Here is a 57671-nt window from a genome sequence, read left to right as displayed (position 1 = left end):
GTGGGAATACCGATGTTGGCGCTGCTGAGACTGCTGAAACATTAGCTGTGGTGCGGGCCTCGTTCATGCTTCCGGCGGAGGCGGCTTCTTTGCTGAAAGCGTTAGGGGAGTTAGAACAGCGGGCACCCCACAGGGCGGGTGGTGCGGATCTTCCGGGAGCTGGCGTGGTGCTCACCTTCATCGGTGCAGCAGGCGGTGCCGGGACATCAACCTTGGCCGGGGCCGTGGCCCGTGTATTGGCGGGCAAGGTAGCAACTGGTTCTGGTGAAGGGCTTGATCCGGTGTTGGTGGATGGGCACCGCTATTCCGGCGGGCTTGATCTTCTACTGGGACTAGAAGATTCCATTGGTGCGCGGTGGGGTGATATCCAGATCGGGGACGGCAACGTGGACCGTGGGATCTTTGTCCGCGCGCTGCCTCGCACCGCCGATGGGATTGCGGTGCTGACGCACTCGCGTTCTACGTTGCCAGCGCAGATGAATGAAGGCCCCCAGCAGCCTGCGGCATGGGAGCGGGCAGTGGCAGTACTCGGCGCGGGAGGGGTGACCCTCGTTGATACACCACCCGGTGGGCACATGGTGCGTAGTGACCATACCTTCATCGTCACCCCGGCTGAGGTGAGAGCTGCTGCATCGGCTGCTCTTATTGCTGCTGAATGCCGGGCTAGCTCAACTCCCGCGTCCGTGGTTCTGCGCCATCGCGCATGGTCAGGGATGACTGCGGAAGATATCAGCCACGTGACCAAAACGGAGGTGATTGCGGAGGTTCCCACCATTCGCTCCCTGACTAAGGACACTGAAATTTTGGGCTTGCCTTCGCGTTTGCCTCGTGGTTTAGCCAACGTGGCAGAAGCGATCATTGGGGCGGTGTCGTGATGGATCGCAATAAAATCATCACTGCGGTGCAGCGCCGGCTGGCGGATGATCCACGCTTGGTGCCCACAAACGGCCACGTCGACCCCGCTGAACTCGCTGCTGTCATCCGGGAGGAAGCGGTGGTGATCAGCGACCTGGATGTGCTGGACATCATGCGTGCACTGCGCGATGAGACGGTAGGAATTGGCCCGCTTGAGCAGTTGCTTGCTATCGACGGCGTCACCGACATCTGCGTTAACGGCCCTGATGACATCTTCATTGATCGTGGTGCCGGACTGGAGCGTAGTGGGCTCACCCTGCCCGATGATGCGGATGTGCGCCGTTTAGCCACACGACTGGCCACGACGTGCGGGCGCCGGCTCGATGACGCCCGACCGTTCGCGGACGGACACCTGACCCGGGACGATGGCACCCTCGTGCGCTTCCATGCCGTGCTGCCACCCACCTCCGCAGCGGGCACCTGCATTTCCTTGAGAGTGCTGCGTAGCAAAACTGCCACGCTTGAGCAGTTGGAAACTTCGGGCGCGGTGGATGAGGAAAGGGCGAGGGTGTTGCGGGGAATCGTCGATAAGCGAAAAGCTTTCCTTGTTGTCGGCGGAACCGGAACGGGCAAAACAACATTGCTCGCGGCGATGCTGGCGCAGGTTGCGCCACATGAGCGGATCGTGGCGATTGAGGACACGGTGGAACTCGTACCCACCCACCCGCACGTGGTGAACCTGACCTCACGTGGCGCGAATGCCGAAGGTGCGGGCGAAATTAGCATGTCTGACTTGCTGCAACAATCGCTACGCATGCGTCCGGATCGCATCGTGGTGGGGGAGATCCGCGGCCCTGAAGTGGTGGACCTTCTCGCCGCGTTGAATACAGGCCACGATGGTGGTGCCGGGACCGTACACGCCAACTCAATTGAGGAAGTCCCTGCTCGATTGGAGGCCCTCGCAGCGCTTGGCGGTCTGGACAGGGCAGCGCTTCATTCACAGCTCGCCGCTGCCGTGGATGTAGTTGTGGTGATGAAGCGGCAGGCCGATGGTTCGCGCATTGTCCACCAGATCGGGGTGCTACAAGGCAATCCTGTGGTGCCGGAAGTGGTGTGGGACTCCGACCACGGACCGCAGGCGGGGTACGGCAAGCTCATCGCGGAATTGGGGGTGGCGGCATGATCCCGTTCATCCTCGTTGCTGCCGCGGTGTGCGTATGGCCCGTCAACCCTTCAGGGCGCATCATGGAGCATTCCCGGCGCCCCGTGCATCCCGCTGCTTTACCTGCCGCCATGGTGCTCGTGGTCCCTGCGATCTTGGCTACGGACCGCTCAACACTGCTGATCAGCGCCTGCATGGCCGGAGTTGTTGCTTTACGCACAGTGGCCCAATCCCGTGAACGAAAAACACGAGAGGCTGCTTTGGCCACCACGTCCACGTTCCTTGGCCACGTTGTGGCCGCCGTTCGTGCCGGGTCCCCAATGCCAGAAGCGTGCAGCCGGGCGGTGGAGCAACTCCCGGCACACACCCCAGCAGAACTGAGAAAGGAGCTGCGCCGCGTCGCAGCTTTGAGTCAGGGAGGTGGGCAAGGCGCCAAAGCGTTGACTTCCTCTGACATGCCGGAACTGCGCGAGGTGGGCAATGTATGGGCGCTATCTACCCAATTGGGTATTCCGGCTGCGGATCTTCTGACAAGCGCCCGCGCCCGCATCGACCACACACTGCGCCACAGAAACGCAACCAAAGCTGCCCTTTCCGGGCCACGCGCAACAGCCGCGATCCTCTCGGTTCTGCCCCTTGCTGGGGTGCTCATGGGCGAAGCGATGGGTGCACGGCCCATTGCGCTGCTTACCGGCGGTGGGTTAGGCGGGATCTTGTTGGTCGGTGGAACGGCGCTGGTGTGCGCCGGGTTCATCACATCCCAGACGATCATCGGGAGGGCAGCCACATGAGTGGAACAGTTGTTTTGAGCCTGGCCGCAGCTGTCTTGCTTGGTGCCGGTGCAAGCGTGGCAACACCACCGCCGCGTGGACGATTAGGCATGGACGACCCAGCACCACGGGAAAAGGCCATACCGCTGCTCCAACGAGGACTCAACCCCAAAACCCCGCGTGATGGCCCCGCTATGCGGCATAGGATCGCCAGCGATATTGAGCTCTTCGCTGCCTGCTACCGCGCCGGGCTACCGGCCGCCACAGCAGCGGAAGCGGTTGCTGCCAGTTATGGCGGCGCTCAACCGCGGCAGGGCACAACAGCCGACATGTGGCGGCGTGTAGTTGCCTACCTTTCACTCGGGGTTGAACCTGACCGGGCCTGGGCCGTCATGGACGGGACCCCAGGGTTAGAAGAGCTTGCCTCGCTGGTCACCTTGTCCCACGCTTCGGGCACCGCCGTCGCGCAGGGGTGCGGCCGCTTTGTCACGGAACTCCGTGAAGCGGCCGCCGATGATGCGACAGCAGCTGCCGAACGCGCAGGAGTGCTCATCAGCATTCCGCTTGCCGCGTTCTTTCTTCCCGCCTTCTTTGTTCTTGGCCTGGCCCCAGTAGTCATCGGGCTCGGTGCAGGAATGCTCGGCGGGTGACACAGAAACCACTCACAACCACTGAATGAAAACAACCAACAAATAAACCACTAAGGAGAAAAACAATGAAAACACTGACGAATCTGAAGGATGTTTTTAGCCAGCCGATTGACCGGGCACTGACCCGCGCTTATGCACATGCCACCGCACGGATGCAGGTGGTACGGAATGACGCGGGGATGTCCACCATTGAATACGCCATGGGATCTTTAGCAGCCGCGGCGCTCGCCGCGGTGCTCTACATGGTGATCAACGGCAATGGTGTGGTTGATGCGATCGAAGGAATCATCACCGATGCGCTTAGCAATAAGCCGTCTTAAGGTGATGGACGATCGCGGTTCCGTCACCATTGAAGCCGCTTTATCGTTGGCAGTTCTGGTGACGGTCGCCGCGGCGATCATCGCGGGGATCTCCACCATGGCGGCGTACGTGTCCGCGGTGGATGTGGCTGGTGCTGCTGCGCGGTCGCACGCGATCGGGGTGGAGTATTCCCCGCCGCGGGACAGCATTGATGTCACGGTCACCGAAAGCGCAGACATGGTCACGGTCACCGCGCGTGTGCCCGCCGTCGTGCGGGATATGCACGCCACCGCGGTCTACCCGGTGGAGGTGCGGTGAAGCACAGATTGCTTATCGACGATCACGGCTACGCCACCATCGTCTCCGCCACCATCGTGGCTGCGGTGGTAAGCCTGGCTGTCGTCGTCGCCGGCATAGTCAGCACCGTGGTGAATTCCCACCGTGCCCAAGCCGCGGCGGATCTTTCCGCCGTGGCGGCGGCTACCGCGCTCTACGCCGGAAATGACCCATGTGGGACAGCCCGCATCACTGCTGAACTCAACCAGGCGCGTGTGTTGAGCTGTCAGGTGATCGACGTAGACACTGTGGTTACAGCGAAAGTTGGGCGCGCCGAGGCAACAGCACGGGCCGGCCCGATTTAGGAGCCCAGCGTGTTAAAGGCGCGGCGGGGCAATGCGTGCGGAGAGCCCCGCCGTCATGGTCACCAACGCACCCAGGAGTTTCAACGCCCCAGCCTTATCCAAAGGCTGGTTGCCGTTACCGCACTTGGGGGATTGCACACACGACGGGCAGCCCGATGCACACCTGCAGGATTTCACCGCCTCATAAGTTGCTTTAATCCATTCGTGGAAGCGGGCGTAGCCCTCATCGGCGAAGCCCGCACCGCCCGGGTGGCCGTCGTAGACAAACACCGTAGGTTGCATCGTGTCCGGGTGCAGTGCAGTGGATACGCCACCGATATCCCACCGGTCACAGGTAGCTAACAAAGGAAGGAGACCAATGGCAGCGTGCTCCGCGGCATGCAGTGCACCGGGGACATCCCCGGGGGAAATACCGATTTCATCGAGTACCACCGGATCAATGGTGTACGCCACCGCGCGGGTAACAAGGGTTTGCTCGGGGAGGTCGAGGGGGATGTGTTCGGACACGGTGCCGTCGGAAAGCCTCACAACATAGCCCGTGACATGGTCAGTGACCTTGACATCAACGTTGGCCACCCATAAACCCGGCGACGGATTGACCCGCGCGTGTGGTTCCCCAATCACCGCAATGTCGGTGGTGGAACGCGCCATCGTGGAATAGTCCGGCATCTCCGGGTGAGCGAGCGCAACGTAATTGTCCAAGTCCAGCTCATCAATGATGAAGTACTCGCCCTGGTGGATGTACACCGCACCGTTATGCACCTGCGCGGCAGCGCGGCCGGAGTCGATAGTGCCGAGCAGGCGCCCATCGGTGGCATCCACAATCATCACTTCTTCGCCTGTGCCACCGCGTAGCGAGACCAGCCCGTGCGCTGTTTCCGGGGTGATGTCGCCGGTGAGCTGCGGCACCGCAAACCACCCGCGCGGGCGGCGGCGCAAAAACCCAGCGAATGTCAGCTCCGCCACCACATCGTCAGCCCCAAACGCAGCCACATCCTCCTCCGTCAACGGGCGCTCCACTGCAGCGCAGTAGACATGTCCCCGCAAAATGAAAGGATTTTGCGGATTGAACACACTGTTTTCCACCGGCTTATCCAGTAGCGCTTCGGGGTGGTGCACCAAATAGGTGTCCATCGGCTCATCGCGGGCAACCATCACCACCAAGGAGGACTGCCCCCGGCGACCAGAGCGCCCCGCCTGCTGCCGGAAAGACGCAACCGTGCCTGGAAATCCTGCCATGACCACGGCGTCGAGCCCCCCAACATCAATGCCTAACTCCAGCGCATTCGTCGTGGCCATGCCCAGAAGATCACCGTTATCCAGTGCCTTCTCCAGCGCGCGGCGGTCCTCCGCCAAATACCCGGCGCGGTAGGAGGCAATGCGGGAGGCGAAGTCAGCCCGGCCTTTGGACACGAGGTCTTCCGCAGCGCGCATGGCCACGGTTTCCGCTGCGCGCCGGGAACGCACGAAGGTGAGCGTGCGTGCACCGGCGGCGACGAGCTCCGCCATCATGGCAGCCGCTTCCGTTGTGGCTGAGTGCCGGACGGGCGCACCATTTTCCCCCGCCGCGCCTTCGATGAACCCGGGTTCCCACAGGGCGAAGGTTTTCTCACCGGTGGGGGCGCCGTCGTCTGTCACTGCGGTGACGGGACGGCCGGTGAGGTTACAAGCGTGCGCCGCGGGATCAGCAGCGGTGGCGGACGCCAAGATGAACACCGGTTCTGCCCCATACGCCCTGGCAAGACGGTCAAGACGCCGCAACACCAGGGCCACGTTCGCACCGAAAACACCTCGGTAAGTGTGGCATTCGTCCACGATCACGTATTTCAGGTTGCGTAGCAGCCGCACCCATTTGGGGTGGCTGGACAAGATCCCGGCGTGCAGCATGTCGGGGTTGGTGAACACAAACCGGGTGGTTTCCCGGATGGTGGAGCGGGCTTCGGTGGGGGTGTCGCCGTCATAAGGCGCGGGGGTGGCGGCAGTTTTGGTGCCGTTAGCCAATACGGGGTGGTCTTTGATGAGTGAGCTGACAGCCAACAACTGGTCTGAGCCCAGTGCCTTCGTCGGGGTGAGGTACATCGCGCAAGCCGTCGGATCAGTAGCCAGGGTGGTCAGCACCGGCAGCTGATACCCTAGGGACTTTCCGGAGGACGTCCCGGTAGCCACCACAACGTTTGTGCCCTCCCACGCCAACTGCGCGCACTGGGCCTGGTGGGTGTAGAGCGCCTGCACTCCTGATTCCTCCCAGAGCCGGCGCAATTCTTCATCAGCCCATGATGGCCAGGGTACGGTGCGAGCGGGTTGAGCAGGCAGCGTCCGCACGTGCGTAAGCGTGCCGGCGGGGAGGGTGCGGGAGATACTGTCAATGAGCTCGCTGGCGAATGAGCCGGGCACAGTCACGGCGGCACCTCCTGAAAACGCAGACGGAAAAACACAGAAATGAGTGAAAATGTTCACGTTCTCAGACGTGAACGCATAAATCATGGCAGACTTGGTGGCGGTTGCGGAAAAGAAGATCCGCCGCCATGAAACCGGATCGGCCGGTTTTAGTGAGATAACCGGCATATACGGAAGGTTTTCAAAAATGGCTACAGGTACCGTGAAGTGGTTTAACGCGGAAAAGGGTTTCGGTTTCATCGCTCCGGATGATGGTTCCACGGACGTATTCGTCCACTACTCCGAGATTCAGGGCAGCGGATTCCGCACCCTCGAAGAGGACCAGAAGGTTGAATTTGAGGTCGGGGAGGGCGCTAAAGGTCCGCAGGCTCAGCAGGTGCGCGCACTCTAATCGCACCGCACTCCCTGCTTTTTTAAACCGGTCTACCCAAAACGGGTGTGGCCGGTTTTTAAATGCTGGATACCCCGCGGCGTACGTCATTCCACTCCATGGCGGCTGCCTGCAGGCGCTGGATTGCCATGCCGACGAGGCTGCCCAAGGTCACACCAACGATCATGGCTAGGAGCGGGTAATCGGAGAAGAGTGTGCCACCGAGGTAACCGGTACCAACGCTGATGAGCACCCACAGGATGACACCGATGGTGTCAAAGAGGAAGAACAGGAACCAGTTGTAGCGCACGGAACCTAAAACAATCGTGGCCACCCAGCGTGCCCATGGCAGGAAGCGGGCAACAATGATGGTCACCGGGCCATGTTCGTGCATGTTGGCACGCACCCAGGTGATGGCTTTGCCGGCGCGGGATTCCGGGTCGAGGCGGTTGACTAGGCCAATGAGGCGGCCTCCCAGCATGAAGCACAAATTATCGCCAATGATCGCACCGATGCCGGCGGCGACCATCACCCACTTCACATCAGGCACTCCTTGAGAAGCGGAAAAGGCGCCAGCTAAGTTGAGCACCGTTTCAGACGGGACGAGTGGGCACAGCGCGTCAATAGTGATGAGGAGGCCGACGAGGGGATAGAAAATAGGCATCGTCATCAATTGCTCAAGAAAGGCAATTAGTCCGTCGACGATCTCGGTCACGCGGTCGGCCTCCTTCCCATGACAGGTTCCCTCACCACTTTTGGCAAGTTTACTCACGCTCGTTAGTCGGGCGAAGTGTTACGGTGCTAGAAAATGACGGTTGCGAAAAGGGGCCGTCGATAAGCAATTGCCTCCTCAAATTTGGGGCCGTAAGTTTCACGTGCTGCAAAATACGTGGTAGTTGTCTGTAGTGAGTTAATCGAGCACCGCACCTGAAGGAGTCACCCGGCGTGACGGAGAAGAACGCACAGGGAAAAACCCTGGTCATCGTGGAGTCGCAGACGAAGGCGAAGAAGATCCAGAAGTATCTGGGCGACAATTATTTCGTTGAGGCTTCCGTGGGGCATATTCGCGACCTTCCCGGCCGCTCAGCTGACATTCCTGCGAAGTACAAGAAGGAGCCGTGGGCGCGCCTGGGCGTGAACCCGGAGAACTCTTTTGAGCCGATTTACGTGGTCAGCGCGGATAAAAAGAAGAAGGTCACGGATCTGCGCGCCAAGCTGAAGCAGTCCGACAAGCTGCTGCTCGCAACAGACCCGGACCGGGAGGGTGAAGCGATTGCGTGGCACCTGCTTGAGGTGCTTAAGCCGAAGGTGCCGGTGGAGCGCATGGTGTTCAATGAGATCACTGAATCTGCCATCAGGGAAGCCGCGGAGAACACCCGTGAGCTGGACATGCACCTGGTGGATGCGCAGGAAACACGCCGCATTCTGGACCGCCTGTACGGCTATGAAGTTTCCCCGGTGCTGTGGAAGAAGATCATGCCGCGTCTGTCCGCCGGCCGTGTGCAATCCGTGGCCACGCGCGTAATCGTGGAGCGTGAACGCGAGCGCATGGCCTTTGTTTCCGCCGAATACTGGGACGTCACCGCCACCCTCAACGCGGGTGCCACGGGTGCAGGTCAGCCGGATGAATTCGACGCCAAGCTCATTGCTATCGACGGCTCTAAGATCGCCCAAGGCCGCGATTTCGACGACCGTGGCCGGCTGAAAAACGACTCCCTCGTGGTGGTGGACAAGCAGGACGCTGAGAACCTCGCGGAAGCTCTCACGGGGCAGGCGATGGAAGTGTCCAACGTGGAATCCCGCCCGTACACGCGCAAGCCGTACGCGCCGTTCATGACGTCGACGCTGCAGCAGGCCGCCGGCGCAAAACTGCACTTCACCTCGGCCCGCACCATGCGTATCGCGCAGCGCCTCTACGAAAACGGTCACATTACGTATATGCGTACGGACTCGACCTCGCTGTCCCAGCAGGGCGTTGCAGCAGCCAGGGCTGCTGCAACGGAGCTCTATGGTGCCAACTACGTCACCGACGCCCCGCGCCGCTACGACCGCAAGGTGAAGAATTCCCAGGAGGCACATGAGGCCATCCGCCCCGCCGGCGAACGCTTTGCCACCCCCGGTGAACTGGCACAGTCCCTTGATGCTGAGGAATTCAAGCTTTACGAACTCATCTGGCAGCGCACCGTCGCCTCCCAGATGGAGGACTCCCGCGGCACGTCCGTCACCGTCACCATCGCCGGTGACGCCAAGACCGGCGAGCACGTTGAACTTTCTGCCTCCGGCCGCACCATCACCTTCCCAGGTTGGCTGCGCGCCTACTCCGACAGCCAGGACAGCAAGGAAAAGCACCTGCCTTCCCTGACCAAGGGTGATGCGCTGACCGCCCGCGAGGTCACCGCCGACGGCCACTCCACCAACCCGCCGGCCCGCTACACCGAGGCCAGTTTGGTGAAGAAGATGGAGGACCTGGGCATCGGACGCCCGTCCACCTACGCCTCCATCATCAAAACCATCCAGGACCGCGGCTACGTGGCCACCCGTGGTAATGCGCTCGTGCCCACCTGGGTTGCGTTCTCCGTGGTCGGGCTCATGGAGCAAAACTTCGATGCGCTGGTGGATTACGAGTTCACCTCCTCCATGGAGGACGAACTCGATGAGATCGCCCGCGGCACCGAGGACCGCACCGAGTGGCTCACCGGCTTCTACTTCGGCGATGCTGATGCGGACGATTCCACCGCCGAAGCCATCGCGCGCCGCGGCGGCTTGAAGTCCATCATCGAGACCAACCTCGAATCCATCGACGCCCGCCAGGTCAACTCGCTCGAGCTTTATGTTGACGACGAAGGCCGCCCCGTCCACGTCCGCGTCGGCCGCTACGGCCCCTACCTGGAGCGCCAGATCGGCGTCAATGCCGACGGTGAGCCCGAGTACCAGCGCGCCAACCTGCCCGAATCCACCACCCCGGATGAGGTGACCCCGGCTATGGCGGAGAAACTCTTTGCCATCCCACCTACGGGACGCGAACTGGGCACCAACCCGGCCAACGGCCGCATGGTCGTGGCCAAGGAGGGCCGCTACGGCCCGTACGTCACCGAACTCGTGCGTGACGACGAGCGCGCGACCGCCGAAGCCCGCGCCCTCGAGATCGTCGCTGCCGAGCGCGCCGAAGAGGATGCCCAGCGCGCCGCCGAGGGCAAACGCGCCAAGAATTGGGAGACCAAAACCGCCACCGCGCAAAAAGAAAAGCGGGTCGAGCAGCTTATCGACGAACACCTTAAACCCGCCACCGCCTCCCTCTTCTCCACCATGGAACCGTCCACGGTCACCCTGGAAGAGGCACTGCAGCTGCTGTCCCTGCCACGCGAGGTGGGTGTGGACCCGGCTGACGGTGAAGTCATTACTGCTCAGAACGGCCGTTACGGCCCGTACCTGAAGAAGGGAAGCGACTCCCGCTCCCTGGCCAACGAGGAGCAGATCTTCTCCATCACTCTGGACGAGGCTCGACGCATTTACGCCGAACCGAAGCGCCGCGGACGCGCCGCCGCCCAGCCACCCCTCAAGGTGTTTGGTGATAACGACGTCTCCGGTAAACCCATGACCGTCAAAGACGGCCGCTTCGGACCCTACGTCACCGACGGCACGACCAACGCCTCCCTCCAGCGCGGCGATACCCCTGAAACCATGACGGATGCCCGCGCCAACGAGCTCCTCTCCGCCCGCCGCGCCCGCGAAGCGCAGGACGCGGAGGCCGGTGGCACCGGTCGGTCTGGTCGGGCGAAGAAGACCACTAAGCGCACGTCGAAGAAGACTGCGAAGAAGCCCCCGCGGACCACCAAGCGTGTGATCAAGGCTGGCTCCCGCCGGTCTTAGTGCCTCTCCGCCAACGTGGGCCGGACGGGGCGGGCAAGCTGGGTCATCTTGTTGCGGCCGCGGAGCTCGATGGATTTCATGCGGGTCCAGCGGGCTTGTTCGATCTCGTTGGCCTCACTGAGCGTTGAGGTGTTGGTGAGCACGCGGCCTGGGGTGGTCTTTGCCAGCTCGGTGAGGCGGGCAGCGGTGTTCACAGCGTCGCCGATGACGGTGTATTCGAAGCGGTCTTGGCCGCCGATGTGGCCGGCGACGACGTGGCCGGCGGCAACGCCGATACCGGCGTCGAGTTCAAGTCCGCGCAGGTCTTGGCGTAGTTCGCGGGCGGCTTTGAGGGCGTAGGAGACGAAGTCGGGCAGGTTGACTGGGGCGCCGAAGATAGCCAGTGCCGCGTCGCCTTCGAATTTGTTGATCACGCCTTTGTTGCGGTGCACCACGTCCACCACGATTTCAAAGAAGGCGTTAAGGGCCTCCACGACTTCCTCAGGGGTACGGTCCACGGCGAGTTTGGTGGAGCCGATGACGTCCACAAACACGACAGCCACTTGGCGGGCCTCACCACCGAGTTCCGGTTTTTCCTCAAGTGCCTTTTGGGCAACTTCGGAGCCGACGTATTGGCCGAAGATGTCGCGGACGCGCTCCCTTTCGTTGAGACCACGCATCATTTCGTTGAAGCCGGATTGGAGGACGCCGAGCTCGGAGCCGTCGTAAATGTCCACTTGTGCGGAGGTGTCACCGCTGCGCACTTGGTTGATGGCGTGTTGGAGTTCTTTGATGGGGTCAACCACGCTCATGGTGGCAAACATGGTGCCGGCCATGCCGGTGATGATGGCGGTGATTGCGATGGCGGAGACAGACGGCATGAGCTCGCCGGGGGTGTCTTGGAAGAACCCGTAGTGTTGGGCGGCGAGCAGGAAGAGGATGCCCAGGAGGGGCACCCCGGATGTCATGAACCAGACCAGGTAGAGCCGCTGTTTGATGGGTGGCTCCAGCATGGTGTCTTCGGCCCGGTTGGATAGGGTTTTGGCGGCGATCGGTCGCACGAGCCGTTCGGCTTGGACGAAGGTGAGCACGCAGGTGAGTAGCCCAGCCATGATGGTGGAGATAGCCACGACGAAGGCGAGTTGGGCGTCATGCCGTGCAGTGGCTGCGGTGGCGATGATGATGCCAAGGAGCCAGATCACCCCAACGACCAGGGTTTGTAATACGGGGATGCGCAGCACCAGGGTGCGCACAGCTGCGGCGTCGTACCGTTCGGGCCTGCGACCGAAATGGAGTACGGGACGGAAGAGGGTGTAGGAGACGATCCCGCCCACAACCACGGCGAGGATGAGGTACACGATGCCCAGCGGGGCAAAACCGGACGCGACCGCGCCAAGATCTTTCGCCCCGGGCATGGGGATGAGGTAGCGGACGAAGGCCATGATGGCCATCGCGCTGAGTACGTTGGTGAACAGCAGCACGGAGGCATAGAGGGGCCACGGGGTGCCCATGATCCACCGAAAACCGCGCCACATCCGTTCCACGCTCATCTACTCTACGTTGCTTGTCGCTACATGGTTGTAGTGTGGGGGACGTGACTGCGCCGAATCTTCCTGCCTCGCGTTCTGTGGCTGAGCGTCTTGCCGATATTCCGTCGGTGCGTTCGGTGATTCTCGCTGCCGCGGCCGCCGCGCGTGGGGTGGAGGGGGCCCCGGCGCATGCGATGACGCATTCGTGGTTGTTTACCGGTCCGCCGGGTGCCGGGCGTTCGACGTCAGCATTGGCATTCGCGGCGGCGCTCGTCTGCACGGACCCGGAGGAGCTCGGGTGTGGTCGCTGTCAAAGTTGCCGCGATGTTTTCGCCGGTGCGCACACGGATGTTGTGCACGTCGTGCCACAAGAGCTTGTCATCAAAGTCAAGACGGTGCGCGAGATCATCGCTCAAGCTTCTCGCTTGCCGACGATCTCTCCGTACCGCATCATCATCATCGACGACGCCGACCGGTTTTCCTTTGAGGCAGCCGATGCGTTCCTGAAAACGGTGGAGGAGCCACCAGCCTCCACCGTGATTATTATGTGTGCACCGTCGACAGACCCGGAGGACTTTTCCACGACGTTGCGCTCGCGGTGTAGGCATTTGTATGTGCCGGCGCCGTCGACAAGCGAGATCGTGCGTTTGCTGATGGAGGAGGAAGGTGCTTCGGAGCAGGTCGCCCGGCTTGCCGCGGTGACGTCGCTGCATCATGTGGGGCGGGCCCGCCGATTAGTGCGCTCTGAGGAAGCGCAACTGCGCAGGGGTACGGCGATCAACCTGGCGGAGCTTGTCTTCCACGGCGACCAAGCATTTAAGGCGGTGGCCTCGTTGGTGAAGTCCGCTGATGCCGCGGCGAAGGACGCCTATGCGGACGCGGACCAGGAGGAGCGCGACAAACTCGAGAATGCCCTCGGCATGGGGGCAAAAGGCAAGGGCGCTGCGCGGGCACTGCGGGGGAGCGCCTCGTCGATGAAGGAACTGGAGGCAGCGCAGAAAGCCCGCGGCACACGGCGTTTGCGCGACGTGCTCGACCTCACCTTGGTGGATGTGGCCGGGGTGTACCGCGATGCCATCGTGATCCGCAGCGGCAGCGGGGTAGAGCTGGTTCACCCGGACTTTGAGGGACTCTCGCGTGACATCGCTGAGCGCGTCGATGTTGCCGGACTCACCGAATGCCTCGATGCCATCGCCGAATGCCGCGAACGCCTCGACCAGTCCGTCCTACCTGTCATTGCTTTCAATGGAATGTTGGGTCGCATCCGGCTTGCTTGCGGCGTGAGCTGACCCGCGATTTTTGCTCAGCGCTGCTTCTCCACTAAGCTAAGCCCTCGGATTGCACGCTGTGTTTTCCACGCCGCCTTAGCTCAGTCGGCAGAGCGTTTCACTCGTAATGAAAAGGTCGCGAGTTCGATTCTCGCAGGCGGCTCCACCAAAACCCCAGCCAACTGAACTAGCCCCCGAACTACTGCTGCTTGCGCCGGTAGTACACCTGGCGGCGCACGTGTGCCACAACGTCGCCTTCCTCATCGACGATGTCCACGTCGAACCAGTGGAGGTACTTATCACCGTTGGCTGTTTTCTCCTTGATCAGCGCGTAGGTTTCCTCCGGGATGCGCATGTCAGCGGTGATCTTGCCGCGACCGGGCTTGATGTATTTGATCTCACCGGCGGTGTCCCAGATGTGGTATTCCTTGCCCAGGCGGTGCATGGAGGCGAGCATGAAGAAGGGGTCTGTCATGGCGGACATGGTGCCGCCGAAGGCTACGCCCATGGCGTTTTTGGTCAGGATGTTTGGTTTGTGGGTGACCAGGACGTGGGTGCCGTCATCGGCAAATTCCTTGACTTTCACACCGGCGCCCAGGAAGGGGGGCCAGAAGCTCATGAAGTGTTTGAGTTGGCGTGCGGTGTAGTGGGGCATGAGAAAAGCTCCGTCTGAGTGTTGGGAATCATGGGTCAAACGGAGCTAACTATACCGGTGCGGGGTGAGGGATAGATCACACCCAGCTGGTTATTTGGCGGTCAGTTGGGAGTTAATGGCGGAGCGGAAATCACCGATGGGCATCGCACCAGCCAGGAATTTCTTACCGACGATAAACCCAGGCGTTCCCGTAATACCCAGGCCTTGGGCGTAATCGCGGGCCTTGTCGATCGCTTCGTTGTACTTATCGCTTTGGGCATCGGCGATGAACTTTTCAATGTCGGGTACTTCAGCTTTCTTGGCAAAGCCAATGAAATCCTCAAGCTCGAAGCCGGGGTGCCCGCCCTTATTAGCAGCGGCAGCCATGTAAGCATCTTTGTATTCAGCGAATTTGCCCTGCTCGGCGGCCGCACGGCCAGCCTTTGCAGCAGCGATGGATGCTGGCCCTTGGACGGCGAGGTCGTTCCACTCGATGCGAACGTATCCCTTCTCCACGTATTCCTTGATCAACTCCGGCTCCACGGTGGTGGAGTGGCGGATGCAGAACGGGCAATCCCAGTCACTGAACTCAGAGATAACGACGGGCGCGTCCAAAGCACCAACCGCCATCGGGTCCTTGGGGTCGCGGCGAGCAGCGTTATCAATCTCATCCTGGGAGGTGATGGGGGCGCTAGGCCCCTGGATAGTGGCGTCGAAGAAACCGTTGGCATCTGCCTTCACCGGGCTGAAGTCCGTGCCCGGTTTGGCACTATCAGGAATGCCGACGTCAGCCCCTTCGGCCCCCGCACCTTCAGATTCAACGCCACCCACGTGCTCCTCCATCTGGTTCAGGGCGTTTTGCTGCCCATCGCGCTCACCAATGACGTAGCCGCCCACGGCTGCAGCCAGGGCGAAGACAATGGTGAAAGCCCACATCAAGGGCGGAATTTTGGTTTTAGGGGTGGTGTTGGTCATGGGGTCTCCGGGTTGAAGGGAAAACGTCGATAAGCGTGCGACCGCACGATACCGCAATTATTACTCGCGGGCGGCATCGAGCAGATACTGCCCGTAGCCCGATTTCAGCATGGGCGCGGCGAGCTTCTCTAGCGTGTCCGCATCGATGAAGCCTTGATGGTACGCGGCCACCTCGGGCGAACCGATGACTGTGCCCGTGCGCTTTTGCAGTACCTCAACGTAGGCGCTGGCTTCACTCATGGAGTCAATCGTGCCTGTATCCAACCACACATCCCCGCGGTGCAAGCGATGAACTCTGAGCTTGCCCTGCTTCAAGTACGCATCGTTGACGCTGGTGATTTCCAGCTCCCCGCGCTCACTGGGGGTGATCTCCGACGCGATTTTCACCACGTCATTGTCGTAGAAGTACAGCCCCACCACGGCGAAGTTGGACTGCGGCTCCGATGGTTTCTCTTCGATGGCGGTGGCGGTGCCGTTCTCATCGAAGCTGACCACGCCGTAGCGCTCCGGGTCGCTGACCTCATAGGCGAAAATGGCGCCACCGTCAGGGGCTGTGGCCTCATTCATCAGGCGGGTAAGTTGCGTGCCATCGAAGATATTGTCGCCGAGCACGAGCGCCACCGAATCGTCCCCGATGAATTCCTCCCCGATGAGGAAGGCTTGTGCCAGCCCGTCGGGGGAGGGCTGCACCGCGTAGTCAATCATGAGCCCCCACGCGGAGCCATCGCCGAGCAAACGCTCAAATGCCTCACGGTCTTCCGGAGTCGTGATGACCAGGATCTCCCTGATACCAGCGCTGATCAGGGTGGACAGCGGGTAGTAGATCATGGGCTTGTCGTAGATAGGCATGAGCTGTTTCGAAATGCCCTTTGTAATCGGGTACAGCCGTGTGCCTGACCCGCCGGCGAGAATGATGCCCTTCATGCTTGGAAGTCTAGCCAGGTCTTCTGGCTAGCCCAGGTACAAGGCGAGTGCCACGCGCCAATTCGTCGGCGTGAACCCGGTGGCCTCAATCTTGTCCAAGGCCAGCGTTGATTCCGCCGGGCGGGCAGCTTCCGGCCCATTGAGTTCCTGGTACTGCGCGGTAGTCACCGGGGTCACTCCCGTTGGATCGGAGCCGGCGGCGTTGAAGGTAGCCATGGCAATCTCATCCCGCGACGCCGGGTCCCCGCCGGAAGTGATGTTGTAGATCCCGTACTCCGCGTCCACGTCCAGCAGGTGCACTATTCCCTTGGCCAAGTCCTCCGCCCACGTCGGGCGCCCGCGCTGGTCGCAGACAACCTTCACGGATGTGCCATTAGCGGCCAGCCGTGCCATCGTGGACATGAAATTAGGACCGTCGCCGAAGACCCACGCGGTGCGCACAACATAATGGCGCGGACATGCCGCGGCCGCCGCCTCACCCGCGCTTTTCGACGCCCCATACAGCGACAACGGACTCGGCGTTTCCTCCTCCGTGTGCTCTTGCAATGTTCCGTCGAACACGTAATCCGAGGACACGTGCACCAGCGTCAGGTCATAGCGCCCAGCGATCTGCGCTAGCTTCGCCGGGCCGAGTGCGTTGACTTCCCACGCAGCTGTTCGGCCTTCCGCGGTTTCGGCCCCATTCACATCATTGAAAGCAGCCGCGTTGATGATGGTGGAGTACTGTGTCCAATCCCGAGCCGCCTGCAGATCCTCCACCGGGGCAGTCAGGTCAAAGTCCTCGCGGGTGCAGAAGTCGGCGTCAGGCAGGAGATGCTGCAGAGCCCTTCCGAGCTGCCCGTTTGCACCTGTGACCAACGTGCGACGCGGTGCCACGCGCTGTGCTTTAGCCAACGGTGGGTGGGCCAAGTCCTTTTCTGAGACCTCGGTGGGCTCCAGTGGCCACTCAATCTCCTGATAGGAACAAAAGGCGTATTGCGCATCCGGACTCCATCGCGCATTGCACAGGTAGATGTAGGTGGTGCCATCCTCAAGTGCTTGGAATCCGTTGGCCACCCCGCGCGGCACAAACACCGCGGTGTCAGGCCCGATCTCACAACCGAACGTCGCACCGAAGGTGGGGGAGTCTTCCCTCAGGTCCACCCACGCACCAAACACCCGGCCCGTGGCCACCGACACGTACTTATCCCACGGCTCCGCGTGCATTCCTCGGATGGCCCCACGTGAGGCATTGAAACTCACGTTGTTCTGCTCGACGCGCATCGGCGGCTGCCCCGCCCAGTTCTCCTTGAACCAGCCGCGGTTATCGCCGTGGACCTGCAGTTTTCTTAGCTCAAGCCCGTCGATGCCCGTGTTCGTGTCAGTCATGCCCGCCATCTTAATCGCTGAATAATCACGGAAAACCTGCGCGCCAGGGAGCTAGTTTTGCGATACTAACCAACACCCCGTATTGGAGACCCTTTCAGGAGGCCGACCGCGCATGATCAACCACCAGGTGCGCACGCACCGTTCCGCAGAAGATTTCCCCTATGAAGAACACCTCGCGTACAAAGTTGCCCAGGTAGCGGCCGATCCCGTGGAGGTGCCGGCTGAGACGACCGAGATGATCATCAACCGCATCATCGACAATGCGGCAGTGGCCGTGGCATCGGTGGTGCGCCGCCCGGTGACCTCGGCCCGCGCGATGGCGCAGGCTCACCCGGTGGAGAAGCAGGGCGCCACTGTCTTTGGCATTGACGGTCACTTCTCCGCCGAGTGGGCCGCTCTGGCCAATGGCACCGCGGTGCGTGAGCTGGACTTCCATGACACGTTCCTCGCCGCGGACTACTCCCACCCGGGCGACAATATCCCGCCGCTGCTTGCCGTCGCGCAGCACAAAGGCTTGGATGGAAAGACACTCATCCGTGGCATTGCCACCGGGTATGAGATCCAGGTGAACCTGGTCAAAGGCATCTGCTTGCACGAGTTCAAGATTGACCACGTGGCGCATCTCGGCCCGAGCGTGGCCGCCGGCATCGGCACCATGCTGGACCTGGACGTGGACACGATCTACCAGTCCGTCGGCCAGGCACTCCACACCACCACGGCCACCCGCCAGTCCCGCAAGGGCCTCATCTCTTCGTGGAAGGCCTACGCGCCGGCGTTCGCAGGCAAAATGGCCATTGAGGCCGTGGATAGGTGCATGCGCGGCGAAGGCGCACCCGCCCCGATCTGGGAGGGGGAGGACGGAGTCATCGCGTGGATGCTGCACAGCCCGGACCGCACCTACACGGTCCCGCTGCCCGCACCGGGCGAGCCCAAGCGCGCGATCCTGGACACCTACACCAAAGAACACTCCGCGGAGTATCAGTCCCAGGCCCCGATCGACCTGGCGCGTCGCATGCGCCAGACGCTTATCCGCGCGGGTCGTTCTACGACGGATATTGCCTCCATCGTGCTGCACACCTCGCACCACACCCACTACGTCATCGGCACCGGTGCGAATGATCCGCAGAAGATGGACCCCACCGCATCGCGTGAAACACTGGACCACTCGATCATGTACATCTTCGCCGTGGCGCTCGAGGACGGCACGTGGCACTACGTAGACAGCTACTCCCCAGAGCGTGCCGGCCGCCCCGAAACGGTGGAACTGTGGCACAAGATCTCCACCGTCGAAGACCCCGAGTGGACGCGCCGCTACCACTCCACCGACCCCGCCGAGAAGGCGTTTGGTGCCCGCGCCGTGATCACCTTCACCGATGGCGAGGTCATCGAAGATGAGCTCGCGCTTGCCGACGCACACCCGGACGGCGCCCGCCCATTCACCCGGCCCGATTACATCCGGAAGTTTAGGACGTTGGCGGAGGGGATCGTCGATAAGCAAGAGCAAGACCGCTTCCTCGCGGCCGCTGAAAACCTGGAAAACCTCACTGACTTGAACGAGCTCAACGTGCGCCTCACGCAGGACGCACTGGCCACAGCCCCGGCAACGCCAGAGGGCATCTTCTAACCCAACTAAGGAGCCAGACATGACCGAGCGACCAGACATCCGCAAAGGCCTCTACGGTGTTATCGCCGACTACACCCAGATTTCCAAGGTCAACCCTGAGACCAACTCGCTGCTCTACCGTGGCTACCCCGTCCACGAGCTTGCCGAAGGCGCCACCTTTGAAGAAGTAGCCATGCTCCTGTGGAACGGCGAGCTACCCAACGAAGACGAGCTCAACGAGTTCTACCGCGTGGCCCGCGCGCGTCGTGGGCTTGATGAAGAGCTCATCGGCGTCATCGAGGCCATGCCGAAAGACTGCCACCCGATGGACGTGCTGCGCACCGCCGTATCGTTTTTGGGCACGCGCGACCCGGAGAAGTTCACACCGAACTCTGACCACATCCGGGACATCGCGCTCACCCTACTGACCAAGCTGCCCACCATCGTTGCGCTGGACATTCGACGCCGTCGTGGCGAGGGCTACATTGAACCCGACGTGAACCGCGGCTACGCCGAAAACTTCCTCTGGATGGTCTTCGGCGACGGTGAAGGCTCACCTGCCACCATCCCGTCGGACGTGGAAGCCTTTGAGAAATCCATGATCCTGTACGCGGAGCACTCCTTCAACGCGTCTACCTTCACCGCACGCGTGATCACCTCCACCCAGTCCGACACCTGGTCCGCTGTCACCGGCGCGATCGGTGCTCTGAAGGGGCCACTACACGGTGGTGCGAATGAATTTGTCATGCACAACTTCGTCGAAATCGACGACCCGGCCAAGACCGAAGAGTGGACCCTAGACAAGCTCAAGAACAAAGAACTCGTCATGGGCTTCGGCCACCGCGTGTACAAGAAGGGCGACTCCCGCGTGCCCACCATGGAGGCGGCGTTTAAGAAACTCGCCTCCGAACACCCGGAAAAGAACGCCTCCAAGTGGGTGGACATGTACGACATCATGGCCAAAACCATGTACGAGAACACGTCCATCAACATCATGCCCAACCTGGACTTCCCAGCAGGGCCCGCGTACTACATCCTCGGATTCGACATCGAATTCTTCACCCCGCTGTTCGTCATGGCACGCATCACCGGGTGGACCGCCCACATCATCGAGCAGTTTGAAAACAACACCATCATCCGCCCGCTCGCCGCGTACAACGGGCCAGACGAGAGACATTTGGACTAGGCGTTTCTAGGTCGGCCAGTGGCCGACCTATATGCCATGGCCTACTAGCAGTCCTATTAGCCGACCTATTGGCTGGCCTACTGGCCGTGGCTTATTGACCGTGCGCGGCGTAGCCCTGCTCTACCGCATCCTTCGCGTCGCGCCACCAAGCCTCGTTCTCGCGGTACCAAGCAATGGTTTGCTCAAGCCCCTCGCGCAGATCGGTGTAGCGCGGGCGCCAGCCGAGCTCCTTGGTGAGCTTGGTGGCATCCATGGCATAGCGCTGATCGTGTCCGGGGCGGTCAGCGACGTGCTCGTAAGTGCCACCCATCAACTCGCAGATGAGCTCGATGACGTCCTTGTTTGAGTGCTCGCCGTTGGCGCCGATGTTGTAGGTCTCACCGATGCGGCCGCGCTCCAAGATGGCCAAGACCGCATCATTGTGGTCATCCACGTGGATCCAGTCGCGCACCTGTTCGCCCGTGCCATACAACTTAGCTGGGCGCCCGGTGAGCAGATTAGTGATCTGTCTGGGAATGAACTTCTCTATGTGCTGGTAGGGGCCGTAATTATTAGAGCAATTCGAGATTGTCGCCCGCACCCCAAAACTACGCACCCATGCTCTGACCAGGTGATCCGAGCCAGCCTTCGTCGCTGAATAGGGTGATGACGGATTGTAAGCGGTCGTCTCCGTGAACTTGGCCGGATCATCGATAGCCAGGTCTCCGAAGACCTCATCGGTGGAAATATGGTGGAAGCGCTTGTCATGTTTTCGTGCCGCCTCCAGCAGCGTGAACGTCCCCACCACGTTTGTTTCCACAAAGGGGGAGGGGTCGCGCAGCGAATTGTCATTGTGAGACTCCGCCGCGAAATGCACGACTGTATCGGATTGTTTGCACAGCTCGTCTACCAGGACAGGATCCGCCACAGATCCTTTGACCAGCTCAACCTGGTTGTTTTGGCCTGCGCCTTTAAGGTTTTCGGCGTTACCGGCATAGGTCAACGCATCCAGAACAATGATGCGGGTATCCGGATAGCGCTGCGCCACCATGTGCACAAAATTCGAGCCAATGAAACCGGCGCCACCGGTGACGAGCATAGTCATGGCATTCATGCTAGCTGGCTCGTCTTTGGCGTATAAGGAGTGCCGGTGAAAGATTTAACAGCGGGCTCACGTGCGCAGGCGAAGCGCCATGCTCTGACCTGCAGAAATGGAAATCTGTGGTGGGGTGGGGCTTCGTGTGGTGTCAAATCCTTCACTCGGCCCGGCTAGGCAGCTTGCGTCGCACGCATCAGAAACTCCGGCAATCGCGGGAGAGTACCGGCGGTTACCCGGATGACAGTCCAGCCCTGTAGCGCCGCTTCAACATTGACTTGTGAGTCCCAATCACGCTGTTCCCGTTTCAAGTGGTGTTCGCCGTCGTACATCATGGCGATCTTCAGTTCCGGAATCGCTAGATCAAACACAGTGACCAGGGAACCGGCAGCCCACAGAGGATGCTGCTCAACGACCATCACGCCAAGGTTCTTACACAAAGCATGGGCCAGTAGTCGCATCTCAGTTTCTTTTGGTGAGTCCGCTTTGTTGGTTGTCAGTTCCACGATTCTTTGGAGCCAGCGCTTGTTCACTCTGTCTTTGCCAGAACTAACAATGTCGTCGGGTGTTACGCCAAGGAACCGTCGAGCGGCATCAATGAGCTGGATGGACTGCATTTCTTTATACGCAATTCCATCAATACGTGAAGCAGGCCACCGGTGAACGCTTGCCCGGATCATGTTTAAGGCAGAAATAACAGCAATGGCTGGTGGAGAAATTTTGAGGGGTACGCCCTCGAAGTAGACATACCAATGTTCCACACTGGTTGGTCTTTGAACGAGAGGGCTGAACTGGGTGGGTGGCTTGTTTCTATTTACAGGGCCGAACAGGGTGGTGTGGCAGTGATCAGCAAAATAGGGCAACCCGAAAACAGCCAGGGCACTCATCCCCGCAATAGTGTGGCCAGGGTGTTCCATGGCCATGGCTATTGCGCGCGCCGCGGCGGGTGCAGGGTGGACGGGGCGAATGACGCTATTGGTGGGCAGTGACGTGTAGATATTCTCGGTGACCTTAATGCCAGGGCCGCCACGGAAGAGACCTCCTGGCACGGAGCGGGTCACATCCATTGCATCGTGTAGTTCGCGGTAGAGCTGTAGGTTTGTCTGTACGTTTCTCATACCTACTTAGACCGCTGCACATCCCAATTTGGTTCTTTTGAGTCTTGTGTGAGTGAAGGATTTAACATCCGGTCCCCCGCCGTTTTTTAAACTCCCAGGTCACAGTGATCCGGTTTGTGGGCGACCCGCGGGGAGATGCAAATCCTTCACCGGGGCAGAGGGCCTCGCCGGCCCCGACCTAAGTCCACGCCGGCCCCGCTAGGCCTCAAACAGATCCTGGCCCCAGTACTCGCCCTCTTTAGTGCCGTGCGGCACCGCAAACACCGCGGAACCGATGTGGGTGATCCACTCGTTGAGGCGGTCTGCTTCGGCGAGACGTTTTTGGATGGGGTCAAACTGTTTTAGGGGGTTCTTTTGGAAGCAGATGAAAATCTGTCCAGCATTGGATGTGCCACGCGTGTCTGGTCCTGGTGGCATGTCGAAGTTGTAGGGGCGACGGTAGATCCGCTCAGAACGGTCGGTGGAAAAAGCGCGCGCCATGTGGGAATTTGGGTCGATGACTGGCAGGCCGTACTCATCGAGGGCGTCAAAATCGGGTTGATCGAATTCGTCTGTGCCAGTCAGTGGGGCACCGGTTTCGATTGTTCTGCCCATGGCAACTTCGCGGGATGCGCGGTCAAGAATGTCCCATTCATCCATCAGCATGGCTATGCGTCGAACCACCATGGCGGTGCCACCGTGGAGCCATTTGGGGCCTTCGTTGATCCACACGATGTCGTCGAACTCATCCAGGGCTGGGTTGGCGGTGCCGTCGAGCTGTCCGAAAAGATTGCGCGGGGTGGTGCCAGCCTCGACGGATCCGCGGGCGTGCAGGAATCCGTCTTGGATCCATGCGACGTCGACGTAGGTGCGCGCAGTCTTGGTCATGAATCGCGAGGCGTGCGACAAGGTGAAGCGGTCATCGGAACAAAGTTGGAGGCAGATGTCTCCGCCGTTCCAGGCGTCAACGAGTTCGTCGCGTGAGTATTTAGGCAGGTCCCCGAGCCAGTCCGGGGCTTGATCGGCGAGCCCAATTTTGTCCAGCAAGCTACGTCCGTAACCAACCGTGATGGTTAGGTTCGCAGTTGATTCGAGGTTTTCGGGTTCCAAGTCAGCGAGACCGGCTACGCCGCTGCACATGCGGCGTGCGTCATCGGTCCACAGGCGCATCAATCGGATAACGTCATCGCGGTTGGTTTTGCTGTCTTTGAGATTGAACGCGATGAGTTTGATGAAGGATTGTTCGGGCGTGGAAATGCCCGCTTGGTGGGCGCCATCGAAAGGCACCCGGGATTCAGCAAGAAAGTCATTGCCGCCAGGCTCCTCTGTTCCTTGACCTGGCCATTTTTCGCTTGTCTGCTCCCCCTCAGCGCACCCCCCAAGCCCCATCACCGTGAGACCGGCTACACCTGCTGCACCGGCAGTACCTGCTCCACGGAGAAATTGGCGGCGGGTGGCTCTGGTTGGCTGCTGTTTCGCGTTCTCTGGTTGGTGTTGCGGGTCAGGCATGGCGGGTGGCGCTGCTCCTTTGGGGTTTAGTGGCCGGCGTGGTCGCCGTGGTCCATGTTGTCCATGTCCCCAGCGTAGTTTTCTTCACCGGAGGGCTGTTCCCGCACGGGGATCTCGGTGGTGATGGTGGAACCGTTGTCCAGCTTGAGCTCGACGGTCAGACTATCACCGGCCGGGATGGCGCCGGGGTAGTTCATGATCATCAGATGGTCGCCGCCTGGAACCAGGTCGTAGGTGCCACCGGCCGGGATGGTGAAGCCGCCTTCCTTTTCGCGCATCATGCCGTCCACGGTTTCGTGGAGTTCGGTGCTTGCGCCCTCGAGGGTTGGGGAGGAGAAGGAAACTACGTTGATGTCTTTGTCGGACATGTTTTTGAACTGGCCGAAGCAAGCGGTCATGTCAGCGTGCTCCATGTCCTTGTCGGTCATGTGCTCGTGTGCCTCTGTGTCATCCACAGCGGCCTTGGCGCGGCAGTAGCCGTCAACAAGTTGGATAGCTGCTGCGCTGTTGTCAGCCTCAACGGCACTGGTGCTTTCCACGGCGGAGGTGGTGGCGCTGGTGTCAACTGAGTCGCCGTCGTTAGAGCAGGCAGCCAGGCCGAGGGAACCGGCGCAGAGGGCCGCGGCCAGAACAATGGACTTCTTTGAGTTCAGCATCGTAGTGATCCTTCTGTCGGTTGAACGATGTGTGGGATTAGTCGCGTTAAGAATCCGAAAAGTTCCCGAAAAATTTACCTTACCCCCAACTTTTTATTGATCCATTGGTAGATGAGTGTTTCTACCCGCGCGACCTGCTGGTTGTCGGCGGCACCGGCATGGCCGCCGGCGGTGTTTTCAAAGTAGTCCACTGGTTGCCCTGCCTTGGCTAGCGCAAGGGCAAAGGTGCGTGCGTGAGCTGGGTGAACGCGGTCGTCGCGGGTGGAGGTAGTGACTAGAGCAGGGGGATAGGAAACACCGGCAGTGACGTTCTGCAGGGGTGACCATGCCTCAATCGCCGCGCGCTCCTCGGGGTTGTCTGGGTCGCCGTATTCGGCCATCCAGGACGCGCCGGCGGAAAGGGTGTGGTAGCGCAGCATGTCCGTAAGGGGCACCTGGATGACAGCGGCACCAAAAAGCTCCGGGTACTGGACCAGGGCGCCGGAGGTGAGAAGCCCACCGTTGGAACCACCCCGGATGGCCAGCAGAGAAGGGGCGCTGTATCCCCTGGCCACAATGTCTTCGAGGACGGCGCGGTGGTCCTCCCACACTTTGTGCCGGTTGGTTTTTACTACTTGGGAGTGCCATTGCGGACCGAACTCGCCGCCACCGCGCAGGTTGGGTTGCACGTAGAAATTGCCCTGTTCCAGCCATGCCATGCCGCGGAGGGCGGAGTACCCCGGGGTCAAGGAGACTTCGAATCCTCCGTACCCGCCGACGAGGGTGGGGCGTTGTCCACGGGTGAAATCGCCGGTGATGAAGTAGGGGATTTTGGTTCCATCAGTCGAGGTGGCCCAGTGTTGGCGGGTTTCTAGGCTTGAAGCATCAAATTGGGCTGGCGCTTGGCGCACCACCTGACCATTGCGCAGCAGTGTCGACGGAGTGGTGAAGTTGGATACGTTGATCCACACCTCCTCACCATGCACCGGATCCAACGGGCTGGTAGCTACCACCGACGCAGTGGCGGCGTCCGGCAGTGCCACCTCCGAACGCGACCATGTTCCCAGTTCGAAGCTGGAAATACGCGTCACCACATTGTCCAAGGTGGTCACTAGGAGGTGGGTGGAGGTGATGGAAAGGTCGTTGATGGGGGCGTCGTCGATAAGCGTTCGAATCTTCCTGTCACCCGCAAGGAACGCGTCGAGCTGAATGACCCCCAGCGCCCCGGCGGGCAGGCCCGCGAATGGGGTGCGGGGGACGAGGAAAAGCCATTGTTTGTGCGGGACAACCGTGCAATCGGTGGGCGCGTCGATGAGTGTCATGCGCCCAGTCGCGTCACCCACGAATGTCAACGAGGTATAAAAATCCAGCGCGCGTGTGAATGTCACGCGCTCAAAACCGGGGGTATGGTCCACCTGCGCGCCCACAGCAACATCGTCGCGTTCACCTCGGAAAATCACCGGCGCGCTGGCCAAATCCGTGCCACGTTCCCAGCGCCTCACCTCGACCGGGTAGCCGGAGTCCGTCACAGAATTCGCGCCCAGGTCCGTGCCTACGAGCAGCGTGTTCAGATCCACCCAGCTCACATCGGATTTCGCCTCAGGCAGTGTGAACCCGTCGATGAACTCGCGGCTCGTCAGATCAAATTCGCGCACGACCACCGCGTCCGCCCCGCCGCGCGAGAGCCGCAACAGTGCGCGATCATGGTGCAGTGGGCGCACGGTCGCGCCTTTCCACACCCAGTCCGCATCTTCAGTGCGCGCAAGCTTATCGACGTCCACGAGCACCTCCCACCGCTCCCCACCAGCGAGATAGTCTTCCGTGGTGGTGCGACGCCACACCCCACGGGGATGGTCACGGTCACGCCAGAAGTTGTACAGGTGCTCCCCACGGCGGGTGACGTAGGGGATCTTGGCTTGAGTGTCCAATGCCTCACGCATCCGCTGTTCCAACTCAGCTGTGCCCGGTTGGGTGCGGACGGCTTCCTCGGTGGCGTCTGACCATGCGGTAGCCCACCTCAGGGCTTCCGGGCCGGAGATATCGTCCAGCAGCTCAGGGGCAATGGTGAGGTCAGGGGTGAACTGTTCGGGGTGGTCGCTCATGCCCCCACACTAACCACGTGCTCGAAACAGCGAAAAGCCCCTGCCTGGCAGCTTGGGCTGCCAGGCAGGGGGATAGTTTGAGCTGCCAGGCAGGGGGGATAGTTTGGGTTGCCAGGCAGGGGGGATAGTTTGGGCTGCCAGGAAGGGGGTAGGGGGATTGGGGCTTTGAAGCCCTATTACATCTTGAAGGCTGGCTTAATAGTCTTCTCCCAAGAGTTCTCCAGATCCTTGCGCCAGTCCGGCCAGGAGTGGGTGCCCACGTTGCGGAACTCGTAGTGTGCCGGAATATTGAGCTTTGTCAGCTTGGCACGCAGGTCATGGTTGCAGGAGTTGATCGCGGCTTCAATGACACCACCTTCAACCTGCAGGGTCATAGCGGCAGCGGAAGCCTCAGCCTGGGTAGCGCCCTTGCCCATAAGGGTGCCCATCATGTCGTTTTCGGAGGCAAGCCCCGTAGCAGTGGAGACATACAGTGCGGTGCCGCGCAGCTTATCCGCATTGACCAGTGCATCATTCCAGCGGTTGTACTCGCCGCCCATCGGCCCCCACATCTGCTCCGGGGTGACGTTCTGATAATTCGCACCAGCAGCGCCTGCGCCACGGTTGACGGTCAGGCGAGCAAAGTTGTACGGAGCCATAGTGGATGTTGCGGCACAGCCAGAGAAGGAAGCCGCAGCGTCATAGAAGCCCGGGATCTTGGTGGGCAGCACCAGTGCGGAGGTGCCGGACATGGAGAAACCAACGATTGCGCGACGGCTGTCCGCACCCAATTTCTTCTCAATCGGGCCCGGTAGCTCCTTGGTCAGGAACGTTTCCCACTTCTGTGGGCCACGGAAGTACTGCGCTTTTGGGGTATTCAACCAGTCGGTGTAGTAGGAAAACGCGCCCTCCATCGGGATGACCACGTTCACGCCCTTATCAGCAAAGAACTTTTGGGTGTTTGCGTAGGTCAGCCAATCATTGTTCTGCTCTGCGCCACCGGCACCGTTGAGCAGATAGATCGTGGGGGCGTTCTGCACCGCCTGGCCATCCTTATTGCGTGCCGGGATAACTGCAACTGGGATGTCGCGTCCCATGGACGGGGAGGTGACCCAGTAGGCCTGCACCTTTTTACCATCAACTTCGGCAACCCACTCGGCTGTCTTGCCGGTGGAGATGGCCTTGGGGGCCTCGTTGGCGTCCCAGTTCTTCACGGTGCCTAGTGCGGCGTCGCCGGCTGCTTGCTCGGCGGTGACGGATGCGGCATTCGCTGGGGTGGTAACTGTGGCGCCACATGCGATTGCGGATGCTGCCGCGATAGCGAGGGCGGAGCGGAAAAGCTTCATGGTGTTCCTTTGCTGCTTCGGGTTCACCCACTCTATTCGCTTCGGTGGCGGCGGGTGTTACCGAGAGATAATTTAAGATCGCACTTGACTTTAACTGTGCAACCCCTGACCGACAAGCGATAAAAACCATTAATGTGACTCAAGTGAATCATGTTATTGTGAAAACCGACTGTAACGACACCATGGCCTTTTACGAATAATGGCGTGAAGGTTTATTAAAAGCTCGTCCCACTGAGCGTCGAAAAACCCCACTACTCAAGAAAAAGGACAATAACAATGCACCTGAACCCCATCGAGCAGATCCAGCTTACAATCAACGAGTTCCTGGGTGGCCTGGCCCACGGAGCGTCCTCGATGTCCTCAGGCATCGCCCTGGCACTGGGCATGTTCTAAAACACGCGCTCTGCAGAGAACTGCAGATGAAAAACGGCCTTCCCCGCAGTTGCAATGAGACCGCGAGGAAGGCCGATTTTTCTGCTTAGCTCGGAGCTGCTAGCTGGAGTTATCAGCATCCCAGGACGAAGAGTCTGGCAGGCTTTCTCGGTCCGCCACGAAGTTGCTGCCCAGCAGGGCGGGCCCGATCACGGTTTCCCAAGAGCGAAGCATGTCGTCCCGCCACACGGGCCACGAGTGGGTACCAGTGTTCTTGAACTCAAAATGAGCCGGAATGCTCAAGCTGTTTAATTTTGCGCGCAGATCATGAGTGCATGCGTTGGTTGCTGCCTCGATGACGCCACCTTCGATGGTGGTGGTCATCGAACCGTTAATGGCATCCAAAGGGCTTTGTTTGCGCGCATTGCGGCGGTAGCTGTACATATCCTCTTCTGCAGCTAAACCGGACGCGTTGGAGATGTACAGTGCAGAACCTTTGAGCTTCTCCGCATTCACCAGGGCGTCGTTGTAGCGGTTGTAGGGGCTGCCCATCGGACCCCAGATGTCGGCCGGGGTGATGGAACCGTAGTTTGGGTTTGTGGCGGCCCGGTTCACAGTCAGTGAAGCAAACGCCCAGGGCAATGAAGTGGACGTAGCGGCGCAGCCAGAGAAAGAACCAACGGCGTGGTATTCACCCGGGTAGTGCTCCGCCAGGAGGAGCGAAGATGTGGCGGACATAGACATGCCAACAACGCCACGTTTAGTGGTGTCGGCGTCCAAGTAGGTCTCCACCGGCTCGCGCAGTTCGCGGCCCAAGAAAGTGGTCCACCTCTGTGCGCCCTTGAAGTAGTCGGACTTAGTGGCCAACTGATCACCACCAGCGAGCCAGTCCACGTAATAGGAGAAGGCGCCCTCCATGGGGATCACCACGTTGACACCTTTGCCGGGGAAGTAGGTATGGGCCTTGCCAGCGTTAATCCAGTCAGCGTTCTGTTCAGCGCCACCGGCACCATTGAGCATGTACAACGTCGGCGCGTTAGGGATGCGTGTCTTCTTATCCGGACCAGTGGCCGGGATGATGGCTACTGGAATCCAACGGTTCATGGATTCGGACCAGACTTCCCAGGCTTCCACCTGGGAGTCTTTCCCTGTTGTGGTGGCAAACCACGCTTGCGCCCCACCACCTGCCGTGTGCGGCGGAGCGGTCAGCTTACGCAGCTGCCCTGCCACTGGGGATTTCGCAGCGTGGTCAGGCTGGTTTTGGGCCGCCTGGATAATGTCGGCGGGAATGTCAGCCTCAGGGACATCCACTTCGGGAACAATCTCGGCGGGCAGATCGACAGGATCTATTGCCGGGGCAGGATCATCCTGCTCGGTCGCGGCCTCGGATTCACTGCCGGTATCGGGGGTGGTAGGGGTGACCTCAGTGACGTCGCCAAGCGGTGCGAACACTGGCGTTGAATCGGCGGCCGCGAATGAGCCTGCAATGAGTGCGCCTGCGGTGGCGGTAACCAGCATGGGGCGAGACAGCTTCATGGGGGTCCTTCTTGGATGGCGGGACAACTTTGTACATCATGCCAAACCGCTGAAGGAGTTGTGAATATGAGGCAAAGACCCCTATTTGGGCGCGATAAAACGGTACAGGGAAACCTGTCCGAGCGTTTAGGCGCAAGCGCACGTATCCTAGTGGGCGTGACTAATGAACATTATGACGTTGTAGTACTCGGCGCGGGCCCTGGTGGCTACGTCGCCGCTATCCGTGCGGCTCAACTGGGCAAGAAGGTTGCGGTCGTAGAGAAGCAGTATTGGGGTGGCGTTTGCTTGAATGTCGGCTGCATCCCATCCAAGTCCCTCATTAAAAACGCTGAGGTCGCGCACATCTTCAACCATGAGGCTAAGACCTTTGGCATTAAGGGTGAGGTGTCCTTTGACTATGAGGACGCGCACAAGCGTTCCCGCCAGGTCTCGGAGAAGATCGTGGGCGGCGTCCACTACCTGATGAAGAAGAACAAGATCACGGAGATCCATGGTCTGGGGTCCTTTAAGGACGCTAAGACGATTGAGATCACTGAGGGCGATGACAAGGGGAAGGAAATCTCCTTTGATAACTGCATCATCGCTACCGGTTCTGTGGTGAAGACCCTCCCGGGCGTTGAGCTGTCTGAGAACGTGGTGTCTTACGAGGAGCAGATCCTCAATCCGAAGGCCCCAGAAAAAATGGTTATTGTCGGTGCCGGCGCGATTGGCATGGAGTTTGCGTACGTGCTGTCCAACTACGGTGTGGACGTCACTGTCGTGGAATTCATGGACCGTGTTCTGCCGAATGAGGAAAAGGACGTTTCCCGCGAGATTGCTAAGGCGTACAAGAAGCTTGGTGTGAAGCTCCTGGCGGGCCACGCAACCACGGCTGTGCGCGATAACGGTGACTCCGTCGAGGTTGATATTCAAAAGAAGGGCTCCGAGGAGACTGAGACCCTGACCGTGGACCGCGTCATGGTTGCTGTTGGTTTCCAGCCACGCACGGAAGGCTACGGCCTGGAAAACACGGGTGTGGAGCTCACCGAGCGCGGTGCGATCGCTGTGGATGAGCGCATGCGCACTAACGTCGAAGGCATTTACGCCATCGGCGATGTGACGGCGAAGCTGCAGCTTGCTCACGTGGCTGAGGCTATGGGCATCGTCGCTGCGGAGACCATCGCGGACGCAGAGACTATGGAGCTCGGCGATTACCAGATGATGCCACGCGCAACATTCTGCAACCCACAGGTCGCATCCATGGGTTACACCGAGGAGCAGGCACGCGAGAAGTTCCCGGACAAGGACATCAAGGTTGCTACTTTCCCGTTCTCCGCGAACGGCAAGGCACTCGGCCTGGCTGAGTCCCAGGGCTTCGGCAAGCTCATCGTTGATGGTGAGTTCGGGGAGATCCTCGGCTGCCACCTCGTTGGAGCCAATGTTTCGGAGCTCCTCCCGGAGATTAACCTCGCTCAGCGCTTCGACCTTACCGCGGGCGAAATTGCACGTAACGTGCACATTCACCCGACATTGTCTGAGGTGCTTAAGGAGATTGCGCACGGCGTCGAAGGTCACATGATCAACCTCTAAGCACTTGCTTATCGACGTTTGGTAGGCCCCAAACTCCACCATCCCAGGTAGAGTTTGGGGATTTTTCAGCACCTATTCAGCTAAACGGTCTAATGGACGGTAAGGTTAGCGATGTTCTTTACCGTACGAACCGAGCAAGAAGGGTCAAAGCGTGTCTACGAATAACCCCAACGGTGGCCCCACCTCAGGCCCGAATGATCCGAAGGATCCAGTGGATCCCAAGGACCCGAAGAATGGCAATGACCCTCAAACCGGATCGTCCGGCACGAGCGAGTACACGCCTTCGAAGTATTCCAGCGGTGCGGGTGGCACCAGCAGCACTGATAGTACCGACGGTGCCAGCAAGCCTGGTAACTCAAGCGGTACTTCTGGATACTCAAGCTCCCCGTATGTCCACACGCCGTCTTCGTCGGACTCGACCCCCACGACGTCCCTCGGCGAGACCAAGCAGTCCGGCAAGTTGGATTCGGCTGGAATGTCGGGCCAGCCCGATAAGCCAGCCTCATCCGCACAGCAGGATCAGGCAGCATATCCGGGACAGCCTGGTCAGTCAACGCATTCGGGTCAGTTCGGTCCGACTACTGGTTCCCCTTTCGGTGGGCAGCAAAATGGCCGGCCACAACCCGGCGGACCGCAGTCAGGTTCCACCTACGGTGCTTCCAGCTCCGGTGCGCAGGGTGCTCAGAACCGACCCACCATACCGGGTGGCGTGAACGCAACCCGCGAATTCGGTGCGCCACAATCGGCGTATGCACAAGGAGGTCAGCGGCCAGGCTTCCAGGGCGGACCTCAGGGTGGACCACAAGCTGGTCCGCAGGGCTTCCCACAAGGTGGTCCGGCGGGCCCCGGCCCCCAGGGCGGTTACGGCTCGCAGTACGCGGGTAGCCCATACGGTGCGCCGGGGCAGCCTGGGCAGCCTGGGCAGCCGGGGCAGCCTGGGCAGCCTGGGCAGCACAGCCTCTACGGCGGCGCTGGTTACCAGAACCCGTACCCGGGTATGCCACAACAGGCGAATGGGGATAAGCCGAATGTCGCGGGCATTATCGCTTTGATCCTCGCAGTTTTCGGTTTCATTCTCGCCTGCATTCCGGTTATTCAGGTCATCGGCTGGTTCGTGCTGTTTGTGGCATTCGTGCTGGGTATTGTTGGCTTGGTCATTCAGTCCAAATCGAAGGCGCCGGCCATTGCGGCGATTGTCACCTCGGTTATAGGTGGCATCGTAGGAACGATTGTGTCCCTGGGAATTCTCGGCGCCACACTGGGCCCGGATGACCCTAAGCCGACTCCCACTCAGCCAAGTGCTACGAAGAGCACCAAGGCTCCCGCTTCCACAGCGAGCTCAGCAGCAAAGCCGTCGACCGAAAAGAAGCCGGCTCCGAGTGGTGACCACAAGGGCACCCGCGAAGATCCGTACGCATTGGGGACCTCGTTTGAGAGTGGTGACTGGGTACTCACAGTGAACTCGGTGGATTTGGACGCGCACGGCAAGGTTATGGCGGAGAACGAATTCAACGATGATCCGGGCCCAGACAAAGAGTACATCTTGATCAATGTGACGATGGAGTACACGGGCGGCAATCCGGAAGGCGAGAGCGAGTTCCTGGATATTGAATATGTCGCTGAAGACGGCAACACCTACACGTGGACGGACTACACCACAGTTGTTCCGGATGACCTGGAGATGTACAAGACTTTGTACAAGGGTGGCAAGGAGACCGGCAACATCGGTATCGCAGTTCCGAAGGACGCGAAGGACCGTGGTGTCCTGTCCGTTCGCGCGGGCTTCGAAGGCAGCAAGACCTTTGTAGCTGTGAAATAGAAGCTCGATATTGCGCCCCCGGCTCCATCATGGAATCGGGGGCATTATTGTGAAAGCATCAACGACAGGCGGTTTTAGACCGTCTTGCAGGGGTAATTCACTTAGGTTCATCTAACCAACCAAAGGTTGACGCCCTTCGGGGTGAGCCTGGTGGGGGTGACCGAAAATAGGGGTTGAAAGTGGGAAACTTCACACCTCCGGATGGGGGCAGTGAGGCAAGTGGTGTCAGACTTGCCGGGTGGGAGAGAAACGACAGCGCAATGGGGGTAATTGCGGGGGAATTTGTAGAGGGGTAGGGGAGCGTCGAAAAGCGACGGCGATGAGAAGAGCGAGAAACGGGGCAAAAAGTGGTGAGAAGCGGGGGTAATCGCGGGAAACTAACCTGTTCGACTCGTGGGAAACCTCAGAGAAACCGTAGAGTTAAATCGACACTGGAGGTGCCATGACTGTAAAAAACGCAGATCGTGACGCAATTCGTCACGGCAAAATTACTGAGGAGCCGCTGCGTGAGCGGCCCGGAGTGCCTACCTGGGCGCTCAAGCTCATCATGGCCGTGACCGGCCTGTTCTTCTTCTTGTTCGTCATCGGCCACATGGTCGGTAACCTCAAGATCTTCATGCCGGACCACGGCGCGCAGCCGGCTATCGATGAGTACGGTGAATTCCTACGCACGATGGGCCAGCCCCTTTTCCCAGGTGAGTCGCTGCTGTGGATCATCCGCATCGTGCTACTTACCTGCCTGGTGCTGCACGTGTGGGGTGCATTTGCCCTGCACGGTCGCTCTCGAAAGTCACGCGGTAAGTTCCGCCGTACCAACCTTATGGGTGGACTGCAGTCCACCGCTGCCCGCTGGATGCTGGTGACCGGCGTGATCCTGCTGCTGTTCATCATCTTCCACCTGTTGGATCTGACCATTGGTGAGGTTGTGGCCTCCGACAGCTTCGTCGCAGGCTCAATCAAGGCCAACATGATCGCCACATTCGATCCTGCTCGCTGGCCGGTCACCCTGTTCTACGTGGTGGCAATGCTCGCACTCTTCATGCACCTCACCCACGGTGTGTACCTGGCTGTGTCTGACCTGGGCTGGCTGGGCAAGCGAGGCCACGCGATCATGGTTGTCCTGGCCTACTGGATCCCCGCCATCGTTGTGATTGCCAACATTGCGATGCCACTGGCTATCGCATTCGGATTGGTGTCTTAGGAACTGCTGGAGGAACGTCAATGACTACTGCAACTAACCCGGCTACTGATGCCGGCAAGAAGGACTTCACTAACCCGCAGTCCAAGGCCAAGGGGGTAACTCCGGGCAGCATCCTGGAGAACAATGAGCCCAAGGGCATCCCGATGCGCGATATGTGGAGCTACCAGAAGGACCACATGGAGCTGGTCTCCCCGCTGAACCGTCGTAAGTTCACAGTCATCGTTGTTGGTACCGGCCTGTCCGGTGGTGCTGCAGCAGCCGCGCTCGGCGAGCTCGGCTACAACGTGAAGAACTTCACGTACCACGACGCTCCGCGCCGTGCGCACTCCATTGCTGCTCAGGGTGGCGTTAACTCCGCCCGCGGCAAGAAGGTGGATAACGACGGTGCGTACCGCCACACCAAGGACACCGTCAAGGGCGGTGACTACCGCTGCCGTGAGTCCGACTGCTGGCGCCTTGCTGTTGAGTCGGTCCGCGTGATCGACCACATGAACGCGATCGGTGCACCGTTCGCTCGTGAGTACGGTGGCACCCTGGCCACCCGTTCATTCGGTGGTGTGCAGGTCTCCCGTACCTACTACACCCGTGGACAAACAGGTCAGCAGCTCCAACTGTCCACGGCATCTGCGCTGCAGCGCCAGATCCACCTGGGCAACGTGGAGATCTTCACCCACAACGACCTCGTCGACTTCATCATCACTGAGAAGGACGGCAAGAAGCGGTGCCGTGGCATTGTCACCCGTAACCTGATCACGGGCGAACTCGTGCCGTTCACCGGCCACGCTGTGGTGCTGGCTACCGGTGGTTACGGCAACGTGTACCACAAGACCACGCTGGCGAAGAACTCCAATGCGTCTGCCATCATGCGTGCATACGAGCATGGTGCTTACCTTGCATCCCCGGCCTTTGTGCAATTCCACCCGACGGGTCTTCCGGTCAACGCTAAGTGGCAGGCCAAGACGACCCTGATGTCGGAGTCCCTGCGTAATGACGGCCGTATTTGGGTGCCAAAGAAGCAGGGCGACGATCGTCCGGCAAACGAGATTCCGGAAGAGGATCGTGACTACTTCTTGGAGCGCCGCTACCCGGCCTTCGGCAACCTGGTCCCGCGTGATGTTGCTTCCCGCGCTATCTCCCAGGAGATCAACGCTGGCCGCGGTGTTGGTGCGCTGCACAACGCTGCGTACCTGGACTTCGCAGACGCCATCGAGCGTCTGGGCAAGGACACCATCAAGGAGCGCTACTCGAACCTGTTCGAGATGTACTTCGACTCTGTTGGTGAGGACCCGTACGAGTCCCCGATGCTCATTGCGCCGACCGTCCACTTCACCATGGGTGGCCTGTGGACCGACTTCAATGAGATGACCTCCATCGACGGCCTGTTCGCCGCCGGTGAGTGCTCCTGGACCTACCACGGTGCAAACCGCCTGGGTGCAAACTCGCTGCTGTCCGCTTCCGTTGACGGCTGGTTCACCCTTCCGTTCACGGTTCCGAACTACCTCGCTGGTCACCTGAACGAGCAGCTGCTCGAGCTGGAGGCGCCTGAGGTTACCTCAGCTGTCGCCCGTGCCCAGGAACACATTGACCGTCTGATGAACATCAACGGCTCTGACCCGCACGGCCCGGACCACTACCACGAGCAGCTCGGCGCGATCCTCTACGAATCGTGCGGTGTTGCACGTAACGTGGAGCTCATGGAGAAGGGCCTCAAGGCTGTCCGCGAACTGCGCCGAGACTTCTGGGCAAACGTGAACATTCCGGGCGACGCAATGGACATGAATCAGACCCTGGAGAATGCCCTCCGTGTGGCGGACTACATTAACCTAGGTGAGCTCATGATCATTGATGCCCTGGACCGCGATGAGTCTTGTGGTGCGCACTACCGCGAAGACCACCTCTCCGAGGATGGTGAGGCAGAGCGTGATGATGAGAACTGGTGCTTCGTCTCCGCTTGGGAGCCCGCTGGTGAGGAGAAGTTTGTCCGCCACGCTGAGCCTCTGTACTTCGATTCGATCCCGCTGATGACAAGGAACTACAAGTAATGAAACTGACACTTGAGATCTGGCGTCAGGCCGGACCCGACGCTGAAGGATCCTTCGAGACCGTCCAGGTGGATGACGCTGTTGAACAGATGTCCATCCTGGAGCTGTTGGATCACGTGAACAATGCCCGCGTTGAGGAAGGTAAGGAGCCTTTCACCTTCGCCTCTGATTGCCGTGAGGGCATCTGTGGTACCTGCGGTCTGTCCGTGAATGGTCGCCCGCATGGTGCGGGCCAGAACATCACTGCCTGCCTGCAGCGCCTGTTCAACTACAAGGACGGCGACACGCTGAAGATTGAGCCGTTCCGCTCCGCTGCATTCCCGGTGATCAAGGACCTCACCGTGGACCGCTCCGCACTGGACCGTGTCATGCAGCAGGGTGGCTACGTCTCCATCCAGGCTGGTACCGCTCCGGATGCAGATACCCTGCACGTCAACCATGAGACTGCTGAGAAGGCACTCGACTTCGCTGCCTGCATCGGCTGTGGTGCTTGTGTGGCTGCCTGCCCGAACGGTGCTGCGCACCTGTTCACCGGTGCTAAGCTGAGCCACCTGAAGCTCCTGCCACTGGGCAAGGAGGAGCGCGGTAAACGTGCTCGCCAGATGGTTGATGAGTTGGAGACGAACTTCGGCCACTGCACCCTCTTCGGTGAGTGTGCAGATGTCTGCCCGGCTGGTATCCCGCTTGAGGCTGTCGGCGCTGTCAACCGTGAGCGTGCCCGCGCGGCATTCCGCGGTAAGGATGACTAGGGTTTGCCCTAGAGGAAGAGAGGAATTTCCATGAGTGGACACCACGGACCCGCACCTGTTGCGGATCGTTCCATTGAGACCTTCCCGGAGTACGGCCAGGCAATCCACGATAATTACATTGAGGGCTATGACCCGGTTTCGCTGGGTGCACCGCACTCTTCGTTGATGCGTAACTCGACCTGGGTTGGCATGGGCTTGATGCTTGCTTCGCTGGCTGGCATGGGCACGCTGATCTACGGCGCTGGAACTCACATCTGGGGCCATGGTGCTTCGGATGACATCACCAACACGCTTCTCATCGCTGGTGCGGTGATGACTGTGGTGATGGTGATTGGTTCGATTGTGCTGATCACGGTTGGTCGTAAGGACTACAAGGCGTACCGCAAGGAGACTGGTCGCCGTAACTAACGGAGCCACGGTAGCCTGAACAGGGAAACCTCCCACTTGACGTGTGTAAACGTGAGTGGGAGGCTTCTTTGCGCTTTAATCAATCTATGGCCAAAAAGTCCCTTGATCGTCCTTCCATCGCGTCGCAGGGGTCGGCGTTTCCAGGCGTTGACCCGGAGAAGGAAGCACAGCAACGTCGTGCGTTGCGGTTTTATAAGTCGTTGATGACGGGCTTGCTCGTTATTGCGGCGATCATCTTTGTGGTGTGTACGTGGTGGTTGGACCATGTGGATGGAACTGTTGCATGGTGGGTGGGGCTTGTGCGGGCAGGCGCTGAGGCTGGCATGGTTGGTGGGTTGGCGGATTGGTTTGCTGTGGCGGCGCTGTTCCGGCACCCGATGGGTCTTCCTATTCCCCATACGGCTTTGGTGCCGCGGAAGAAGGATCAGATTGGGGATTCTTTGTCGGAGTTTGTGGGGGAGAACTTTTTGAATGCGCAGTTGATCACGGAGAAGGTTTCTGAGGCGAATCTGCCGGAGAAAATTGGTGCGTGGTTGGCTCATCCGGAGAATGCGGGGAAGGTTTCGGATCGGGTCGGACGTTTTACGGCGAATGCTGTGGGGGCGATTGATCGAGCGGATGCAGAGGCGCTGATTAATCAGCAGGTGATTGGCCGGTTTACGGAGCCTGCGTGGGGTCCTCCGTTGGGGCGGATGCTGGACTCTTTGATTGAGGATGGCAAGGTTGAGCCGGTTGTGCAGGAGATCATTTCGTGGGGCCGCCGCAAGGTGGGGGAGATGGAGTCCGGGGTGGTCACCTTGATCGATGAGCGTATGCCGCGCTGGGCGCCGCGCTTTGCGAAGGAGCTCGTCGGGGAGCGTGTGTACCGCGAGTTGGTCGATTTTATGGCGGAGGTGGATACGGATCCGCGGCATGACGCTCGTCGTGCGATTCGTCGTTTGTTGTCGCAGTTTGCGCAGGATCTTCAGTTTGATGCGGCGATGATCACGCGGGTCGAGGGTCTGAAGCAGGACATTATGGGTTCGCGGGCCGCCGCGAATGTTGCGGGGGAGATGTGGGATGCGGTCTCGCAGTCGCTTATCGACGCCGCCGTCGACCCCTCCTCCCTCCTCCGTCGCCGCGTGGCGGAATTGGCTCAGGAGTGGGGTGAACGCATCAATACTGATGCGGAACTCCGGGAGAATTTGGACCGTCGGATTGAAGGTGCAGCGCGTTTCATCGCGGACCATTATGCGAATGACATTACGGCGATCATTTCGGAAACGGTGAAGCGCTGGGATGCTAAAGAGGCTTCGGAGAAGATTGAACTGATGGTGGGGAAGGATTTGCAGTTCATTCGTATGAACGGCACGATTGTCGGTTCGCTGGCCGGCATTGCCATTTACACGGTGAGCCACTTCCTGCTCTAAGCTCGAACGCAGTACCAAGTGTGAGACCTTTAGCCACTCCCGAATGTAGAAAGGGCTTGACCCCGCTATGACCTTGTTCCAGCTCTCGAATCTTCCGCTTGAGGCGTGGATCATGATTGCGCCGACGTTGCTGCGCCAGTTCGTCATGGCGCTCGTGGGTATCGCAGGCCTTGTGGGTGCGGGGATGGCGAGTGTCACGCGCGATGACGCTTTCACTGCGGCGGACCGTATGCAGAAGTGGGCGTGGACGGCCATCCTCGCGGGCAGTGGTATCGCCTGTTTGAGCGGTTTCGGTTTCCTTGGTCTGATTGGGTGCGTGTTCATCGGTATTTACTTCTTCGATGTGCGCCCGCAGATCAACAACATCTTGCGCGGTAATTACGGCTGGTAATCAGGCGTGGAGATTTCCGCAGAGGATGTAGCGTGGCTTTCGAAGCGTATTGGCGTCTTCGACCCCGGGGCGAAAGCGCCATCAGATAGCTTTATTGTGCAGGACCCCCAGGCAGGTATCGTCGTCGAACCCACTGGCGTGGCTAGCGCAGTAGCGCCGGTGATCGCACTGGTGGGGTGGCCAACGGGACGCCATCATAGCCTCATCAAGGCTGCGGAGGCACGCATGGCGGTGCAAGAGGGCGCAACGGAGATCTGGCTTGCGGTGGATCTGGATTTGCTCGCTACCGACACCAGCGCTGTGCTGGCGGACATCATCGCGGTGAGTCAAGTGGTGGATGAGCCGGCGCGGCTGGGGGTGGTGTGTACGGGGGACGTCGATAAGCAAAAAATTGAAGCTCTTGCACGCATCGCGGAACGCGCGGATGTAGCTGTCCTTGCAGTGGCTGCGGGCGTGGGGCTCCCAGATACGACCTCCGAGCTAGTGGTCTACGGCGTGAGCACACTTGAGGGGGCGGTGGATGCGCTTTACGCCGGCGCGAAGCGCGTGTTTGCTACACCTGCAGCTCGTTGAAGTGGACGTTTTCCCCGATGATGGTTACCGCAAAACCGCCATCAACCACATCAAAGCGTTCAATCTTCATGGTGCCAACTACCTGGTCATTCAGGCCACGCTTAAGCGCAACGCTGACGGCGTCTGAGAAGAAGTCAGGCAAAGTGCGGCCCAAAAGCTCGGTAGACACGGCCTCAAACACGGGCTGGCCATTCTGAATATTCGGGCGCAGCTCCACGGCAAAAGCACCGTTGGAAAAAGTGATGGTGAAGGTACTGTTATCCGGGTTTGCCTGGACGTTGGTGACGCTGAGAATCTGGGTGTAGCCGGGAAATGAATCGTCGCCGGACTCCTCCAGTGATGCACCGAGTTCGCGCTGAAGCATGTCGCGGACAACTGCTTGCGGCAAAATGGTGTGCACCTCCACGCGGTCGGCCCGGGGGTCATCGGGGTCAAGAATGAACCCAGTCGCGTTAATCTTCGCGGACGGAGTTCCCGCGATATAGGTGCTATCGGGGGTGAGTGTGGACGGGAGGTCCAGGTTAATGTGGTGGATTTTTCCGGTGGCCAGTCCGAATAAAACGGGTTGTGCGCCGAAGTAGACCTTGGGCTCACGCTCCACGGTCACGGACTCCGGCGCACTATCGAGGAAACTGGTTTTGATTTGCTGCGCGATGAACACTCGGAGGGATATTTCCGCAAGGAAGAACAACGCGACTAGCGCAGCAAGGATGCCAAGAAGAAACTTGAGGCCTCGGCGTGATTTCGTGCGCGTCATGAGACGATATTGTCCATCACACACTTGCCAGCACCACTAATGCCACCTGCAAACAACCTGTGAGGTTGCTGGTTGCTTGTGTGAAGTGGTGTGGCGAAGAGGGGATTAGAGGTTCTCGTTGATCCACTTCTCGGTGAGCTCGCCCTCTTGGTTAAACAGGTCACCTAGGGCCTCGCCGACCTTTGGTTCAATAGCCGGGCCCATGAAGGGAATGTTCACGGAAACCTCGTTGTCGTAGGTGAGCGTGGTGGTCTCACCAGAGCCAGTGAGCTTGATGGTGCCACCGAAGTCCACCGGGGTGCCCTTGACGTCAGCGGTGTAGGACACCTCGGCTGCCTCTCCCTCGAGTGTGCCGATGTTGACTACGCGCTTGACTTTGAGCGCCTGGGAAACCATAGATTGCACGGCCTCCGGCAGGAGCGTAGTGGGCAGAACCTCAAAGAGGGTGACGGAGGTGTCAGTGAATTCGTTGACCTCGCCTGGCTCGGGCGATAGGTTTGCGGCGATGAACTCCCAGTATGCGCGGGAGGAGTATGCCTCGTGCACCTTTGCTGCAGGTTGGTTGATGGTCACGGTGTTTTCGCTATGAGTTGCCATGCCAAACAGACTACCGTTGTTTGGGTGCATCAACATTCATCGACTCCACCGGCGGAGAAAATCGACGGCGTGCGTTTAGCGGACCTGACTACGTTGCGTGTGGGAGGTTCCCCGCGCCACGCGTATCGCGCCCGCACTTCTGAAGAGCTTGCGCGCACAGTGTCGCTTATCGACGCCGCCCGCACCCCCCTCCTCATCGTCGGCGGTGGCTCCAACCTCGTTGTAGCGGAGGGCGATCTTGATCTTGTTGTGGTGATCGCCGCCAATGACACTATTGAGGTGAATGCCGATGGTGTGCCGGGGCTTGTCCGTGCCGGCGCGGGTGCTGTGTGGGATGACGTTGTCGCCGCCACCGTGGAGGCGGGACTGTCCGGTATTGAAACCCTGTCTGGCATCCCCGGTTCCGCGGGTGCCACGCCGGTGCAGAACGTGGGTGCCTACGGTGCGGAAGTCTCCGACGTGCTCACCCGCGTTCACTTGTACAACCGCGAGACGGGCGTGACGGAGTGGGTTCCGGCCAGCTCCCTCGACCTGGCCTACCGTTATTCCAACCTGAAATTCACCGGTCGTGCTGCAGTCTTGGATGTCGAGATGCAGCTCACTCCCACCGGTTCGGAGGGCTTGTCCATCCCACTACGCCATCTGGACGGCGAGCGCCTTCCGCTTGTCGAGGCCCGCGAGGAAATCCTCCGCGTCCGCGCCTCCAAAGGCATGGTCCTCGATCCGGCGGACCATGACACATGGTCTGCCGGCTCCTTCTTCACTAACCCCGTCGTCTCGGTGGCTATCGCCGACGAAGTTGCCAGCAAGGATGGCGCGGACGCTGCCACCATGCCGCGCTACCCCCAGCCCGATGGGATGGTGAAGCTTTCTGCCGCCTGGATCATTGAGCGCGCTGGCTTCCCCCGGGGTTTCCCTGGTGCCGATGCCCCTGCTCGCCTGTCCACCAAGCACACCCTGGCGCTGACTAACCGCGGATCTGCTACCGCGGACGACATCGTTGCCCTAGCCCGCACCATCCGCGACGGAGTGCGTGACCATTTCGGGGTCACTTTGGTGCCTGAGCCGGTGTGGGTGGGGGTTGCCCTCGACTAGCTCGCGGGTAGGCCTTCGGGTTGGTTTGACTATGTGCCGCATCGCCCGTTCGCGTCCTGGACTTTTGGTGTGCGCACGGTGACATAGTCAAACCAGTGTCACAGCCAACGAAGACAGAGCCCCTTCCCGCAGCGTGTGAACGGGAAGAGGCTCAGTGGGGCAGAACTAGGAGCTAGTTGTTCTGCTTACCCTTCTCAATCTGCTCCTCAGTGGGTTCCTCCGGGGTGCCCGCAGCGTTCTCTCCGTCAGCTGCAGTTCCGGCGTTGAGGCGGTTGATCAGGGATTCCTGCACCTCACGGCGGCGGATCTTGCCAGTCATGTCGCGGTTGAGTTCCTCGAAGTGGTAGAAGGTGCGCGGCACCTTGTATGCGGTGAGGCGCTTACGTGCGTAGTCCTGCAGGCCCTTCGGGTCGAGGGCTGCACCTTCGGCGAGGGTGATACAGGCAACAACATCCTCGGAGCCATCATCGCGCGGGCGGCCTACGACGGCGATGTCTTCGATGTCACGGTGTTCACGCATGACGTTTTCCACCTCATCCGGGTAGACGTTGAAGCCGCCGGTGATGATCATCTCCTTGATGCGGGAGACCAGGCGGAGCCAGCCGTCCTCTTCCATGACGCCCATGTCGCCGGTGCGGAAGTAGCCGTCCACAAAAGCCTTCTCAGTGGCCTCCGGCTTGTTCAGATAGCCTTTCATCACCTGTGGTCCCTTGACCACGAGCTCACCAGGTTCGCCGTCCGGCATGAGTTCGGTTGGATTGTCGGGGTTGACAATGCGCACGAGGGTGTTTGGGAACGGGATGCCGATGTAGCCGGGGCGGCGGTTGCCGTCCATGGGGTTCGCAGTCACAATCGGTGAGGTCTCGGTCAGGCCGTAGCCCTCCACAAGGTTTCCGCCAGTGACTTTCTCCCATGCCTCAACAGTGGAAACTGGCAGGGTGGAAGCACCGGAGAAGGAGTTGCGGATGCTGTCTAGCGTGGTGCCGTTTTTGATGGCGGACTGGCTGATGCGCTGGTACAGGGTGGGCACGCCCGGCATCCAGGTGGGCGGGTTCTTCTTCATTGCATCCTGGATGAGGTCGGGCTCTGGTGCCGGCAGCAGGATGATTTCGCCGCCGACCATGATGCCCAAGCCGAGGTTGAGGGCGAGGCCATAGACGTGGAAGAGCGGCAGGACGGCGAAGATCTTCTCGTCCGTGCTGCCCAGGTCCTTCACCCACGCCTTACCGGCCTTCATCTGGTGGTTGAAGTTGCCGTGGGTAATCTGTGCGCCCTTTGGCTCACCGGTGGTGCCGGAGGTGTACAGGATCACGGCAGTGGTGTCTTGGTCAATGTCCGGGCGAGCAAGATCATGCCCTTCGCCACCAATGGCGGAGGACAGCAGCATCTCAAATGCGATGGTGTCTGGTGCCGGGCCGGATAGCTTGTTGCGGGATTCGCGCAGCTTCTTTACCGGAACGTACTTGAGGGCGAGCTCCATGTATTTTGGCATGGCTTTGGTCATGTCCACGGAGACGATGGTTTCCAGTGGGGTGTCCTTGCGCAGGCCAGCAAGGTTTCCGGCTGCCTTGTCCCACATGATGGCCACACGTGCGCCATGATCTTGGAACTGGCCGCGCAGCTCGTGTTCGGTGTAAAGCGGGTTGTGTGCAACAGCGGATGCGCCCAGCTTCAATACAGCGATGAAGGAGATAACAAACTGTGGACAGTTCGGCATGACCAGTGCGACGCGGTCGCCTGGGCGGACACCAAAGGCCTGGAGGCCAGCGGCACAGCTGCGAATCTGACGGTCAAGCTCGGCGTAGGTGGTGGTTTTGCCGAAGAAGTACAGAGCGCTCTTGTGGGATTTCTTGGCCAACGTTTCGTCGTAAATATCCAAGATGGTGTCATCGCCGAGTTCTACCTCCGGCGGTGTCCACTCTGCGTAGCTGGATAGCCAGGCTTTTTCTTCGAATGCCGACATTATTGTCTGCCCTCCACATTTGTTATGGATTGATTTACTTCCGTGGAGTATATATGTGATCTGCAAGCTATGGGGCCAAATATGTAATTTAAATCACGCAACCTTCGTCTGTTGTGCGTGTAACACCCACGCGCTAGGATGATGGGCCACAGCGGGCTGTAGAGGGCGCCGCGCATCTCCTAGGAGTGATTTTCCCGTGACGCACTCGCACGACCATTTTCAACGCAAGAACCGTGATCGGACTGCTGATCCGAGCGATCAAGGGTCGTATAGGCGGTTTGCCCATAACGGATTAGGGGAGTGGGTTCCAGAGGTCGAGTCCCCGCGTGGGGCGCAGACTGCTCCACGCCCGCAATCAGCGCGACCAGCACAGCCGACGCAATCCCCCCGAACAGTGGAATCGCCGAAGGTAGCGCAAGCGCCGAAATTAACGCAATCAGAGAAAGCGCCACGGTTAGCCCAATCGGGGAAATCCTCACTACGAGAAGAACCAGCGAAAGCACCACGTCTAACGCGACCGGCGAAACCCCCTCAGCCAACAAAACCAGGGAAAGCGCCACGACTGGCCCAACCGGGGAAACCCTCACAATTAGCGGACCTAGCGAAAACGCCACGACCAGGGAAAGCACCGCAGCCAGCTAAACTAGCGCAACCAGCGGAGCCTGTGATTCATGCACCAAATTCAGGGGTCGAGGGGCCACGGAAGCTGGACGGTAGGGTTGTGGTCAATCCTGCAAAAACTCACCCGAAGTCTGGCTGGCGCAAGCTTGTGTACGAGTTAACGGCGGGGCGGGTGAATCCGGGGCCTTCTCAGCGTGAGCAGGAAGAAGATGCGTTAACGGAGAAGATTCGCACCCCACTGCGGGGCGATTACCGGATTGCGGTGATGTCGTTGAAGGGTGGCGTCGGCAAAACAACGACAACGGTGGCGTTGGGGTCTGTGTTGGCTGAAATGCGTGGGGATCGCGTGATCGCTATTGATGCGAACCCGGATTTTGGCACCCTCGCGCAGCGCGTGGCGGCGGACGCGGCGGGTGATGCGACTATCCGGGATTTGTTGAGTGCACCTGACACGGAGCGATATGGGCAAGTGCGGGCCTTCACAACGCAGGGGTCTACGCGCTTGGATGTGATTGGCAGTGAGCGTGACCCGGCGGTGTCGGAAGCTTTCAGTGAGGAGGATTACCGGCATGCGGTGGATATTTTGCAGCACCACTACAACCTTATCCTCACGGATTGTGGGACGGGACTGATGCACTCGGCCATGGCGGGTGTACTGGATTTGGCAAACATGTTGGTGTTGGTGACCTCACCAGCCTTGGATGGAGCGCAATCGGCGGCGGCCACGTTGGATTGGTTGAGTTTGCATGGCTACGACCGGCTGGCGGCGAACGCTGTGGTGGTTGTGTCGGCCCAGTCCCCCAAGGTGCCGGTGTGTATGGATAGAGTGGTGGGGCATTTTGCTGCCCGCACTCGGGCTGTGCACGTTATTCCGTATGACTCGCATTTGGCCGAGGGGTCGGTTGTTGATGTGGCTCGAATGAACCCGCGCACGTTGCGCGCCTACAAGGAGTTGGCTGCCACGCTGGCTGCGGATTTCCGCCAGTGGCACAAGCATGCGCGGTGAGCATACATTCACATGTGGTGAATGATGGCTAGGCTGGGGGACCATGCGCGTAGCCATGTTGTCCATGCACACGTCCCCACTTGAACAGCCAGGGTCCGGTGATGCTGGCGGTATGAACGTTTATGTGCTGAATATCGCGCGTGAACTTGCCGCTACCGGTGTGAAAGTGGATGTGTATACCCGTGCCACTCGGCCAAGCCAGGGGGATGTGGTGCAGGTGTGTGAGAACCTGCGCGTGATCAACATTGTGGCGGGCCCGTATGAAGGGCTGGCCAAAGAGGAACTGCCTACTCAGCTAGCGGCTTTTGCTGGTGGAATCGTGCAATTCACACGAGAAGAGGGACTGGAGTATGACCTCTTTCATTCCCACTACTGGTTGTCTGGTCAGGTGGGGTGGCTGTTGCGGGACCTTGTTCGCGTACCACTGATCCACACTGGACACACGTGGGCCGCGGTGAAGAACGCAGCCCGCCTGGGTGTGGGGTCGGCGGATGATGCGGATTCGCCGGAGACAGAAGCACGGCGTATTTGTGAGCAGCAGTTGGTCGATAACGCCGAAGTTCTGGTGGTGAATACGCCCGATGAGATCACGCAGTTGGGTCGGCATTATGACGCGGACCCTGCCCGCATCCGCGTTGTCACTCCAGGTGCGGATACGCGGATGTTCACACCGGGCACGAACCGGAACACGGAGGTAGCGCGCCGTCATCTGGGCATTCCGCTGGACAGCAAGGTGATTGCTTTCGTTGGGCGACTCCAGGAATTCAAGGGGCCGCAGGTGCTCATTCGTGCGGTTGCGGAGCTGCTGGAGCGGGACCCGGATAGCAATGTGCGCGCCATCATTTGCGGTGGTGCGTCCGGTTCGGATGTTTCCGTGGGTTATTACCGCGCGATGGCCCATAAGCTTGGTGTGGGCCGTAAGATTCGTTTTCTCGGGCCGCGTCCGCCGGAGGAACTCGTGCAGATCTATCAGGCGGCGGACGTCGTCGCGGTGCCGAGCTACAACGAGTCATTCGGGCTTGTTGCCATTGAGGCGCAGGCGACAGGCACCCCAGTCGTGGCTGCACGTGCGGGTGGCTTGCCTCTCGCGGTGTCAGACGGGGAAACCGGTGTGCTGGTGGACGGCCATGACCCGGTTGATTGGGCTGATGCTTTAGAGCAGTTGCTTATCGACGACACTGGGCGCATCACCATGGCCGAAGCCGCCGTCGAACGCGCAGCACAGTTCAGTTGGGCTGCCTCCGCGGCGGCACTTTTCCAGGTGTACGGCGAGGCTGTAGAAGGATTTGAGCCCACTCCGCGACGGCGTGCAGTGGGCAATTAAAGGCGGGAATTAGTATCCGAGTTCATCGAACGCGGCGTAGATGCCGGTGTTCACAATGTTGTTGATGTGAGCCCCGGCATAGTTGCCCACGGCGTTGGCGAGGGTGTTGCCGGCATCAGCGATCTGTTCATGTGGCACGCCTGCAATAGCAGCGACGGTACCCAGGACAGCGAAGTCGCGCAGGTCCCTAGCGATCACGCCGGCATCAGCGGTCGCGCTAGCTACTGCTTGATCGAACTGCTCGCGTGGCGTCGGTTGCGCAATCATCTCCGGGGGAACGTCCGGGTTGTGCTCAGCGAAGTACTGGTTGAACTCAGCTTCCTCTTCCTTGATGGACACGAAGTCAGCGCGGTTTGCATTCGGCGCAGCAGGCGTGAAGTGGTCATTCACCGTTCCGGCGGGCAGTGCATAGGCGGATTCAATCGCACGGTCGGCGCGCTGCGCAGTACCCAATGGGCCAAAGCCGAGCGAGGTTACGCCGATGATCTGCCCGGTGTTCGGATCGTAGTTCACACCGCCGGAATCACCAGTGCCGTAGCCCAGGTTCAGGGACCACACGTTGTTGGCTGTGTAGAACAACTGGACACCGCAGGTGCGGCCCTTCGTAGAGCCGTCCTTGCACATCGGCTGCGCAAAGTTATCCAGGGCAATCTCACCCGGCGCAAGAGAACGGTACGTGCGCACACCAGTCAAAGTGACGGGAGTGCTGGGGCCACGGTTGAACTGATCGCGGGAGGAGGCGGAGCCGTCGGCCGCAGCACCGTCGTCAAGCACCACAATGCCCCAGTCTTCCGCGCGCAAAGCTTTCTGTGCGGACTGGCCGAGCGTGTCGTATCCGCTGGGCAGACCGTTGGTGTGCACAAGGTCGATAGCGCCGATTTTTTTGTAACCTCCACGCACGGGCGCGTCGACGGTACTACCCATGAACATGCCGCTGATGTCCTCAGCGGCGAGGCAGTGACCGGCGGAGACCATGATGCGCTGCGTTGTGCCATCCGGAAGCGTCACAGTGCCCACGGGCCCCTGGCTGCACACGCGAGCGAGCATGTGAGGGTGCACGTCAAGTCCGGTGATCTCCTTAAAAGAAGCATTGCCGGGGCCAAACGGGGCCGTTGCGTCGTAGGGGCGCAGACGCATCGGGGCACCGGGAGCAGCAATGGCGGGGCTAGTCACTGCTCCTTGATCACTCGTTGGCGCGGCAGCGGCAGTAGGGACCTGGGTGGCGGGAATGAGGCTACACAGGACGGAGAAAACAACGGCGGGGGAGGCAAAACGACGCAAATTCACACCAGACAATCTAGACCACAAGGGGGACATCCGGGGAATAAAGGTCCCGATGAGTTTTTGCACTACCCCATTTCGGTAGTGGAACCCCGTTCCACCGGCGGAGAAGCCGATGTTTTGGCATGCTTGACGGTATGAGTAACGGAAAGCTAGTCCTCGTTCGTCACGGACAAAGTAAGTGGAATGAGTCTAACCAGTTCACCGGCTGGGTGGATGTGGATTTGACGGATAAAGGTGTGCAGGAAGCCATCAACGCCGGCAAGCTGATGGCTGAGAAAGGTGTCCTCCCGGACATCGTGTTCACTTCGCTTTTGCGTCGCGCCATCCGCACCGCCAATATTTCCTTGAACGCGGCTGACCGCCACTGGATTCCGGTTGTGCGCAACTGGCGTTTGAATGAGCGCCATTACGGCAAGCTCCAAGGTTTGAACAAGGCTGAGATCCGCGACAAGTTCGGGGAGGAACAGTTCATGTCGTGGCGCCGCTCCTACGACACCCCGCCGCCGGAGATTGATCTGGATGACCAGTACGCGCAGACGAATGATCCGCGATACGCATTCCTGCCGGAGGTCCCGCGCACGGAGTGTCTGAAGGACGTTGTGGAGCGTTTCCTGCCCTACTACATCGACGTGATCCTCCCACAGGTGCTTGATGGCAAGACGGTCATGGTCGCAGCCCATGGCAATTCCCTGCGTGCATTGGTGAAGTACCTGGACAACATCTCCGATGAAGACATCGCGGGGCTGAATATTCCAACCGGTATGCCGCTTGTGTATGAGATTGATGGCAAGGGCAAGGTGCTGAACCCCGGTGGCACCTACCTTGACCCGGAGGCAGCAGCTGCCGGTGCTGCTGCTGTTGCGAACCAGGGCAACAAATAAAGCCTGTTTGTCCTGGTGAACACGGTTGTTGCCTTCCTTGCTGGAGGCCTCGTTGTTGCCCTCGCCGCTTATGGAGTGAAGCTCTTCAATGAACGGCGAGGGCCTCGTCGTGCTGCCCCTGGGCCCGATGAGAACCGAGTGCGCACTGTTAGCCAGATCCTCCACTTGGTTATTCAAAGCTCGCCGACAGGTGTGACTGTGGTGGGGCGGAATGGTGACGTGATTCTGTCTAATGCCAGGGCACACGAGATGTCCATTGTGCATGACCGGACCCTCAACCCACAGGTGTGGGAGGTCGGCCAACAAGTCTTCGCGGACCGGGATGCGCGGGTGTTGGACCTGAATATGCGGCACCGTTCGACGGGGAGCCGGGTGAACAATGTCCGCGCAGTGGTCCAACCAATGTCACTGGCCGAGGATTCTTACATCATCGTCTACGCGGCGGATGAGTCAGAGAATGTCCGGATGGAATCAGCGCGCCGGGACTTTGTTGCAAATGTGTCGCACGAGCTGAAGACCCCTGTGGGCGGTATGTCTTTGCTAGCGGAGGCGCTGCTGGAGGATCCGGATGATCCGGAGATGGTGAAGTACTTCGGTGGCAAGCTGCTCAGTGAGGCGCACCGGATGGGCGCGATGATCACGGATTTGATTAACCTGTCCAAGCTGCAGGGGGCGGAGGCTTTACCGGAAATGTCTCCGGTGCGGGTAGATGATCTGATTGATGCGGCGATTGAGCGCAATCTCATCGCCGCGGAGAATCACGACATTGAGCTGACTCGGGGTGAACGGGATGACACGTTTGTGCTGGGGGATAAGTCGCTGTTGACCACGGCGTTAGCCAATTTGATTACAAATGCGATTAATTATTCGCCGAGAGGTCAGCCTGTGAGCGTGACGCACAAACTTGTGCGTGATTCAGTGGTGCTCATCCGCGTCACGGACCGTGGGATTGGCATTGCTCCGGAAGATCAGAAGCGGGTGTTTGAGCGCTTCTTCCGCGTGGACAAGGCCCGGTCGCGTCAGACGGGTGGTACTGGTTTGGGGTTGGCCATCGTGAAACATGTGGTGGCTAATCACGGCGGTAATATCAAGGTGTGGTCGCGCTTGGGTACAGGCTCGACGTTCACGATTGAGCTTCCGGTTTTCGCTCCTGACTCTATGGCATCAGCGGTGGTGCCGGAAGAAATTGAACAGATAGAACAAGAAAACCCAGATAAGTAAACATCAGCTGCACCTGTGAAGCAGAGGTAGGAAGAATCGATGACATCGACCATCCTGATTGTCGAGGACGAGGAATCACTGGCGGATCCGCTGGCGTACCTTCTGAAGAAGGAGGGGTTTGAAGCCGTTATTGCGGTGGACGGGCCGACGGCGTTGAAGAAATTCGAGCAGAAGCAGATTGATCTGGTGTTGCTTGACCTCATGCTTCCGGGAATGTCTGGAACGGATGTGTGCAAGAAGCTGCGTGCCACGTCGGAGGTGCCCATCATTATGGTGACGGCGCGTGATTCAGAAATTGACAAGGTGGTGGGCTTGGAGCTTGGCGCCGATGATTACGTGACCAAGCCGTATTCCACCCGCGAGCTCATCGCGCGTATTCGTGCGGTGTTGCGCCGCGGCAACGGTGCGGCCGAGACCGCGCAGGAAGCGGAGAGCGGTGACGTTCTGGTGGGCGGTCGTGTCCGCCTTGACGTGGAGCGTCACACCGTCTTCGTTGAGGATCAGCCGGTGGCCATGCCTTTGAAGGAATTTGATTTGCTCGAGTACCTCATGCGTAACGCTGGGCGCGTTCTCACTCGAGGCCAGCTCATCGACAGGATCTGGGGTTCGGATTATGTCGGTGACACGAAGACACTGGACGTGCATGTGAAGCGTCTGCGCACGAAGATTGAGAAGGAACCTTCGCGCCCTGAGCAGCTCATCACGGTTCGTGGTTTGGGGTACAAGTTCGAGGCTTGATGCCCCTATTAGGGGCATCAAGATATTAGGGGTATCAGGAGTCTGCTGCGGAGCGCGTCGCTGGGTGCACCGCTTTCGCGTCCGCTGGGAGTGCAGCACGTGCAGCACAATGCTTTTCGACGATCGCGTACGGCCCCTCCCCAATCAACTGCGTCAGCTCCGCCTTCATTGATTTCCACACCGGTTCTGCGTTCGGCCCGCCATGGCATGCCGGGTCATTGGTGCACCACCAATCAAAGTCCTCACCGCCGTTGCCCCACTGACGGCGGTCATATTCACCGATAGTGGTGCGCAGGATCTCCTGGCCGTCACTGCGTTCCTGCCACTCGTCCTCACGCGAAAACGGAACTTGCCAGCACACTTCTGGTTTAGAACCAATGATGTTGCGTCCTTCCGCCATCGCCCATTGGTGCAGGGCACAACCAGCGCCGGTGTCGTGGCCGTGGCGGTTGGCAAAGATACACGCGCCGTCGACAAGCGTGGTCTTGAGTGCGGGTTCTTCTTCATCGTCGTCCCACTCGAGCCACGGCTCAAGCTCAACGGGGTCGCCGGCGGCGAGGTAACTATCCACACTGTCGGGGCGGAGCTGCCAGTACTTCGCGGGCATTTCCGCAACAGCGTTGTACAGATCATCCCGGTCTGTCTCATCTGACAAATACGCGCCGTGAATACAGCACCCCACCACGGGAAGATCCTTCGAAATCCCGCGACACGCTGGGGTGCCAAAACGACACGACCATGTGGACTCTAACCAGGTCAGATCAATGCTGAAGTAGTGCAGCGGGTCATCCGGGTGGGTGAATTCGAACCATTCGCGCGGAAAGTCCGGTGGCAGCTCGTGGCCGGCCCGAATTGATTTTCCCGCGGGCGAATTTTTTGGGAAGCCCAGAAACACACGTTGGTTCACACTTGACCACGGTAGACGGTCTACTGTGGAACGCGTGCGACTAGGTGTATTGGACGTGGGAAGCAACACTGTTCACCTCGTAGCGGTGGATGCCGTCAGTGGTGGCCACCCAACCCCCATGAGTGATTGGAAGCAGTCTTTGCGGCTGGTTGAATTGCTCGATAAGAAGGGCGCGATCGAGGAAAAAGGCGTAAGGAAACTTACCGACGCAGTCCGGGAAGCCGCCGACCTCGCCGGAAACCTAAAATGCCAGGAATTCCTGGCATTTGCTACCTCCGCGGTGCGTTCTGCGACGAATGCGGATGAGGTCCTGCAGCACATTGAGAATGAAACAGGTGTGAAGCTTGATGTCCTTTCCGGGACGGATGAAGCCCGTCTGACGTTTTTGGCTGTGCGCCGCTGGTACGGCTGGTCCGCTGGCCGAATTACCAACCTGGATATCGGTGGTGGCTCATTGGAACTGAGCACCGGTAGCGACGAGGAACCAGACATTGCCCGCTCCCTTGACTTAGGTGCTGGCCGATTGACCCACGAGTGGTTCGACTCCGATCCACCATCGAAGCGGACCGTAAACACCCTGCGTGATTTTATTGATGCGGAACTTGCTATAGTCGCTGACGAGTTCCTCGCTCACGGCGAAGCCGGCCTGGCGGTGGGCACCTCCAAGACCTTCCGCACCCTCGCGCGACTCACCGGTGCGGCGCCCTCATCGGCAGGACCGTATGTGAAGCGTACGCTGACAGCACCGGGTTTGCGCCAGCTCATCGCTTTTATTACCCGGATGACGGCGGCCGACCGTGCGGAGCTTGAAGGTGTGAGTCCTGACCGATCTCATCAGATTGTTGCCGGCGCGCTGGTCGCGGAAGCAGCGATGCGAGCACTTAAGATAGAGAAGCTAGAAATCTGTCCGTGGGCATTACGTGAAGGCGTGATTCTCCGGCAGATTGACAAGGGATAGAAGCAAGAAGGAGACGCTCAATTGGCTGAAAAGCAACTTACCGTTGCCGAGTTGATGGCCCGGGTACAAAAAGAAAACCCGGACATCCAGCCTCGGCGCCGTCGCCGTCGCAGCCTCGAGGAAGGCGGCATCTCCGTCGCAGAACTCACCGGCTCACTGCCAGCCGTTGATGCCCGCCCCGCTGAGCCTAAGCACTCTAGCATTCCCATCGACGCTGAAAACCCCCAGCGTTCTGCACCTCAGCCCCCCAAGGCCCCAGAGCCTGCGAAACCTGCCGAGCAGATTAAACCTGCTGAGCAGATTAAACCTGCTGAGCCAAAGGTAGAACCTGAGAAGCCGAAGGTCAAGGTAGTCAAGGTAGAGCCGCCCGAGACAACTGAGGCCGCGAAGCTGAATGAGCCTTCCACGTCTACCAAACCAGTGGCCGAGACTGAGGCCGCTAAGCCCGAAGTAGTGGAGAAGACTCCAGAAGCCTCAGCTGCGCCGAGTTCTGTGCCTGTGCGCAAGGTCGAGGTGGCAGGGAAGGAGCCGGCCACCGATGAAGATGAAACCAGTGTTATTCCCGTCGTGCGTGCAATGCCGGCACAAGCAGCCCTGACCGGACAGCCTAAGCCTGAGGTGAAAGAAGCTGTGGTCGCGAAGCGTGACCACGTGGATGAACTTGAGGCTGATTTCGACGAGTTCCCCGATAAAAATGTCCATGATGAGCACGACTTTGAGGACTTTGGGGGCACAGACCTTGAGGCAGACGCTTCAATCAACCCCGTCATGCTCGTCCTCATGGTCTTCGGTGGCCTACTGATTGGTGTGCTCGTGTTCCTGGGCTTCCAGGCGCTGTGGGAGAACTTCAACGCGATTCTGGTGAGCGTGCTCGCAGTTGTTGTGACAGCAGGTGTTGTGCTGGCTGTGCGCCGTATGAAGACAGGCCGTGATGGCTTCACGCTGGTGCTGGCTGCTTTGGCAGGCCTTGCCATGACCTTCGGTCCGAGTCTGGTCACTGTTTTCTAAATAACCGCTGGCTAAACGGTCCTCATGCAGGAAAATATCGCTGACTTGCGTGCACTGTGGCACGCTGGTGCGCATGACTAACATCGCAGTTATCGGTGCAGGCAATATCGGCGAGGCCCTGATTTCTGGGCTGGTGAATTCGGGGATCGACCCGGAAACTATCACCGCTACGAACCGCACAGCGGAGCGTCGTGAAGATCTGGCGAGCCGGTATGGGATCAACACCACCGAAGACAATATTGAGGCTGTCACGGATGTTGATGTGTGCTTCCTCTGTGTGAAGCCATATGACATCACCACGGTGATTGAGGAGCTCTCAGAGCCGATCGCAGCATCGGATACCCCGACGGTGGTTGTGTCCATGGCGGCGGGGGTGACGTTGGAGACGATGACGGAGGCATCCCATAGCGCGGGGACTCCCATCGTGCGTGTCATGCCGAACACCCCGATGCAAGTAGGTAAAGGCGTCTGCGTCGTCGCGTTTGGCAAATATGTTGATGAGGACCAGCAAGAATTGGTCACTGATCTGCTGGCTGCCGCGGGCAAGGTCGCCGTCGTGCCGGAGAAGCTTATCGACGCCGCTTCGACGATTTCAGGTTCCGGCCCCGCGTACTTCTTCCTCATCGCCGAGGCGCTTATCGACGCCGGCGTGGCCATGGGCCTTCCCCGCGACACCGCCACGCTGCTGGCTAATTCCACGGCTGAAGGTGCCGGCGTGATGCTGGCCCATTCCGGCACATCACCTGTAGACCTGCGCGCTGGTGTGTGCTCCCCGGCAGGTACTACTGTGCAGGCGATCCGTGAGTTGGAGGAATCCGGTATCCGTGGCGCGTTCTACCGTGCGACGCAGGCCGCTGCTTCCCGCGCAGCCGAGTTGGGGGACTAGACAGAGGGGCCGCGGGCAGAGGGAACCACCAGAAATCGGGTACACCGAGGGGGTAGTCCCAAAAATTTCTCCTGCGTGAGAAAACGCTTCGCCTTCCCACAGAAAGGTGCTTTCTACCAGCTGGAATGAAACGGAAGCACCGAAATGTCCTTCGAGGGGATAGTGGGAATTGTGTGAATAGTGTGAATCTTTTCTTGCTTTTGAGTCGCATGTGACACTGGGTTCACGCTAAGCTCTTTTAAGCACGTGCGTGTTCATTCTGTGGGAGGGGAAGCCTACAGCGCGCACAGATGCTGGAGGTTAACTACGCATATGGCAAATGAAGATAAGGGTAAGTTCCTGACCGTCGCTGAGGTCGCGGAGATTATGCGCGTATCCAAGATGACGGTGTACCGCCTAGTTCACTCTGGTGAGCTGCCGGCAGTTCGGGTTGGTCGTTCGTTCCGTGTGAACGAGCAAGCGGTCTCCGAATACTTGGACTCCTCGGTCTACGACGTCAGCACCGACGTCGGATAGTTCGCGCCAGAGGGCACGGCCCCTGGATAGTGAAAGGGTCAGCTTCGGCTGGCCCTTTCACTGTTGCTCCCGCTTAGACCTTTCACACCGATCACAGGGTTGGCATTGTCCAGTTTGTCACTGTGTGGGCTTGGGCATTTGTCACCGCATCGGGTATATGTTTCAGGATCCAGTTGCGGACCGAGGCTAGCCGTGCGCCACCCGTATGAACGCTGCGTCCCACAAGTCTGGATTGGCGCGCAATCTTCTGGCTCCTATGGCGCCGATGGTTGTCGTACAAGGTGAAATCCATGCTGCCCAGTTGCAGCAGTGCGGCAAGAACAGCGGCGTCTTCAAGTCCCTGGCAAGCGCCTTGTCCAAGGTTTGGTGTCATCGCATGAGCTGCGTCTCCGATGAGCACGACTTTGCCGGTGTGATACGTCGACAGTGGTGTGGCTATTTCTTGGATAGGCAGATATTGAATCGACGCTTCTGGGGTCGAATCAAGCAAAGCGGGAATGGGGTGATGCCAAAGGCTGAAAACATCCATCAATTCGCTGAGATCAGCTTCGTTGGGCGAAGCCTCGGGCCCAGAGAGAACCGCAAACCAGTAGGCACGCCCATTGTGGAGGGGAACAGCCCCAAAACGGGCCCGTGTGCCCCACGTTTCGAAACCGGCGTCGAGCGAGGGGGCGTCGGCAAGTGCGCGCCATGCGTTGTATCCCGCGTACCTGACCCCAGGATCGTCAAAACAATTGCGCCGAACCGCGCTGTGAATACCATCAGCTCCGACAACAATGTCGAACTGAACCTCAGTGCCATCTTTAAAACCAACAACACCAGATTGAGCATCGACGGTTAACGCCTCGGAAGACGTGTGGATGATCTCAGCAGGAATCTGATCTAGAAGAAGCGCATGCAGCTCGGCACGTTCAAGCGCTAGCGAAGTACTGGTAATCTCCGCGGAAATATGAGACAGCCACTCTCCCCGAGGATTTCGCACACCGCCTCGCAGTGATCGTTGGCCCACCTGAAGCGCGCGGAACCCAGCGCCAACCCCTAAAGCATCGAGGGCGGCAAGCCCATTCGGCGCCAGAGTGATACCAGCGCCGCCACCGCGTACCTGCGAATATTTCTCATAAATGTGTACATCCAGCCCGCTGCGGTGGAGAGAAGCGCCCAGCGCAAGACCGGAAATGCCCGCCCCGATGATCCCAATCTTCATGGTTGGGAGCCTACAGAATTGGAACGAACAGGATTTACGGTGACTTTACTTTTGGGATTGAACGCCACCGGCGGTAAACTCAGAACCCATTCGTGCCGGATGTTCGGCCCGCGCGTTGGGAGTGCACCCCGTGCGCACCAAGTCAAGGTCAAGCCGACACCACTTGGGTCCAGATCCGGCGGGAACTGTACGTACAAAGAGAAGCGAGGAAACCCATGGGTTCAGTGATTAAGAAGCGCCGCAAGCGCATGTCCAAGAAGAAGCACCGCAAGATGCTGCGCCGTACGCGTGTTCAGCGTCGTAAGCTCGGCAAGTAAGCAACTACGTGATAGTTGCATTTCGATTCCCGTTCACCTGGTGAAGGTGGGCGGGTTTTCTTCTGGGGGAATGCGGACTGCCCGGTGTGCCGTTC

The 57671-nt window shown here is 59.7% G+C and carries 52 protein-coding genes and 1 tRNA gene (1 of these 53 running past the window's edge); 33 read left to right on the top strand and 20 right to left on the bottom strand.

The window, feature by feature from the left end:
- The 7 genes from HMPREF2129_RS03405 to HMPREF2129_RS03375 all read left to right on the top strand — a co-directional run.
- Positions 1-875 carry the 3' portion of a hypothetical protein gene (locus HMPREF2129_RS03405; protein ID WP_034663125.1) on the top strand. The gene continues 235 nt to the left of window position 1, outside the view, so only the last 875 of its 1110 coding nucleotides appear in the window; the start codon falls outside the window, past its left edge; it ends in the stop codon at positions 873-875.
- Positions 875-2038: a TadA family conjugal transfer-associated ATPase gene (locus HMPREF2129_RS03400; protein WP_034663122.1), complete on the top strand. Its 1164-nt coding sequence runs from the start codon at positions 875-877 to the stop codon at positions 2036-2038. The genes HMPREF2129_RS03405 and HMPREF2129_RS03400 overlap by 1 nt, the downstream gene beginning before the upstream one ends.
- Complete coding sequence (locus tag HMPREF2129_RS03395) at positions 2035-2808, top strand: type II secretion system F family protein (protein ID WP_052092642.1); 774 nt, start codon at positions 2035-2037, stop codon at positions 2806-2808. The genes HMPREF2129_RS03400 and HMPREF2129_RS03395 overlap by 4 nt, the downstream gene beginning before the upstream one ends.
- Positions 2805-3437 (top strand): type II secretion system F family protein, encoded by a 633-nt coding sequence (locus HMPREF2129_RS03390; RefSeq protein ID WP_034663121.1) that lies wholly within the window; start codon positions 2805-2807, stop codon positions 3435-3437. Before HMPREF2129_RS03395 ends, HMPREF2129_RS03390 begins: the two co-directional genes overlap by 4 nt.
- Before the next feature lie 152 nt (positions 3438-3589).
- A complete protein-coding gene (locus HMPREF2129_RS03385) occupies positions 3590-3757 on the top strand; it encodes a DUF4244 domain-containing protein (RefSeq protein ID WP_084576506.1) in 168 nt (55 codons plus the stop codon).
- A 4-nt stretch (positions 3758-3761) separates the two neighbouring features.
- A complete protein-coding gene (locus tag HMPREF2129_RS03380) occupies positions 3762-4055 on the top strand; it encodes a hypothetical protein (protein ID WP_102723709.1) in 294 nt (97 codons plus the stop codon).
- Entirely contained in the window at positions 4052-4378 is a 327-nt protein-coding gene (locus HMPREF2129_RS03375) for an Rv3654c family TadE-like protein (RefSeq protein ID WP_034663115.1), read from the top strand. The genes HMPREF2129_RS03380 and HMPREF2129_RS03375 overlap by 4 nt, the downstream gene beginning before the upstream one ends.
- Positions 4379-4390: 12 nt before the next feature.
- Here HMPREF2129_RS03375 and HMPREF2129_RS03370 read toward each other — a convergent pair whose 3' ends face one another.
- Positions 4391-6943 carry a DEAD/DEAH box helicase gene (locus HMPREF2129_RS03370; RefSeq protein WP_232218083.1) on the bottom strand — a complete coding sequence of 851 codons (2553 nt, stop codon included), beginning with the start codon at positions 6941-6943 and terminating at the stop codon, positions 4391-4393.
- Positions 6944-6962: 19 nt separating this feature from the next.
- Here HMPREF2129_RS03370 and HMPREF2129_RS03365 point away from each other — a divergent pair, with 19 nt between their 5' ends.
- Complete coding sequence (locus HMPREF2129_RS03365; protein WP_034663113.1) at positions 6963-7166, top strand: cold-shock protein; 204 nt, start codon at positions 6963-6965, stop codon at positions 7164-7166.
- Between the two features lie 58 nt (positions 7167-7224).
- Here the strand turns inward: HMPREF2129_RS03365 and HMPREF2129_RS03360 are convergent, their stop codons facing one another.
- Entirely contained in the window at positions 7225-7860 is a 636-nt protein-coding gene (locus HMPREF2129_RS03360; RefSeq protein WP_308410352.1) for a DedA family protein, read from the bottom strand.
- A gap of 230 nt (positions 7861-8090) precedes the next feature.
- On the opposite strand from HMPREF2129_RS03360, the gene topA reads away from it, so the two are divergent.
- Positions 8091-11015, top strand: coding sequence for a type I DNA topoisomerase (gene topA, locus HMPREF2129_RS03355; protein WP_034663111.1), 2925 nt, complete (start codon positions 8091-8093; stop codon positions 11013-11015).
- Here the strand turns inward: topA and HMPREF2129_RS03350 are convergent.
- Entirely contained in the window at positions 11012-12538 is a 1527-nt protein-coding gene (locus HMPREF2129_RS03350; RefSeq protein WP_034663196.1) for an adenylate/guanylate cyclase domain-containing protein, read from the bottom strand. The genes topA and HMPREF2129_RS03350 overlap by 4 nt on opposite strands.
- 50 nt (positions 12539-12588) lie before the next feature.
- On the opposite strand from HMPREF2129_RS03350, the gene HMPREF2129_RS03345 reads away from it, so the two are divergent.
- Together HMPREF2129_RS03345 and HMPREF2129_RS03340 are read left to right on the top strand one after the other, a co-directional pair.
- Complete coding sequence (locus HMPREF2129_RS03345) at positions 12589-13812, top strand: DNA polymerase III subunit delta' (protein WP_232218082.1); 1224 nt, start codon at positions 12589-12591, stop codon at positions 13810-13812.
- Positions 13813-13881: 69 nt separating this feature from the next.
- A tRNA-Thr gene (locus HMPREF2129_RS03340) sits at positions 13882-13957 on the top strand.
- Between the two features lie 33 nt (positions 13958-13990).
- On the opposite strand, the gene HMPREF2129_RS03335 is transcribed toward HMPREF2129_RS03340, so the two are convergent.
- The 4 genes from HMPREF2129_RS03335 to HMPREF2129_RS03320 all read right to left on the bottom strand — a co-directional run bounded on the left by HMPREF2129_RS03335 (position 13991) and on the right by HMPREF2129_RS03320 (position 17692).
- Positions 13991-14446, bottom strand: coding sequence for a DUF4442 domain-containing protein (locus tag HMPREF2129_RS03335; protein ID WP_034663109.1), 456 nt, complete (start codon positions 14444-14446; stop codon positions 13991-13993).
- A gap of 90 nt (positions 14447-14536) precedes the next feature.
- Entirely contained in the window at positions 14537-15400 is an 864-nt protein-coding gene (locus tag HMPREF2129_RS03330) for a DsbA family protein (RefSeq protein ID WP_034663107.1), read from the bottom strand.
- Positions 15401-15460: 60 nt separating this feature from the next.
- Positions 15461-16324, bottom strand: a complete 864-nt coding sequence (gene rfbA, locus HMPREF2129_RS03325) for a glucose-1-phosphate thymidylyltransferase RfbA (protein WP_034663105.1) — start codon at positions 16322-16324, stop codon at positions 15461-15463.
- Positions 16325-16351: 27 nt separating this feature from the next.
- Complete coding sequence (locus HMPREF2129_RS03320) at positions 16352-17692, bottom strand: sugar nucleotide-binding protein (RefSeq protein WP_034663102.1); 1341 nt, start codon at positions 17690-17692, stop codon at positions 16352-16354.
- Positions 17693-17804: 112 nt separating this feature from the next.
- Between HMPREF2129_RS03320 and prpD the strand changes: the two genes are divergently transcribed.
- Positions 17805-19316 (top strand): 2-methylcitrate dehydratase PrpD, encoded by a 1512-nt coding sequence (gene prpD, locus HMPREF2129_RS03315; RefSeq protein ID WP_034663101.1) that lies wholly within the window; start codon positions 17805-17807, stop codon positions 19314-19316.
- A 19-nt stretch (positions 19317-19335) separates the two neighbouring features.
- Entirely contained in the window at positions 19336-20481 is a 1146-nt protein-coding gene (locus HMPREF2129_RS03310; protein WP_034663098.1) for a bifunctional 2-methylcitrate synthase/citrate synthase, read from the top strand.
- 91 nt (positions 20482-20572) lie between these two features.
- Here HMPREF2129_RS03310 and rfbB read toward each other — a convergent pair whose 3' ends face one another.
- The 7 genes from rfbB to HMPREF2129_RS03275 all read right to left on the bottom strand — a co-directional run bounded on the left by rfbB (position 20573) and on the right by HMPREF2129_RS03275 (position 30132).
- Positions 20573-21565 (bottom strand): dTDP-glucose 4,6-dehydratase, encoded by a 993-nt coding sequence (rfbB, locus tag HMPREF2129_RS03305; RefSeq protein WP_034663192.1) that lies wholly within the window; start codon positions 21563-21565, stop codon positions 20573-20575.
- A 164-nt stretch (positions 21566-21729) separates the two neighbouring features.
- Entirely contained in the window at positions 21730-22674 is a 945-nt protein-coding gene (locus HMPREF2129_RS03300) for a hypothetical protein (RefSeq protein WP_034663096.1), read from the bottom strand.
- A gap of 198 nt (positions 22675-22872) precedes the next feature.
- Positions 22873-24162, bottom strand: a complete 1290-nt coding sequence (locus HMPREF2129_RS03295) for a Dyp-type peroxidase (protein WP_034663094.1) — start codon at positions 24160-24162, stop codon at positions 22873-22875.
- A 26-nt stretch (positions 24163-24188) separates the two neighbouring features.
- Positions 24189-24818, bottom strand: coding sequence for a copper chaperone PCu(A)C (locus HMPREF2129_RS03290; RefSeq protein WP_052092636.1), 630 nt, complete (start codon positions 24816-24818; stop codon positions 24189-24191).
- 74 nt (positions 24819-24892) lie between these two features.
- Positions 24893-26899, bottom strand: a complete 2007-nt coding sequence (locus HMPREF2129_RS03285) for a prolyl oligopeptidase family serine peptidase (RefSeq protein WP_052092632.1) — start codon at positions 26897-26899, stop codon at positions 24893-24895.
- Between the two features lie 176 nt (positions 26900-27075).
- Positions 27076-28224, bottom strand: a complete 1149-nt coding sequence (locus HMPREF2129_RS03280) for an alpha/beta hydrolase (protein ID WP_034663091.1) — start codon at positions 28222-28224, stop codon at positions 27076-27078.
- A 492-nt stretch (positions 28225-28716) separates the two neighbouring features.
- Positions 28717-30132 (bottom strand): alpha/beta hydrolase, encoded by a 1416-nt coding sequence (locus HMPREF2129_RS03275; RefSeq protein ID WP_052092629.1) that lies wholly within the window; start codon positions 30130-30132, stop codon positions 28717-28719.
- Positions 30133-30288: 156 nt separating this feature from the next.
- Between HMPREF2129_RS03275 and lpdA the strand changes: the two genes are divergently transcribed.
- From lpdA to HMPREF2129_RS10565, 9 genes are all read left to right on the top strand, one after another.
- Positions 30289-31701: a dihydrolipoyl dehydrogenase gene (gene lpdA, locus HMPREF2129_RS03270; RefSeq protein ID WP_198021517.1), complete on the top strand. Its 1413-nt coding sequence runs from the start codon at positions 30289-30291 to the stop codon at positions 31699-31701.
- A 151-nt stretch (positions 31702-31852) separates the two neighbouring features.
- The gene (locus HMPREF2129_RS11305) at positions 31853-33520 is read left to right on the top strand and encodes a DUF4352 domain-containing protein (protein ID WP_052092626.1); all 1668 of its coding nucleotides are present in this window, start codon (positions 31853-31855) and stop codon (positions 33518-33520) included.
- A 442-nt stretch (positions 33521-33962) separates the two neighbouring features.
- Entirely contained in the window at positions 33963-34721 is a 759-nt protein-coding gene (locus tag HMPREF2129_RS03260; RefSeq protein ID WP_034663087.1) for a succinate dehydrogenase cytochrome b subunit, read from the top strand.
- A gap of 20 nt (positions 34722-34741) precedes the next feature.
- Positions 34742-36763 carry a fumarate reductase/succinate dehydrogenase flavoprotein subunit gene (locus HMPREF2129_RS03255; RefSeq protein WP_034663085.1) on the top strand — a complete coding sequence of 674 codons (2022 nt, stop codon included), beginning with the start codon at positions 34742-34744 and terminating at the stop codon, positions 36761-36763.
- Positions 36763-37512, top strand: coding sequence for a succinate dehydrogenase/fumarate reductase iron-sulfur subunit (locus HMPREF2129_RS03250; RefSeq protein WP_034663082.1), 750 nt, complete (start codon positions 36763-36765; stop codon positions 37510-37512). The genes HMPREF2129_RS03255 and HMPREF2129_RS03250 overlap by 1 nt, the downstream gene beginning before the upstream one ends.
- A gap of 30 nt (positions 37513-37542) precedes the next feature.
- Positions 37543-37920, top strand: coding sequence for a hypothetical protein (locus tag HMPREF2129_RS03245; protein WP_034663079.1), 378 nt, complete (start codon positions 37543-37545; stop codon positions 37918-37920).
- A gap of 86 nt (positions 37921-38006) precedes the next feature.
- Positions 38007-39329 (top strand): DUF445 domain-containing protein, encoded by a 1323-nt coding sequence (locus HMPREF2129_RS03240; protein ID WP_034663077.1) that lies wholly within the window; start codon positions 38007-38009, stop codon positions 39327-39329.
- A 67-nt stretch (positions 39330-39396) separates the two neighbouring features.
- A complete protein-coding gene (locus tag HMPREF2129_RS03235) occupies positions 39397-39720 on the top strand; it encodes a DUF2516 family protein (protein WP_373277193.1) in 324 nt (107 codons plus the stop codon).
- A gap of 6 nt (positions 39721-39726) precedes the next feature.
- Positions 39727-40293 (top strand): hypothetical protein, encoded by a 567-nt coding sequence (locus HMPREF2129_RS10565; RefSeq protein ID WP_052092622.1) that lies wholly within the window; start codon positions 39727-39729, stop codon positions 40291-40293.
- On the opposite strand, the gene HMPREF2129_RS03225 is transcribed toward HMPREF2129_RS10565, so the two are convergent.
- Both HMPREF2129_RS03225 and HMPREF2129_RS03220 read right to left on the bottom strand, forming a co-directional pair.
- On the bottom strand, positions 40274-41050 hold the full coding sequence (locus HMPREF2129_RS03225; protein WP_034663074.1) for an LmeA family phospholipid-binding protein: 777 nt from the start codon (positions 41048-41050) through the stop codon (positions 40274-40276). The two genes, HMPREF2129_RS10565 and HMPREF2129_RS03225, sit on opposite strands and share 20 nt — an antisense overlap.
- Positions 41051-41155: 105 nt before the next feature.
- The gene (locus tag HMPREF2129_RS03220) at positions 41156-41647 is read right to left on the bottom strand and encodes a DUF2505 domain-containing protein (protein ID WP_034663178.1); all 492 of its coding nucleotides are present in this window, start codon (positions 41645-41647) and stop codon (positions 41156-41158) included.
- On the opposite strand from HMPREF2129_RS03220, the gene HMPREF2129_RS03215 reads away from it, so the two are divergent.
- The gene (locus HMPREF2129_RS03215) at positions 41636-42742 is read left to right on the top strand and encodes a UDP-N-acetylmuramate dehydrogenase (RefSeq protein WP_084576500.1); all 1107 of its coding nucleotides are present in this window, start codon (positions 41636-41638) and stop codon (positions 42740-42742) included. The genes HMPREF2129_RS03220 and HMPREF2129_RS03215 overlap by 12 nt on opposite strands.
- A 172-nt stretch (positions 42743-42914) precedes the next feature.
- On the opposite strand, the gene HMPREF2129_RS03210 is transcribed toward HMPREF2129_RS03215, so the two are convergent.
- Positions 42915-44705: a long-chain-fatty-acid--CoA ligase gene (locus HMPREF2129_RS03210; protein ID WP_084576492.1), complete on the bottom strand. Its 1791-nt coding sequence runs from the start codon at positions 44703-44705 to the stop codon at positions 42915-42917.
- A gap of 721 nt (positions 44706-45426) precedes the next feature.
- On the opposite strand from HMPREF2129_RS03210, the gene HMPREF2129_RS03200 reads away from it, so the two are divergent.
- Both HMPREF2129_RS03200 and mshA read left to right on the top strand, forming a co-directional pair.
- The gene (locus tag HMPREF2129_RS03200) at positions 45427-46332 is read left to right on the top strand and encodes a MinD/ParA family ATP-binding protein (protein WP_332248690.1); all 906 of its coding nucleotides are present in this window, start codon (positions 45427-45429) and stop codon (positions 46330-46332) included.
- Between the two features lie 43 nt (positions 46333-46375).
- Complete coding sequence (gene mshA / locus HMPREF2129_RS03195; RefSeq protein WP_034663069.1) at positions 46376-47656, top strand: D-inositol-3-phosphate glycosyltransferase; 1281 nt, start codon at positions 46376-46378, stop codon at positions 47654-47656.
- 9 nt (positions 47657-47665) lie between these two features.
- Here the strand turns inward: mshA and HMPREF2129_RS03190 are convergent, their stop codons facing one another.
- Complete coding sequence (locus HMPREF2129_RS03190; RefSeq protein WP_156959226.1) at positions 47666-48943, bottom strand: chymotrypsin family serine protease; 1278 nt, start codon at positions 48941-48943, stop codon at positions 47666-47668.
- Between the two features lie 131 nt (positions 48944-49074).
- Here HMPREF2129_RS03190 and HMPREF2129_RS03185 point away from each other — a divergent pair, with 131 nt between their 5' ends.
- The 3 genes from HMPREF2129_RS03185 to HMPREF2129_RS03175 are packed head-to-tail and all read left to right on the top strand — an operon-like array spanning position 49075 to position 51780.
- Positions 49075-49821: a phosphoglyceromutase gene (locus HMPREF2129_RS03185; RefSeq protein WP_034663167.1), complete on the top strand. Its 747-nt coding sequence runs from the start codon at positions 49075-49077 to the stop codon at positions 49819-49821.
- A gap of 15 nt (positions 49822-49836) precedes the next feature.
- Positions 49837-51042, top strand: coding sequence for a sensor histidine kinase (locus tag HMPREF2129_RS03180; RefSeq protein WP_052092614.1), 1206 nt, complete (start codon positions 49837-49839; stop codon positions 51040-51042).
- Positions 51043-51081: 39 nt separating this feature from the next.
- The gene (locus HMPREF2129_RS03175; protein WP_034663067.1) at positions 51082-51780 is read left to right on the top strand and encodes a response regulator transcription factor; all 699 of its coding nucleotides are present in this window, start codon (positions 51082-51084) and stop codon (positions 51778-51780) included.
- A gap of 34 nt (positions 51781-51814) precedes the next feature.
- On the opposite strand, the gene HMPREF2129_RS03170 is transcribed toward HMPREF2129_RS03175, so the two are convergent.
- The gene (locus tag HMPREF2129_RS03170; protein WP_034663065.1) at positions 51815-52687 is read right to left on the bottom strand and encodes a hypothetical protein; all 873 of its coding nucleotides are present in this window, start codon (positions 52685-52687) and stop codon (positions 51815-51817) included.
- A gap of 34 nt (positions 52688-52721) precedes the next feature.
- Between HMPREF2129_RS03170 and HMPREF2129_RS03165 the strand changes: the two genes are divergently transcribed.
- The 4 genes from HMPREF2129_RS03165 (at position 52722) to HMPREF2129_RS03150 (ending at position 56055) form a co-directional block, all read left to right on the top strand.
- On the top strand, positions 52722-53645 hold the full coding sequence (locus tag HMPREF2129_RS03165; protein ID WP_034663165.1) for a Ppx/GppA phosphatase family protein: 924 nt from the start codon (positions 52722-52724) through the stop codon (positions 53643-53645).
- Positions 53646-53666: 21 nt separating this feature from the next.
- The gene (locus tag HMPREF2129_RS10965) at positions 53667-54653 is read left to right on the top strand and encodes a hypothetical protein (RefSeq protein WP_034663063.1); all 987 of its coding nucleotides are present in this window, start codon (positions 53667-53669) and stop codon (positions 54651-54653) included.
- 73 nt (positions 54654-54726) lie between these two features.
- Positions 54727-55539 (top strand): pyrroline-5-carboxylate reductase, encoded by an 813-nt coding sequence (proC, locus tag HMPREF2129_RS03155; RefSeq protein ID WP_034663163.1) that lies wholly within the window; start codon positions 54727-54729, stop codon positions 55537-55539.
- 312 nt (positions 55540-55851) lie between these two features.
- Entirely contained in the window at positions 55852-56055 is a 204-nt protein-coding gene (locus tag HMPREF2129_RS03150) for a helix-turn-helix domain-containing protein (RefSeq protein WP_034663060.1), read from the top strand.
- A gap of 91 nt (positions 56056-56146) precedes the next feature.
- On the opposite strand, the gene HMPREF2129_RS03145 is transcribed toward HMPREF2129_RS03150, so the two are convergent.
- Positions 56147-57259: an FAD-dependent monooxygenase gene (locus tag HMPREF2129_RS03145; RefSeq protein ID WP_034663058.1), complete on the bottom strand. Its 1113-nt coding sequence runs from the start codon at positions 57257-57259 to the stop codon at positions 56147-56149.
- Positions 57260-57474: 215 nt separating this feature from the next.
- Between HMPREF2129_RS03145 and HMPREF2129_RS10795 the strand changes: the two genes are divergently transcribed.
- Positions 57475-57576, top strand: a complete 102-nt coding sequence (locus HMPREF2129_RS10795) for a 30S ribosomal protein bS22 (protein WP_003855542.1) — start codon at positions 57475-57477, stop codon at positions 57574-57576.
- Positions 57577-57671 lie beyond the last annotated feature (95 nt).

Source organism: Corynebacterium tuscaniense DNF00037 (genome assembly GCF_000759055.1).
Classification (GTDB): domain Bacteria; phylum Actinomycetota; class Actinomycetes; order Mycobacteriales; family Mycobacteriaceae; genus Corynebacterium; species Corynebacterium tuscaniense.
Note: the sequence above shows the minus strand (reverse complement) of the source record. Positions and strands in the feature narration are given on the sequence as shown.

Excerpts from the sequence above, each read along its gene's own strand:
- HMPREF2129_RS03400 (WP_034663122.1), top strand. The coding sequence starts at position 875 with ATGGATCGCAATAAAATCATCACTGCGGTGCAGCGCCGGCTGGCGGAT.
- HMPREF2129_RS03395 (WP_052092642.1), top strand. The coding sequence starts at position 2,035 with ATGATCCCGTTCATCCTCGTTGCTGCCGCGGTGTGCGTATGGCCCGTC.
- HMPREF2129_RS03390 (WP_034663121.1), top strand. The coding sequence starts at position 2,805 with ATGAGTGGAACAGTTGTTTTGAGCCTGGCCGCAGCTGTCTTGCTTGGT.
- HMPREF2129_RS03385 (WP_084576506.1), top strand. The coding sequence starts at position 3,590 with ATGCAGGTGGTACGGAATGACGCGGGGATGTCCACCATTGAATACGCC.
- HMPREF2129_RS03380 (WP_102723709.1), top strand. The coding sequence starts at position 3,762 with ATGGACGATCGCGGTTCCGTCACCATTGAAGCCGCTTTATCGTTGGCA.
- HMPREF2129_RS03370 (WP_232218083.1), bottom strand. The coding sequence starts at position 6,943 with ATGCCGGTTATCTCACTAAAACCGGCCGATCCGGTTTCATGGCGGCGG.
- HMPREF2129_RS03365 (WP_034663113.1), top strand. The coding sequence starts at position 6,963 with ATGGCTACAGGTACCGTGAAGTGGTTTAACGCGGAAAAGGGTTTCGGT.
- HMPREF2129_RS03335 (WP_034663109.1), bottom strand. The coding sequence starts at position 14,446 with ATGCCCCACTACACCGCACGCCAACTCAAACACTTCATGAGCTTCTGG.
- HMPREF2129_RS03330 (WP_034663107.1), bottom strand. The coding sequence starts at position 15,400 with ATGACCAACACCACCCCTAAAACCAAAATTCCGCCCTTGATGTGGGCT.
- rfbA (WP_034663105.1), bottom strand. The coding sequence starts at position 16,324 with ATGAAGGGCATCATTCTCGCCGGCGGGTCAGGCACACGGCTGTACCCG.
- HMPREF2129_RS03320 (WP_034663102.1), bottom strand. The coding sequence starts at position 17,692 with ATGACTGACACGAACACGGGCATCGACGGGCTTGAGCTAAGAAAACTG.
- prpD (WP_034663101.1), top strand. The coding sequence starts at position 17,805 with ATGATCAACCACCAGGTGCGCACGCACCGTTCCGCAGAAGATTTCCCC.
- HMPREF2129_RS03310 (WP_034663098.1), top strand. The coding sequence starts at position 19,336 with ATGACCGAGCGACCAGACATCCGCAAAGGCCTCTACGGTGTTATCGCC.
- rfbB (WP_034663192.1), bottom strand. The coding sequence starts at position 21,565 with ATGACTATGCTCGTCACCGGTGGCGCCGGTTTCATTGGCTCGAATTTT.
- HMPREF2129_RS03300 (WP_034663096.1), bottom strand. The coding sequence starts at position 22,674 with ATGAGAAACGTACAGACAAACCTACAGCTCTACCGCGAACTACACGAT.
- HMPREF2129_RS03295 (WP_034663094.1), bottom strand. The coding sequence starts at position 24,162 with ATGCCTGACCCGCAACACCAACCAGAGAACGCGAAACAGCAGCCAACC.
- HMPREF2129_RS03290 (WP_052092636.1), bottom strand. The coding sequence starts at position 24,818 with ATGCTGAACTCAAAGAAGTCCATTGTTCTGGCCGCGGCCCTCTGCGCC.
- HMPREF2129_RS03285 (WP_052092632.1), bottom strand. The coding sequence starts at position 26,899 with ATGAGCGACCACCCCGAACAGTTCACCCCTGACCTCACCATTGCCCCT.
- HMPREF2129_RS03280 (WP_034663091.1), bottom strand. The coding sequence starts at position 28,224 with ATGAAGCTTTTCCGCTCCGCCCTCGCTATCGCGGCAGCATCCGCAATC.
- HMPREF2129_RS03275 (WP_052092629.1), bottom strand. The coding sequence starts at position 30,132 with ATGAAGCTGTCTCGCCCCATGCTGGTTACCGCCACCGCAGGCGCACTC.
- HMPREF2129_RS03260 (WP_034663087.1), top strand. The coding sequence starts at position 33,963 with ATGACTGTAAAAAACGCAGATCGTGACGCAATTCGTCACGGCAAAATT.
- HMPREF2129_RS03255 (WP_034663085.1), top strand. The coding sequence starts at position 34,742 with ATGACTACTGCAACTAACCCGGCTACTGATGCCGGCAAGAAGGACTTC.
- HMPREF2129_RS03250 (WP_034663082.1), top strand. The coding sequence starts at position 36,763 with ATGAAACTGACACTTGAGATCTGGCGTCAGGCCGGACCCGACGCTGAA.
- HMPREF2129_RS03245 (WP_034663079.1), top strand. The coding sequence starts at position 37,543 with ATGAGTGGACACCACGGACCCGCACCTGTTGCGGATCGTTCCATTGAG.
- HMPREF2129_RS03240 (WP_034663077.1), top strand. The coding sequence starts at position 38,007 with ATGGCCAAAAAGTCCCTTGATCGTCCTTCCATCGCGTCGCAGGGGTCG.
- HMPREF2129_RS03235 (WP_373277193.1), top strand. The coding sequence starts at position 39,397 with ATGACCTTGTTCCAGCTCTCGAATCTTCCGCTTGAGGCGTGGATCATG.
- HMPREF2129_RS03225 (WP_034663074.1), bottom strand. The coding sequence starts at position 41,050 with ATGACGCGCACGAAATCACGCCGAGGCCTCAAGTTTCTTCTTGGCATC.
- HMPREF2129_RS03215 (WP_084576500.1), top strand. The coding sequence starts at position 41,636 with ATGAGTTGCCATGCCAAACAGACTACCGTTGTTTGGGTGCATCAACAT.
- HMPREF2129_RS03220 (WP_034663178.1), bottom strand. The coding sequence starts at position 41,647 with ATGGCAACTCATAGCGAAAACACCGTGACCATCAACCAACCTGCAGCA.
- HMPREF2129_RS03210 (WP_084576492.1), bottom strand. The coding sequence starts at position 44,705 with ATGTCGGCATTCGAAGAAAAAGCCTGGCTATCCAGCTACGCAGAGTGG.
- mshA (WP_034663069.1), top strand. The coding sequence starts at position 46,376 with ATGCGCGTAGCCATGTTGTCCATGCACACGTCCCCACTTGAACAGCCA.
- HMPREF2129_RS03185 (WP_034663167.1), top strand. The coding sequence starts at position 49,075 with ATGAGTAACGGAAAGCTAGTCCTCGTTCGTCACGGACAAAGTAAGTGG.
- HMPREF2129_RS03175 (WP_034663067.1), top strand. The coding sequence starts at position 51,082 with ATGACATCGACCATCCTGATTGTCGAGGACGAGGAATCACTGGCGGAT.
- proC (WP_034663163.1), top strand. The coding sequence starts at position 54,727 with ATGACTAACATCGCAGTTATCGGTGCAGGCAATATCGGCGAGGCCCTG.
- HMPREF2129_RS03150 (WP_034663060.1), top strand. The coding sequence starts at position 55,852 with ATGGCAAATGAAGATAAGGGTAAGTTCCTGACCGTCGCTGAGGTCGCG.
- HMPREF2129_RS03145 (WP_034663058.1), bottom strand. The coding sequence starts at position 57,259 with ATGAAGATTGGGATCATCGGGGCGGGCATTTCCGGTCTTGCGCTGGGC.
- HMPREF2129_RS10795 (WP_003855542.1), top strand. The coding sequence starts at position 57,475 with ATGGGTTCAGTGATTAAGAAGCGCCGCAAGCGCATGTCCAAGAAGAAG.